We start from the raw sequence: 57,671 nt of genomic DNA, 5'->3' as shown, positions 1-57,671 counted from the left end.
GCACATAGTTTTCCAATGGTACTGGTTTCGGTAGCGATGGTGGGTGTTGGCTCGGCCATCTTCCATCCGGAGGCTTCCCGCTTAGCCCATATGGCTGCAGGTGGTAAACATGGAATGGCTCAGTCTCTATTTCAAGTTGGAGGAAACGCCGGCAGCTCAATAGGTCCACTGCTGGCGGCAGCCATTATAGTTCCCTTTGGGCAGTTTAACGTGATCTGGTTTTCATTAGCAGCGCTGTTGGCTATTATTGTTATGCTTAATATCAGCAAATGGTACCAGCAAAATACGCATCGAATTAAAGCGAAAAAGAAGGTCAGTCTGAATTCAGCCCAGCATTTATCAAAAACGAAAATAGCTTTTTCAATTGCTATTCTTATGGTGCTTATCTTTTCGAAATACTTTTACATGGCCAGCATGACCAGTTATTATACCTTTTACCTGATGGATAAATTTCATCTTTCGGTACAAAGCTCACAGGTATACCTGTTCATCTTCCTGTTTTCAGTTGCTTTAGGAACTTTTATTGGCGGACCGGTAGGTGACCGGATTGGACGTAAATACGTGATCTGGATCTCTATTTTAGGTGTTGCACCATTCTCATTGATGTTGCCTTATGCAAACCTATTCTGGACGGGGGTATTGAGCGTATTCATTGGTATTATACTTTCATCCGCTTTTTCAGCCATATTGGTGTATGCACAGGAACTAATACCGGGTAAAGTTGGTATGATTGCAGGTTTGTTTTTTGGCTTTGCTTTTGGAATGGGAGGAATTGGCTCAGCGCTTTTAGGTCGCCTTGCCGATAATACCAGCATTCAACATGTTTATCATGTTTGTGCGTTCTTACCACTTATTGGTTTATTGACTGCATTTCTGCCTAACTTAAAAAAAGCAAAGGCTTAAAAGAAAAAAGTCCATGGACGAGGGTTCATGGACTTTTTTCTTCGATACGGTTCACCTTTCTGGTTAATTTATATCAAATCTTTTCGCAGGTTTTTCTCCAGCTCCTGCAATGAAATATTGGATTTAATTTTACCCTGACGCGCATAGGCAAGGTTTCCGGTTTCTTCAGAAACTACCAGCGCCGCCACATCAGCCACTTCAGAAATACCCAAAGCCGCACGGTGTCTCAAACCCATATAAGCGGGTAAATCATGATTATCGGTCAATGGCAAAATACAAGCCGCCGCCATCAATCTTCCCTCACATATAATAACGGCTCCATCGTGTAAGGGACTGGTTTTACTAAATATTGATTCGAGAAGACGCTTGGAAACTGTGCCTTCAATTTCTTCCCCGTTTTTATAAAAATGTTCTTCCTCTGAATTTTTTGCAAAGATGATCAAGGCTCCCACTTTATTTTCCTGCATTGATTTACAGGCATCCAAAATCGGTTTTATCTGAGCAGATCCAACTTCCTTTTGTATGGTTTTATTCCGAACAAAAAAGCGGTACCAGTACTCATTTCGATAAAGTTTGAAATTTTTGCCAATCATCAATAAGAACTTTCTTATTTCAGGCTGAAAGACAATAATAAGTGCAATTACTCCCACCTGAAAAAACCCATTGAACAGCAGCGTAAGCAAACGCATGTTCAACGATTTAACTAACCAGTAGAACAGATAAATGAGCAGGTAACCGATGAGTATGTTGATGGCGATGGTACCTCTTAATAAACTGTAGAACAGGTAAATTAAAATAGCAACCAGTATAATATCAATCAGATCAAATATGCCGAAATTAGAGAACACCAAATCAAATGAATCCATAGTTTAAATTTATATTTCAAGGCTCCCAACGTGAAAGTATGGAATTATCGTATTGCTACAGTTCACAATTTATCAATAACTATTATTAAGCATCGAAAATATCTTGCGAACCTCCACCGCTTCTTTTACGTCGTGAACCCGCAAAATGTTGGCCCCATTCTGTAACGAAACCATGTTTAAAACCGAAGTACCGTTTAGTGCTTGTGATGCGTCTGTTTCTAAGAGTTTATAGATCATCGATTTACGCGATATGCCGGAAAGTAAAGGGAGATCAAATATCTTAAACTCACTTAAATGCCCCAATAATTTGTAATTCTGTTCGATGGTTTTCGCAAAACCAAAACCAGGATCGAGCACAATATCGTTAAGCCCCAATGACCGTAACCTATGTACTTTTTCAACAAAATACCGCACCATTTCACTAAGCAGATCATCATAATCGGTAAGTTTTTGCATGGTGTCGGGAGTTCCGCGCATATGCATTAAAATGTAAGGAACCTGAAGCTGGGCAGCGGTTTCAAACATTTTACTGTCGAGCTCCCCTCCTGAAATATCATTAATTATCGAGGCTCCTTCATTGACAGCCACCTTTGCCACTTCAGACCGGAACGTATCTATTGAAAGTATTGCTTGCGGAAATTGTTTAAGAATAGCTTGAAGCACAGGCACAATTCTGCCGATCTCTTCCACTTCTGCAACGTCCGCAGCACCGGGACGAGAAGAATAGGCGCCTAGATCAATAATATCCGCCCCATCTGTTAACAGTTGCTCACAACGATGAAGAGAATCGTTTACTGAAGTATACTTTCCACCATCAAAAAAAGAATCAGGAGTAATATTCAGGATCCCCATCACTTTAGGAGTTGACAGGTTGAGCAAGCGACCGTTGCAATTAAGGGTAGTCCGATTATTGAAAAAGGTATGTTTGTGCATTGAAAGATTGTTCACGGCCTAAATTAGCTATTTGAATTGATATAGGTTAACGCTATGCTGTTAATATACTTTTCAACCCAGCTAAATTCTAAACTTAATCGACTGACTAGTATCTTATTATAACCGGAAACAAAATATTTTACATCGCCAGCCACAAACTTTTATTTAACTAATTAAAAATCAAAATCTTCCAACCATAATAACTATCTTTGCGGAGCAGAGAAACTGCAGCATATAAATCAAAATCAATTACATGGGTAAATCCTCAGAAACCTTTAGCAAAAAAGAAAATCAAAAGAAAAGATTAAAAAAACAAAAGGATAAAGAACTAAAGAAAGAAGAGCGTAAAGCCAATTCTAGCAAAGGCAAAAGTCTTGAAGACATGATGGCCTATGTTGATGAGAATGGAAATATTACTTCCACCCCTCCAGATCCCTCCAAAAAAGTTAAAATCAATTCAGAAGACATTCAAATTGCTGTTGCCAGAACCGAAAACGTTGAAGACGGTCAGGAGACTCGAAAAGGCACAGTAACATTTTTTAATACCTCTAAAGGTTTCGGGTTTATTAAAGACCATGACAGCCAGGAGAGTATTTTTGTACACATCAACAGCTTAATCAATCCTATTAAAGAGAATGACCGGGTTACTTTTAAAACCGAAAAGGGACCTAAAGGACTAAGTGCAATTGAAGTACAACTTGTCACTAAGTAATAATCAGCAAAGGGTGCAACTATTTTATTGAAAGCTAACGTTGGTATTTCTTCAATAAACTGTTTCACCCTTTTAATTTTAAATATCGTTTCTAACATCTTCGCTCTATACCTACCTCTCCGCATACAACGTATTTGTTACCTGTTTTAAATTGATGCATCAACATCAATTTTTAGTTTTGAGCCGATAGTGTATTTTTGCTCGAAATCTATTAGGCTTTTACTAAAACCATCATCATTTTGCAAACTACTACAGGTACTCAGTACGATTCGGTTATAAATAATTGCAAACAGCTATTTTTAAAAAAAGCCAAAGATTATGGCACCGCGTGGCGCATTCTCCGCCCCGAATCAATCACCGACCAGATATTTATTAAAGCTCAGCGCATTCGCACGCTTGAAGAAAAGAAAGTGAGCAAGGTTAACGAAGGAATTATTCCTGAATACATCGGCATTATTAATTATTGCGTGATCGCCTTAATTCAACTTGAGTTAACAGAAAACGACCCGGTAGAATTACCTTTCGAAGAAGTGGAGCGCTTGTACAACCTTAAAATTGCCGAAACCAAAGCCTTAATGGAAGACAAAAACCATGATTACGGCGAGGCTTGGCGCGATATGCGTGTAAGTTCATTAACTGATTTAATTTTGATGAAATTACTGCGCGTTAAACAAATAGAAGACAATAAAGGTCTCACATTGGTATCTGAAGGTGTAGAAGCCAATTACCAGGACATGATAAATTATTCCGTTTTTGCGCTCATCAAATTAGAAGCTTATAATTAAAAGACCATCAAGTCCATGGACAATAGTCTATGGCTCATAATTTAACCAAAAACAATGTCTGTGGTTTATCGACCATAGACTACGACTAAAAAACAATGAAATACCTAACCAACATTTTCCGGATTTTTGTCGGATTACTATTTATCTTTTCGGGGCTGATCAAACAAAATGATCCTTTAGGCTTTTCGTATAAGCTCGAAGAGTATTTCGAGGTTTTCCATTTAACAGCCTTCAACTCATTTGTCGTTACACTGGCTATGTTGCTGTGTGCCTTTGAGATCATTCTTGGAGTAGCCTTATTATTTGGCATAAAGATCAAACAAACCACCTGGGGATTATTATTATTAACTATTTTCTTTGGATTCCTGACCTTTTACTCAGCTTATTTTAATGTAGTAAAAACCTGCGGCTGTTTTGGCGATGCTATACCACTAACTCCTTGGCAGTCGTTCGGCAAAGACATGGTGCTGATGCTGATGATCTTACTGATCTTCTTCAATACCGATAAAATAAAACCCATTTTCAGTAACAAAGGCTCATGGATTACGCTGGCAATTGCCATCCTGTTTAGCTTTGGGTTTGGTTTTTACACATACAAGTATTTACCGGTAATCGATTTTCTACCCTACAAAATTGGCAACAATTTGCCTTCGTTAATGAAAGCTCCTGAAGGCGCTCCTGCTGATGAGTATAAAATAATTTATACCCTTAAAAACAAAAAAACAGGCGTGGTTAAAGAATGGACCGACAAGGAATACATTTCTACGAAAGTTTATAACAATCCGGATTGGGAGTATGTAAAAGCATCGGAACCTGTTTTAGTGAAGGAAGGGTATAAAGTGCCAATCAGCGATTTTAAATTAAGTGATGAAGACGGCAATGATGTTACAATGGTGGTTTTGGAAGATCCTGAATATTCATTTTGGGTGGTGGAGTATGATCTTGAGAAAGCAAACAAGAGCATCCAGCTCGAATTAAATAAATTAACGCTTATGACCGAGAAATATCATTCGCGTACCGTTGGACTTACTTCGGCAACACCACTTGCAGCGGATACTTTCCGCCATGAACATAATATCTATTATGAATTCTTTTTTGGTGATGCAGTGCCGTTGAAATCAATGGTTCGAGCCAACCCTGGAATTGTTTTGATGAAAAAAGGAACGGTGATTAATAAATGGAGTTTCAGCAATATGCCAAGTGTTGAAGAATTGGAAGCCCTGTATTTTAAGAAATAATAGAAACAGCTATAAAAGAAAGACCCTTGAATTAATTTTCAAGGGTCTTTTTATTTATAATGTCATTTGTTCTACTGTTTCCGTTACACTAATTTCTCCGTGCGAGGTTTCATAGATACATTCACCGTCTTTAATCAGTAATAGTTGAGGCGATTGATGATGCACCTGAAAGATCTCTGCAATTTCGGCTGATATAGGTCGATAGCTTAACAAATCGAGATGATAGACCTCAGTATTGGCCGGCAAGTCTGCCCAACCATTTTCAAATCTTCTTTTTGCAAATAAACTAATAGAGCAGCGCGTGCTATGCTTAAAAATAATGCTATAGCCATGCTTTTCCTTAATTTGTTTTAACTGCTCTGCTGAGGTAAGCTCTATCCAATCCATTAATAATATCTAGATTTTTTCCCTTTTTTAACTGTGGAATAAGCCGGGCATTTTTCGCCACTGCGGCATGATTCTAAAACTGCTCCTGCTAAAAACGTGCAGATTAAGATAACGGCAATACGTTTCATTATGTTTGGGTTTAATTTTTTAAGTTAAATAGAAAGTCTAAGAAAGTAAAATTCCTTTAATAAAAAGATAAAAGCAATAATTAGTCCTTAAATCTGTCTTTCTTTTTACCTTTTGATTTTACAGCTTTAGCTTTATATACTGAACTGTAAGCCGGGCATTGGTGCGACGAGCACGAGTCGAGTACAATACCTGACAAGAAACAAGTAAGAACTACTAAAATGGCTGATTTCTTCATTTTTTGAATGCAAGTTTGATTAAATGGTAAAAAGCTGCTTTATTAAATTGAACAAATGTTGTTCAATTAATATAGAGATTTAATAACCATTTATACGGAAAACTTGCTTTCAGGTTATTATTTTTTCAATTTTTTAGCTAAATCGGCCATTTTGATAGCGGTAACGGCAGCTTCATCGCCTTTGTTACCATGCTTACCACCCGAGCGTTCAATGGCTTGCTGCATATTATCAGTGGTTAAAACTCCAAAAATAACCGGCTTGTTGTACTTCAAGGCCACATTGGTAATTCCGTGTGATACGGCATCACAGATAAAATCGAAATGCCTTGTTTCACCCTGAACCACGCAACCCAAACAAATGATTGCATCAAAATCAGCCGACTCCAATAATAATTGAGCGGCGGTACTCAATTCAAACGTACCGGGAACTGAATGCACAGCAATATCTGTTTCAGCCGCGCCGTATTTTTTTAAAATGCTTATTGCCCCTTCTAAAAGAGCACCTGTTACTTTTGAGTTCCACTCCGAAACCACGATCCCAAATTTAAGACCCGATGCCGAAGGTATTTCTGTTGATGAAAAATCAGATAAATTTTTAAATGCGGTTGCCATTTTCAGTTGATAATTAATTGATTTAAAAATCAGGCTTAAAGAAAAGCATATAACTAAAAACGGTGAGCAGCTTAAATACCGTTCACCGTTTTAAATATCATTATTAAAACAAAACTATTACAGTTTAGCTTCAGCACGAGCAATGTACTCATCAATGGTACGTGCTTGCTGTGAATCACTGTATTCGGTTTTAATTGTTTTATAAGCCTCAACAGCTTTATCACCCTGTTTTAACTCTTCGTAGATCATACCTAATTTCATCAGGTACATTGGTGAAAAGTTCTGAAGCTTTTTATCAGCCGCTTTTTTGTAGTAATCAGCAGCTTTATCAAATTTCTTTAATTCGCTGTATGCATCACCAATTGCTCCTAATGCAGTAGCTGAAGTGATCTCATCTTTTGAAGTATAGCTTTCTAAGCTTTCAATTGCTTTTTCAAACTCGCCTTTTTTAAGGTAGCAGATACCTGCATAGTAATAAGCAAGATTTGCTGATTTTGTACCACTGTACTCATCAATGATCTTTAAGAAACCAGGATAGTTTCCATCGCCATTTAAGGCTTTGTTCAAAGAATCAGTTTCAAAATATTGCTCGGCTCTAAACATTTGGTCTTGTGCCTCTTTATCCTGACTCTTATGATAAAGGTTCCAACCAATGAACAAACCGCCCATTACTACCACCGCGCCCAGAATAATCAAAAGGCTTTTTTTATTCTCCGTAACAAATTGTTCTGTCTTTCCGAACTGCCCTTGTAAGTCTAAACCACCCAATTCTGGTTGATTATTCTCTTGATTTTTTGCCATTTGTATTATATTGAGTGCGCAAAAATACTATTTTAATCTTTTTACGCAAGTCCGATTTTTATTTGCTTACACTCCGATTGCAAATTGCTCTTTTTCAGATCAAAACCCATTTTCAAAATTACAGAAGCTACTTCCCCCCATTCATTAAGTTCAAAACTAAAAGGAGCCTCTTTAGACTTTGCTACTAAAGTGCTATTACATGGCAATTGTCTTACTGTTTTAAAAGCATTTCCCAGCGTAGTTTATAAATCATTTAATAGACTTGATTTCTGGTCGACCCTGCTGTTTTTTACCGTTAACTTCTTATTACCTTTCAGATGTTTAACTTTGGCGCATGTACCTGCAAAAGCTCACGCTGCTCAATTTTAAAAATTATACCGAAGCTGAACTGGATTTTCATCCGGCAGTGAATTGCTTTGTGGGTAACAATGGTGCCGGCAAAACCAACTTGCTCGACGCCATTCACTACTTATCCCTTTGTAAAAGCTATTTTAACCCAGTTGACAGCCAGCAAATACGGTATGAACAGGATTACTTTATGCTGCAGGGAAGTTTTGAGAAGAATGATCTGGAGGAAGTGATCTTTTGCGGGCTTAAGAAAAATCAGAAAAAGCAGTTTAAGCGAAATAAAAAGGATTATCCACGTTTGGCTGATCATATTGGCCAGTTTCCATTGGTAATGATATCGCCTTATGATATTAGTTTGGTGATAGAGGGCAGCGAAGAACGTCGCAAATTTATTGATAATGTGATTTCGCAAACCGATAACCGATACCTCGACACGCTTATTCTCTACAATAAAAACCTAACGAACAGAAACAGCCTGCTCCGCCAGTTTGCCGAACGCGGCCATTTCGACATGGATCTACTTTCCATTTATGACGAACAGCTAAAAATTACCGGTTCAGAGATTTACCAAAAGCGCAAAGCCTTTTTGGAATCGTTCACACCTACGTTCAATGAGCAGTACCGCTATTTAAGCAATGAGGCTGAAACGGTTACTCTCCAGTATGTTTCGCAATTGAACGAAAGCGAATTTGAAGAAGGATTAAGCAGGTCTTTCCAAAAAGACAAGGTATTGCAACGTACCGGCTTTGGAATTCATAAAGACGAACTGGAGTTTACTATCCACGGTTATTCATTAAAAAAATTCGGTTCGCAAGGACAGCAAAAGTCGTTTCTGATCGCTTTAAAACTGGCTCAGTATAGCTATCTGACCAAAATGAAAGGATTTAAGCCTTTGCTTTTGCTCGATGATATTTTCGACAAGCTGGACGATCTCCGGATTAAGAAATTAATGGAAATGGTGGTGCAGGATAACTTTGGACAGTTATTTATTACCGACACCAATCGTGAACGTATTGAAAAAGTGTTCAGTGAGATAGGTATGGACATTAAAATTTTTGAGGTGGATAAAGGCGCTGTTGAAGGCGGACATATTAAAGACATGGAAGAATATCTTCAGACAAAAGGTGAATAACTTCAGTAGAATTACCTTACATTTAAACCGAAGCAAGCAAAGGAGTATGTTCAAGAAAACCAACGAGCAATCATTAAAGGAAGCGATAAACTTATTGCTTGAAACCTATAAATTAAAGGATAAATACAACGAAGTAAACATCGTTCAGTCATGGGCCGACATCATGGGGCCAATGGTTGCCAATCGCACTTCCGAATTGTTTATCCGTAACCGCAAACTATTTGTGCGTTTAGACTCTGCCGCTTTACGGCATGAATTAACCCGAGCCAAAGACAAAATTGTTGAAGTAGTGAATGACAAATCAGGCACCCGACTGATTGACGATGTTGTGTTTTTATAAGATTTTAACCACAGAGTTCCGCTGAGTAGATGATGCGATATCTTATCAATTTAACCCTTTAACAATTTATCAATCTAACAATCTAACAATTTAAACTCTATATAACACTGTGCACCCCCTTGGTTCATTATAACCGCTTAACAATTCAATCATTTATGCAAATACTACATAACCAACGCTGCAGCACCAGCCGAAACGTTCTGAAAACCTTAGAAGACAACGGAATTAACCCCGAAATTTTAAAATATGCCGATGACAAACTTAGTTTCAATGAGTTAAAAGACATTGTTGATCTAATAGGCATAAAACCTATTGAACTGGTTCGCACAAAAGAAACGGTTTGGAAAGAGCAATTCGCCGGCAAAGATTTAAATGACGATGATGTTATTCAGGCAATGATCGATATTCCTCAACTGATGGAGCGCCCGATCATTATTGATGGCCATAAAGCCATTATTGGGCGACCTATTGAAAAGGTTATTGAGTTTATTAAGTAGAATATAAATCGAACTCATTCATAACAGCTTATAAAAATAAAGAGAGCATAACTTCCGTCATGCTCTCTTTATTTTATAAGCAATTGCTAACTAGAAACGCTCGAAGTTAGAGAAGAAGAAATTACCTTCAATAGCAGCATTCTCATCTGAATCAGAACCGTGAATGGCGTTAGCGTCAATAGATTTAGCGAAATCAGCGCGGATAGTACCTGCATCAGCTTTAGCCGGGTCAGTAGCACCAATAAATTTACGGAAGTCTTCAATTGCGTTATCTTTTTCTAAGATAGCCGCATAAATAGGACCTTGTGACATAAAGCTTACTAAATCATTGTAAAAAGGACGCTCGCTGTGTACTGCATAAAACTGACCTGCAGTTTCAGCCGAAAGCTTGGTATATTTTAATGCCACTACTTTGTAGCCAGCTTTAATAATACGATCTAAAATTGCGCCTGCGTGGCCATTTGCCACCGCATCAGGCTTAATCATTGTGAAGGTTCTGTTAGTAGCCATCTTTTATTTATTATTTTATTATGTATGAAACTGATTGGCTTGCCTTTGGGGCAATGTTTTAGGTACTGCTTTTCAGGTAAATAAAAAAGCACAACCCTTTTTTAAAATTCGCCGCAAAGATAGAATTTATCTTTTATTTTAGCCCCTCTAAATCAAAAGACAAATAGTAATACATTCACGTATTTTTTATGACCATTAAAACCAAACAACTTTTAAGTTTCCTGCTGATAAGCACCGTTGCTCTTTTTGCGTTCACCAACGATTTTTTAAAAACCAAACGCGGACTTCAATATAAAATACTTAAAACTTCAAAAGCACCCAATAAGGTTAAGATCAAAGCCGGTGACTATGTTAAGTTTCATTTAATTTATAAAACCGATAAGGATTCATTGCTGCAGAGCACCTACAAAAAGGCTCCGCTTGAAGTACTTGTTAAAATGGACACTATTATTGATAAGGCGCAGCTGATGGATGCACTTACACTCTTATCAAAAGGAGACAGTGCAACTTTTAAAATTAGCAGCGATCTGCTATTTAAAAACGCTCCGGCCACTGCTCAGCGTCCGTCGTTTTTGGCTTCAAAACGGTCATTGTGTTATACCATTAAAGTTTTAGATGTAAAAACTCCACAGCAAATGGCAGCAGAAACTAAAGCCAAGGCCGCTAAATTTAAAGCGACTGAAGAGAAAAGCATTGCTGACTATGCGCTAGCAAATAAATTAACACTTCAAACAACTCCTAGTGGCTTGCGCTATCAAATTACCCAAAATGGAGAAGGACCGAATGCCGTTGCAGGTGATACCATTAGCGTTCATTACACCGGAAAACTATTGAACGGAAATAAATTCGATGCATCTTACGACAGAAATCAACCTTTTGAATTTATTGTTGGGAAAAAAATGGTGATCAGCGGCTGGGACGAAGGTCTGCAATTTTTAAATAAAGGTGCTAAAGGTGTATTGGTAATTCCATCGGGCTTAGCCTATGGTGAGCGCTCTATGGGCCCTTCCATTCCGGCAAACAGTATTTTATTGTTTGAAGTTGAAATGGTTGGTATCAAGCCAAAAAATAAATAATGCTTAAATTTCGAGTTGCAGATGTCCAATTGAATACCTTCCAATCCGTCATCCGCAACTCGAAAATTTATATAAAATCCCTATCTTCGCCCTCTTTAAATTGATTACATGCAAGCGATTACGGCCATAAAGCCACATTTACAAACCCCTAAAAATATTGTTATTACCACACATCCAAAGCCGGATGGCGATGCAATGGGTTCATCATTAGGTTTGTATCACTACTTGTTGCTTAAAGGACATAATGTACATGTAATCACCCCTACCGACTACCCTTTCTTTTTACACTGGTTACCAGGTAATGGCGAGGTGCTGGTATACACCGAACGGAAAGATGAATCGGACCACTTGATAGCTGCTGCCGACTTTATTTTCTGTTTAGATTTTAACGGCTTGCGCCGTATTAATGGCATGGGCGAGGTTGTAGGTGCTTCCAAAGCCAAAAAAGTGATGATCGATCATCACCTGGAGCCGGAAAATTTTGATGATTACCGACTGTGGAATGCAGGGGCCTGTGCTACTGCTGAGCTGGTGTACGACTTCATGGTACAAATGGGCGACAAAGAGCTATTAAACAAGCAAATTGCTTCCTGCCTGTATTGTGGAATCATGACCGATTCGGGTTCATTCAGATTTAGTTCAGTAACAGCACATCTGCATCGTGTAGTTGCTGATTTAATTGAAGTTGGTGCCGACAATGCGCGTATTCATGAATTGGTTTATGATACCTATTCAGAAAAAAGAACACGTTTCTTAGGCTATTGTCTTAAAGATAAATTACAGATTTTTCCGGAGTACAGAACCGCGCTTATTGCCTTAACCAAACAGGATTTACAGGATTATGAGGTAAGTTCGGGCGATACGGAAGGAATTGTAAATTACGCGCTTTCGATCAATAACATTAAATTCGCGGCCATAATTATTGACCGTAACGAAATCGTTAAGCTTTCACTCCGTTCAAAAGGTGAATTCCCTGCAAATGAAGTGGCTAAAAAATACTTCGAAGGTGGTGGACATCACAATGCGGCAGGCGGACAATCATCTTTATCACTGGAAGAAACCGTGCAGAAATTTATTTCGGCACTTCCGGAATATAAAGAACTATTAAACGTTTAATCACAAAGTATAAAAGTAAAAGACAAACATACAAATGAAAGTAAAATTTGCAGTAGTAGCATTAGCCCTTTCGGCTATATTGTTCGCTTGTAACAAAGATGGTTACAAGAAAAGTGACTCAGGATTGTTGTATAAAATATATAACGAAAACAGTGGTGAGAAAATTAAAGAAGGTGACTTTGTAAAAGTAAACCTGATCTATAAAACCGATAGCGATTCAGTATTGCTAAACACCTATAAAATGGGTCGTCCATACGAGTTTATCGTTCAAAAATCAATGTTCAAAGGCGATATGATGGATGCCTTTAAAATGTTGACCAAAGGTGACAGTGCTTCATTTAAAATTTTAGCCGACTCTATCTTCTCTCCTAAATTTGGGATGCAAAAAATGCCTCCTTTCATTAAATCGGGCAGTTATTTAGTTTTTGTGGTTAAAGTTGTTGATGTTAAAACAAAAGTTGCGATGGAAGCTGAAGCTACCAAAGCGGTTGACAAATTTGTTGCTGACAGCAAATTAGCCTTTAACAAAACTAACTCTGGTTTGCGTTATTTAGTAACTGTTCCTGCTCCTGCCGGCACCCCTGTTAAACTTGGTGATACTGTTAAAGTACATTATACCGGTAAATTATTAGACGGAACCAAATTTGATTCATCTGTTGATCGCAAACAACCATTTGAATTACCTGTACAAAAAGGAATGGTAATTGACGGTTGGGTTGAAGCCTTACAATTATTGAAAAAAGGTGAATCAGCTACTTTCATCATCCCTGCTAAATTAGCTTACGGTGAAATGGGCAATGGTCCTATTCCTCCAAACAGCCCGTTGGTATTCGATTTACAAGTATTGGATGTAAAACCAGCTAAAGCGACAGCTTCTGCTCCAGCTGCTGCACAAGCACCGGCAACTGCTCCTGCTTCAAAATAAGTACTTATATAAAATAACTTAACAAAAACTGCGAATGAACAATCATTCGCAGTTTTTGTTTAATTGAACATTGACCCGGTTTTAAAGGTTCTGTTTATTTATTACAATGATTTTAACTGATACGCACACTCATCAATATTACGCCCCTGAAGATGCCGCTGAACGAGCACAAGCCATACAACGTGCATTTGACAATGGCATTACCCGATTATTTTTACCTAATGTTGATTCAGGTACCATTCCCCAGGTTTTTGATCTGGCAAGGCAATATCCCGAACAATGCTTTCCAATGATGGGCCTTCATCCCTGTTCAGTAAAAGACAATTACGAGGAAGAGTTGACCATTATCAAGCAAGCCATTGATTCAAACAAAATATATGCGATCGGTGAGATTGGAATTGACCTTTATTGGGACAAAACGCATATTGAACAGCAAAAATCAGCGTTCAGAACACAGATCAACTGGGCTAAAGAACTGAGCTTGCCCATTGTTATTCATTGCCGTGAGGCATTTGACGAAATACTGGAAATTCTTGAGGCTGAAAAAGATGAACAGCTTCGGGGCATTTTTCATTGTTTTACCGGAACTATTGAACAGGCGCAACGCGTAATCGATCTAAATTTTTACTTGGGCATCGGTGGGGTGGTCACCTACAAAAACTCGGGATTAGATAAGACCGTGGCACAAGTTGATCCGAAATATTTGGTTTTGGAAACTGATGCGCCATATCTGCCTCCTGTTCCGTACCGGGGCAAACCAAATGAAAGCAGCTATCTGTTGCATATTGCAACCAAGGTGGCCGACCTTCATCAAATGGATATTGTAAAATTGGCAAAAATAACGACTGAAAATTCTAAATCTATATTTGGAATTTAATCTGGAATAGCTTTATTTGCCAATTCATCAATAAACTTGACCTAACCTATAATGACCAACATTCTGATTATTTATACTGGTGGAACCATTGGTATGATTAACGACCCTAAAACGGGTGCGCTTAAGCCATTCAATTTTTCCCATATCACCAGTAATGTACCAGAACTTAAAAGACTCAATTACAACTTTTCCGTCCATTCTTTCAACCCAACTATCGATTCGTCGAATGTTACACCAGAAATTTGGATAGAGTTAGCCGTTATCATCGAAGATAATTATCAAAAGTATGATGGATTTGTGATCCTACACGGTTCTGATACAATGGCTTACTCCGCTTCGGCATTAAGTTTTGCACTTGAAAACCTCTCAAAACCTGTGGTTTTCACCGGTGCGCAGTTGCCAATTGGTGAATTAAGGACCGATGCTAAAGAGAACTTGCTAACTGCTCTCGAAATTGCTGCGGCAAAGAATGAAAACGGACTGCCAATGGTGCCCGAAGTGTGTATTTATTTTGACTACATGCTGTATCGTGGCAATCGTTCCACCAAATTTGATTCGGAAAAATTTCAGGCTTTTACCTCCACCAACTACCATTCACTGGCTGAAGCCGGTATCCGACTGAAGTACAACGAAAAATACATTTTACCCTACCCTGAGAAGCCTTTAAAAGTGTACAAGTATTTCGACACTGCAGTGGGTTCCATTAAACTGTTTCCGGGAATGGATCCGCGATTTGTAAGCGGAATGTTAAATACACCGGGATTAAGAGCAGTAGTAATGGAAGCTTTTGGGTCGGGAAATGCCAGCACCAACCCCGAATTTCTGAATGTTTTAAGGGAGGCGATCAACAAAGGAATTATCATCCTCGATATTTCGCAGTGTTTAGGAGGAACTGTTGAACTGGGTCATTACGAAACCAGTGACGAACTTTCGTCAATGGGCGTATTAAATGGTTACGACATGACATTTGAGGCGGCCATCACTAAACTAATGTTTGTGCTGGCACAAAATAAACCAATTGATGAGCTGAAGAAAATGCTTTCCATCTCATTAAGAGGAGAATTGACCAAGTTAAACGGTCAGGCATAAAACAAAAATAGCCTCGGGGAATTTCCCGGGGCTATTTTGTTTATTTACCGGAAAACCACTCCGGTTTACACCGACTCCTAGAAACGCAGGCAGCATTCAACTAAATTATCTACACATCTTCTTAATAACTTATAAAGAATCAGATTCTTATCTGATTTTCAGCCATCTATATATATCCACCTAAATCTTTAATACCAACTTTCGCAATTCAATTATTTACATTTTTTTGATTGAAATTTGTAACTTTTAATTATAAGAATGAGGGGCTAATCAAGTATATTTGGCGGTAACAAAATAAAAGCGCATTCGATTTTTATTTTAACTGACCGATATTTTGAAGTTTAGAAATATCATTTTTCTGATCGAAAGCTTTAGTTCAATAAGTTAATAGCAGATGGCGGCGATCTCAATAGCCATCATTTTATAACGTTAAATGAGTTATTGCTGCTCATCAAAAGCAATTAACGTGAATGCCTACATTAGACGAAATTAAAAAACCCATAGCTGTCGAAATTGATCTTTTTGAAGAGAAATTCAAAAAATCAATGCATAGTTCAGTTCCTTTGCTCGATCGCATCACTCATTATATTTACAAACGCAAAGGCAAGCAAATGCGCCCCATGTTTGTGTTTTTCTCGGCAAAAGTATGCGGAGGAATAACAGAAGCAACTTACCGTGGAGCGGCACTGGTAGAACTGCTGCATACCGCCTCGCTTGTTCATGATGATGTGGTTGATGATGCACATGAACGTCGCGGCTTCTTTTCAATTAATGCGCTGTGGAAAAACAAGATCGCTGTACTTGTAGGTGATTTTCTTCTTTCAAAAGGCCTGCTCCTGTCAGTGGAGCATAAAGATTTTAACCTGCTGGAAATAGTTTCAAATGCTGTTCGCGAAATGAGCGAAGGCGAATTGCTGCAGGTAGAAAAGGTTCGTAGAATGGATATAGAAGAGGATATTTATTTTGAAGTGATCCGTCAAAAAACGGCTTCTTTAATTGCCTCTTGTTGTTCATGCGGAGCCGCCTCTTCAGGAGCCAATACCGAAGATATTGAGCGTATGCGCCTGTTTGGTGAAAAGATCGGAATAGCTTTTCAGATAAAAGATGACCTTTTTGACTTTGGCTATGATGACGTAGGCAAACCAAGGGGCATTGATATTAAAGAGAAAAAAGTAACCTTGCCGCTGATTTATGCCTTGAAGAGTTGCGACAAGACGGAAAAACGCCGCATTATCAATTTGGTTAAAAACCATAATGAGGAAGCCGAAAAAGTGCAGGAGATCATCAGCTTTGTAAAGAAAACAGGCGGACTTGAAATGGCTGAACAAACCATGTTAAGGTTCCAGGATGAAGCATTTGAGATCTTAAATTCGTTCCCGGAAACGGAACAACGGAAATCATTGGAACAATTAGTGCGTTATACAACTGAACGCAAAAAATAAGCTAACAATCCATATGCGCCGGACATTTTAATATTACCGGACATTTTTTTGGTATTCACTCGGGATTTCTTTTTCGAACCCGCTTTCCTTTAACGATCATGTCGAACGAACTTATTTATTTCGGAAGTTTCCTGCTGTTTATTGTTGTCATGCTGAGCCTTGACCTTGGAGTGTTCAACAAAAAAGATCATGAGGTAAAAATGAAAGAGGCGCTCATTATGAGCATTATCTGGATATCCTTAGCTCTTGGCTTTTATGCCCTTATTTATTTTAAAGGCGAACTGCTTCATGGAATTACAGACATGGCCCGCTTGGAAGAAATAGTTCGATTAAACAAACATCAGATCGAACTTATTCCGAATGATTTTGCAGCAAGCCTTGATATCTATCGCCATAACCTCTCCCTCGAATTTATTACAGGTTATGTGGTTGAATATGCACTTTCAGTAGACAACATCTTTGTTATTGTGCTCATTTTTACCGCCTTTGGCGTTGAAAAGAGGTTATATCACAGGGTTTTATTCTGGGGGATTTTAGGCGCTGTTATTATGCGCTTCATCTTCATTTTTCTTGGCGCGGCCTTAATAACCAAGTTTGGTTGGATCTTATACATTTTCGGAGCCTTTTTGGTGTATACCGGTGTCATGATGTTTTTGAACCGTAAACAGGATGATAAAATTGACACGCAAAATCATAAAGTGGTACGTTGGGCCCAGCATGTTTTTGCGGTTTGGCCTCACTACGAAGGCAATCATTTCATCGTAAAGAAACAAGGCAAAAACCTGGTCACCCCGCTATTTATAGTATTACTGGTTATTGAGTTCACCGATCTTATTTTCGCGGTTGATTCAATTCCGGCCATATTCGCAGTTACTAAGGATGCCTACATTGTATTCTTCTCTAACATTTTTGCCATTCTAGGATTACGGTCTATGTTCTTCCTGTTGGTTAACATTATTCACAAATTCCATTACCTCAAAATCGGCTTATCGGTATTATTAATATTTATTGGGGTGAAGATGCTGGCCCATGACTTTATGGATAAAATTGGATTTGAAACCTCTCATTCCCTGATCATTATCCTATTGATTTTAAGCATAAGTGTTATCGCTTCGCTAATTTTTCCAAAAAAAGATAAAAATTCAGCTCATTAAGTTTTAACAAAAAATGAGTTTAAATTATTTAAAGCCCGATTTTGTCGGGCTTTTTCAATTTTATGGCCTTTGTGAGTTGGAAACGCGGTTTTATTGTATACTAGTTCAATATAAATAAGGCTATATTTGAGCTCTCATCAACTCATACAATTATGTCAGAAACAATTTTAGGATCACTATCAGCCGAAATGATAGAATTGGAAAACAAATATGGGGCTCATAACTATCATCCATTACCTGTTGTACTTGACAAGGGTGAAGGAGTATATGTTTGGGATGTTGACGGTAAGCGTTATTTTGATTTCCTTTCGGCATACTCTGCGGTAAACCAGGGGCACTGCCATCCTAAAATTATCAATGTCTTAATTGAACAAGCTCAAAAGCTCACCCTAACCTCCCGCGCATTTTATAACAGCACTTTAGGCGAATACGAAAAGTTTGTAACCAGCTATTTTGGTTACGATAAAGTATTGCCCATGAATACAGGAGCAGAAGCTGTTGAAACCGCTATAAAAATTTGTCGTAAATGGGCCTATGAGAAAAAAGGTGTTGCTGAAAACGGTGCTCAGATCATTGTCTGTGAACAAAATTTCCATGGACGTACTACTACCATTGTTTCATTTTCAAGCGACCCAGGCTCAAACAAAAACTTTGGGCCTTATCCGTCAGGTTTCATAAGTATTCCATATAACGACCTGAATGCATTAGCCAAGGCTTTGGAAAACCCTAACATTGCCGGTTTTTTAGTTGAACCTATTCAGGGTGAAGCAGGTGTTTTTGTTCCGGATGAAGGATATCTTTCAAAAGCAGCCGCTTTATGTAAAGAGAAAAATGTGCTTTTTATTGCTGATGAAGTTCAAACCGGAATTGCACGTACCGGTAAATTGCTTGCCTGCGACCATGAGAATGTTCATGCTGACATTTTAATTCTTGGAAAGGCTATCTCCGGTGGAGTGTTGCCAGTTTCAGCAGTATTTTGCAATGATGACATTATGAATGTAATTACTCCGGGAACACACGGTTCTACGTTTGGCGGCAATCCATTAGCCAACAAAGTAGCGATGGCAGCTCTTGAAGTAGTTGCCGATGAAAAATTAGCTGAAAATGCTGAAAAGCTTGGTAAAGTGTTCCGCGCCGAAATGCAAAAACTGATTGACGAAACCGATCTTTTAGTATTAGTAAGAGGAAAAGGCTTATTGAATGCGGTGGTAGTAAATGACACCGAAGACAGCTCAACAGCATGGGATCTTTGTGTTCAGCTGAAAGAAAATGGCTTATTGGCTAAACCTACTCACGGCAATATCATCCGTTTCGCACCGCCATTGGTAATGAATGAAGCTCAACTAATGGAATGCGTTGATATCATTCGTAAAACGGTGTTAGCGTTTCAGAAATAAGCGTTAATTTCATATAAAAATTTGGCCGGCAATTCATTACTGAATTGCCGGTTCTGTAAACAGTCAATACATCTCCAAATACACCAATGAAAAAACTAGGATTAATAGGAGGTATCAGCTGGGTTTCAACTGCTGATTATTACCGTTTGATCAATGAAGGAGTAAACCAGCAATTAGGTGGACTGAACTTTGCCGAGTGTATGATCCATTCGTTTAATTATGCTGATATCAAAAGGAATAATGATAACAACGATTGGGATAGTACATTAAAAATGATTGTGCAAGCTTCCTTGGGACTAAAACTTAACGGCGCGGAGGCAATCATTTTATGCGCTAACACCATGCATAAGAGCGCTGATGATCTGCAGCAAATAATTGGGCTACCGGTTATCCATATAGCTACTGAAACGGCTAAAGCAATACAACAACAAAGCATTACCAAAGTCGGTTTACTTGGCACCAGGTTTACCATGGAACTCGACTTTTTTAAAAGCAAACTTTGTGCGCAGTCAATTGATGCGCTAATACCTGAAGCCGATGACCGCCAGTTTATTCAGGATACTATTTATTATGAGCTGGGAAAAGGCATTGTAAAACCGGAAACGAAACAGCGTTACATTTCGATCATAAACCACTTAATAAAGCAAGGTGCGGAGGGTATAATTTTAGGCTGTACTGAAATACCGTTGATCATTAAGCAGGAAGATGTAAATAAACCGATCTTTGATACCACGCTAATTCATTCTGCAGCAGCAGTTGAATTTATACTTTCATAACTTATAAGACAAAAACGGGAAAGTGGCTATTGGAAATTGTCTGCAGAAGCAGCGTCTATTTATACCGCCTGCTCTACCAATATTTCCAGTAACTCATCAAGGTATTTACGATCGTTAGCCAAGCGAGGCACTTTATGTTGACCGCCTAATTTACCCCTGCTTTTCATCCAATTATAGAATGTTCCCTGAGGAGCAACGTGAACAACCGGTTTGCGCAGTGCTATATCTTTATGACGCTTAGCTTCGTAGTCTGAATTTTGTTTCTTCAGATTTTCATCAAGCAATGCTATGAATTTCTCAATATCATCAGGGCGTTTATCAAATTCGATGATCCACTCATGCCCTCCTGACTCACCATCCGAAAAGTAAACCGGTCCGGCTGTATAATCCTTAATAATTGAATTAGTTGATTTAGTGGCAATAGTTAAGGCCTGTTCGGCATTATCAATGATCAATTCTTCGCCAAATGCATTAATGAAATGACGGGTACGGCCTGTAATCTGAATGCGGAACGGATTTAAGCTGGTAAACTTAATGGTGTCGCCAATTAAGTAGCGCCATAAACCACCATTTGTAGAAATGATGATAGCGTAATTTTTATTAAGCTCTACTTCACTTAAATCAAGCGTTTTCGCCCATGGATTCCCATAATCTTCCATTGGCAAAAATTCATAATAAATGCCATAATCGAGCATCAACAACATTTCAGAGCTATCGCTTTGATCCTGTATTCCAAAGAAACCCTCTGAAGCGTTATACGTTTCGAGGTAATACATATCCGAAGATGGGATCAGTTTTTTGAATTGCTCTCGGTAAGGTGTGAAATTCACCGCGCCGTGCACATATAATTCGAGGTTAGGCCATACTTCCAGCAAGTTATTTTTACCGGTCAGCTCTAAAATCCGTTTGGCTAAAATTATCGTCCAGGTTGGAACGCCACTGATGCTTGTTACATCCTCATGCATAGTAGCATGGGCCATTTTTTCAATTTTAGCCTCCCATTCATCCATTAATGCAATTGATAAATCCGGAACCCGAAGAAATTCAGCCCAGATCGGAAGGTTTTGTATTAATACTGCTGAAAGGTCACCATAGCTCGATTCATCATTTAACTGATTGATCTGATGGCTGCCGCCCATTACCAGGCTTTTACCCGTAAACATTTTAGTTTCTGGTCGGTTATTGCAATAGATGGCCAGCATGTCCTTGCCACCTTTAAAATGACATTCTTCCAGCGACTCTTCACTTACGGGAATGAATTTACTTTTATCGCTGGTAGTACCTGATGATTTAGCAAACCAGGTAATATTGCTCGACCAAAGGATATTCTTTTCACCACGCATCATCCGTTCAATGAAAGGCTTCAGCGTGTCATAATTTTGAATTGGGAAGCGTTGTTTAAAGTCCTTTGAGCTGTTTATCGATTTAAAGTCATATTGTTTCCCCCATTCAGTGCTTTTGGCAGTGTTTACCAGGTTTGATAACCATTCTTCCTGCACTTCATGCGGATACTTCATAAAAAGCTCAATCTGATGAATGCGCTTTTTCATTATCCATGAAACAATATTATTGATGATCGACATAAAGTTATGAGGGTTAAAGCGTCTTAAATTACAAAACTTTATTACGTAATACGAAATTCCTGCCAAGATAAACCCTTCTCACTTGTTCATCGGCAGCAAGCTCTTCGGCGGTTCCCGATTTTAGTATCGAGCCCTCAAAAAGCAAATAAGCCCTATCGGTAATCGACAGGGTTTCCTGAACGTTGTGATCCGTTATTAAAATACCAATATTCTTGGTCTTTAATTTGGCAACAATGGTTTGAATTTCCTCCACAGCAATCGGGTCAACACCAGCAAAAGGCTCATCTAATAAAATGAACTTAGGGTCAACGGCAAGGCAACGGGCAATTTCAGTACGGCGACGCTCACCGCCCGAAAGCAGATCTCCCCTGTTTTTTCTAACTTTCTGCAAACTAAATTCCGTAAGCAAGCTTTCCAGTTTTTCATGGCGCTCCTCCTTACCCAAGCCGGTCATTTCCAAAATGGCCATTACATTATCTTCCACACTTAGCTTACGAAATACCGAAGCTTCCTGAGCCAGGTAACCGATACCTTTTTGTGCACGTTTGTACATGGCATCGTAAGTGATCTCTTGATTATCTAAAAAAACATGACCGTCATTAGGCTTTATTAAGCCGGTAATCATGTAAAAAGAGGTGGTTTTACCGGCTCCGTTAGGACCAAGCAATCCAACAATTTCGCCTTGTTTAACATTAAACGATACGTGGTTTACCACCGTTCGTTTTTTATAGGTTTTTACCAGGTTTTCGGCTCTTAACTCAAGCATAAATAGCTTTGCTTAACCCCTTATGAGGCAATTTATTAGTTGTGCAGCAGATTGATATTGCTGCAGTTTGTTATTTAATATCCTTTACATTCAACTGAATGGTGGTTTTCCCATTCCAGGTATTTTCTTCAATGGTAAAGCAAACATCAAACGGAATTCCTTTTCTTATACGCTGATAATGCACGCCTAAATTAAAGCCGATACAATCAAACTTATATCCCTCCGACTGATAAACGTTAAATTTAAGATGGTTATTTCCTACGATCTGAACATCGGTGCTATAAACATTGCGTACAGCAAAAACAGGTTTCATGTTTCCGGGACCAAAAGGAGCAAATTGTTTAATTATCCGCAACAATTTTGGTGATATTTCCGAAAGTTTGATGTATTCATCGATCTCAATTTCCTGAGAAAGAGAACGCTCTTCAATAGTAGAAGCAACTATGTTTTCGAACTTATCAATAAATGCCTGCACCTTATCGAGGCTGATCGTTAATCCGGCAGCGTATTTATGTCCTCCGTATTGTTCCAGCAAATCGCTACAAGCGCCAATTGCCTCGTGAATATCAAAACCATTAACTGAGCGTGCTGAACCTGTGGCTTTACCGTTCGACTCGGTTAGGATAATAGTAGGCCGGTAATACTTTTCTATTAAGCGTGAAGCAACAATCCCGATCACTCCCTTATGCCAGTTTGGCGAAAACAGCACTGTAGATCTGCGATTTTGCAGTGATGGATTATTGTCTATCATTGCTAATGCTTCACCGGTTATACTGTTGTCGAATTCCTTACGTTCGGCATTTTTAAGATTTACAATTTGTCCTTTTTCGGTAGCCAGTTCTGAGTTGCCCGAGATCAGCAAATGCACAGCATGCTTGGCATCATCAATTCGCCCCGCGGCATTTATCCTCGGACCAATTTGAAAAACGATATCGGTAATAGTCAGTTCTTCCTTTTGGGCCGAAAGATCGATCAACGCCTTTAAACCTTCACATGGATTTTCGTTCAGGCGTTTCAAGCCAAAGAAAGCCAGTGTGCGATTTTCGCCGGTGATCGGAACAATGTCAGAAGCGATACTTACCGCCACCAGGTCAAGATAATCCTCCAGGTAGCTGAAGGGAAGGTTATTTTTTTCGGCAAATGCCTGAATCAATTTAAAACCAATACCACAACCCGAAAGTTCCTTATATGGATATTCGCAATCCTTCCTTTTGGGGTCGAGTACAGCCACCGCTGCAGGAATTTCATCTCCCGGCAAGTGGTGATCACAAATAATAAAATCGATCCCGCGTTCAGTGGCATATTCAACCTTGTCGATCGATTTAATCCCGCAGTCAAGCGCAATGATCAAACTAAAGCCATTTTCTTGTGCGTGATCAATGCCTTGAAAGGAAACACCATAGCCCTCTTTGTAACGATCAGGGATGTAATAATTGAGATGGTTGTAGAATTTTTTGAAGAAACTATAGACCAACGAAACAGAAGTAGTTCCATCAACATCATAATCGCCATAAACCAAAATTTTCTCCTGATTTTTAATGGCTTGTTCAATTCTGATGATGGCCTTTTCCATGTCCATCATCAAAAAAGGGTCGTGCAGGTGATTTATATCCGGCCTAAAGAAGCTTTTTGCGTCTTCAAAAGTATTGATATCGCGCTTTTGAAGTAATTTGGCAATAACCGGTGAAACATTCAGTTCCTGTTCCAGCAAGTCAACAACTTCATTATTATATTCCGAATGTGTAATCCACCTTTTGTCCATAGCTGTAATCAATCGGTAAAAATAAGAGTTTTTACCCAATCCGTTTTTCTGTTTCGGGGTACTTTTAAAAATGAATAAAGCTTCAATATGAGTTATTTTACTGAAAAACAGAATGCTGAAAGCTATTTTGTGGAAAAGTATTTTATAAAAAAACTTCCATATCGCCATATAGCTGAGCCTATTTTATGGTATCAGCCTGTCTACTTATACCATTTCTCTGAACACCAAGGCTTTTGCTGCTACGATTATTAATACTCTTTTAGTTTTTGGTTTATTTTATGACTTATTGATTGATACAGGGATGTTTAAAAATTTTATCTTTGCCACCATGCAATCGAAAATTGAGGGTTACATAGCGGAGATCAATGCGTTTACTCCGACAACGGCCGACGAACTGGAACAGTTCCGTATTAAGTTTTTGGGTAGAAAAGGAATTATCGGCGATTTGTTTGAAGAATTTAAACAAACTACCCCTGAAGAGAAACGCGCTTTAGGTAAAGTATTAAATGAATGCAAGCAGGCTGCTGAGGCAAAGATCAATGATTTTAAAGAGCAATTCGAAAATCACCAGCAACAGCAAAGTGGCATTGATTTAACCTTACCAGGTAACCCGGTAAATATCGGTTCGCGCCACCCGATCTCCCTTGTTCGAAAAGAAATTGTAGAGATCTTCTCGCGTATTGGTTTTAATGTGGCTGAAGGTCCGGAAATTGAAGATGACTGGCATAACTTTACCGCACTGAACTTCCCCGAAGAGCACCCTGCCCGCGATATGCAGGATACCTTCTTCATTAAAAAAGATACCGGTTCAGATAAAGGCGATATTGCCTTGCGTACACATACTTCATCGGTTCAGGTTCGTATGATGGAAAACGGTAAACCACCGTTCCGTGCTATTATGCCTGGCCGTGTATTCCGCAACGAAGCCATTTCGGCTCGTGCGCACTGTATATTCCACCAGGTTGAAGGTTTATACATTGATGAAAATGTATCTTTTGCCGACCTTAAACAAACTCTTTATTATTTTGTACAAGAGCTGTACGGCAAAGGAACTGAAGTTCGTTTCCGTCCTTCTTTCTTCCCTTTCACTGAGCCTTCAGCCGAAATGGATGTAACCTGTATGATTTGTGGAGGTGAAGGCTGTAACGTTTGTAAATACAGTGGCTGGGTTGAAATTTTAGGTTGTGGCATGGTTGATCCAAACGTTTTGGAAAACTGCGGTATCGACTCTAAGAAATATACCGGCTTTGCCTTTGGAATGGGTATTGAACGCATTACCATGCTTAAGTACCAAATAAAAGATTTACGACTGTTTTTTGAAAACGACGTTCGTTTCCTTAAACAATTCCAGTCAGAAATTATTTAAGGAACCTATATAGATGGATGTAGATAAAATATCAATTAGTATAAAAAACGCTGCTCAACATCTCTTTCGCCGTTATGGCTACCATAAAACGAGCGTAAATGAGATTGCCGCTAAAGCTAATTTGGCAAAAGCCACCATCTATAAATATTTCGAAAGCAAGGAACTGATTCTCAATGTCATTATTATGGACTATTTAGAGAAGCATATTCAGGAACTTGCCGCATCGGTTGATGTGAATCAGCCAAAATTAAGCACCGAAGAAATTTCAGACCTTATATTAAAGGCCAGCCGATTAACTTATACAGCTTGTAATGAGTTTATCGGCTGGGGCTTTATCCGCGAATCGGCTAACGCCCAGGCCTTTCTTAAAAACCTTTCCAACGAAATTGAAAGCTTGATCATGGACATGGTATTGAAAGTAAGAAACATTCAACCAGGCAGTGATCATGCAAAAAGCATTTATTTTTTGGTCTCGGCCAGTAAAAACATTGTCTTTTCTTTCGCTTTCACTTCAGTTACCGAGGCCGATGTGAAAAAAAACTTCATCATCTTCCGCAATGAAATCCTCCCTTACTTGATCAGGGGAGCCTTTGTATAACCTTTATTACACTACTTAGTGTAACTCCTACACAAATTTTACCTTTATACCGTTTTGGTTTTTGGTATAATTACCCTATTTTTGTTGCATGAATTAAACATTCAAGGTATGAGACGCGAGCTTAAAGACTTCTCGCTAGAACTCGAAAAAAAATTTGAGTTCTACAGCAAACCAAAAAGTGGTTTTTGGCGTTTCATTATTAAAGCTGTTCAAAATTTAAAGTTTCATAGATAAATTGGTTTAGGTTGAGCCCCATTCAGTAGAAATATTGATGGGGTTTTCTTTTATATATCATAAGGTCAATTGAGATAAATAATTTGCTCATTCGTCTGCTTAAAAACATCATTAAGGTTCAGTTTAGTCATTTTTTTATTGTCAAGCTTATAGATCAAGACAAACTCCATATCGCTTATATAAATAAAAGTCGAATATAACGTTCCACCTTCCTTACCATCACTCGCAACCATCTTAGGCTGAACCGCCTTGGCTCCAATATTTCCAACATCTTTAAAACTTATGGGCTGAGCAAGACTTTCCAGCCTTTTGATTTCCTGATCCATCGCCTCGTATCGGCGACAAGGATAATTCCCCTGAGTTGGATCCGATAAAAGGAAATTGGTTACCATCAAATGATCTCCTGAAATTCTGATTATTTTCCGTTCACCATTTACCCATTCAACAACAGCAGCATTACCGGTCTTATCACCAAACAATAAATGTCCGTTGGTTAAGCATATATTTTTTGCTTCGATAAACTTCAAGGCATCCTCCACTGTTTTACAGGTGGCAAGAATTTTATTGCCGGTATTTCCCTTTGGACTTTTGCAGCCTTTAGTATTCTTTTGATCAGGAGTTACTGCACCGTCAAAAAACAAGCCTTCCTGATTTATTCCACCTTGGGCAAAATCATCCCATCCGTACCATAAGCGGGCCAACTCATCTTTCTTTGCCGGCATTATTTTAATATATGGCTTTACATCATACCAATAATCCTCGTTGTTTACGGCATATATCTTTCCGGTACTTTTATCAATAAAATATAAGATTGAACAGGCTTTGGATCCTATGCCCGAAGATATCAATAGCAGCAAAGCAATTAAGTACTTTTTCATTACCGGTGTTTAAATAGCTATTATGAAGTTATTGAAATACCTGCAAACAAACTGCGGGTTTGCTTTAATATTTAACCTCAACCTTAAAAATTGTACTTTTGCAGCCTGATGGCAAAAAAGAAGTTTGAACCCTACATTGCTGAGGGAGTAGAGATTGTAGACATTGCTCATGATGGGCGTGCAATAGGAAAACATGAAGACCGGGTTATCTTCGTTGACAAGGCGGTTCCGGGAGATGTAGTGGATATTAATGTACTATATAGAAAAAAACAGCTTTTTGAAGGTAAAATCAATGTGCTTCATAAAGCTTCTGAATACAGATCGGAACCTTTCTGTTCTCACTTTGGCGTTTGCGGTGGCTGTAAATGGCAGCATTTAAGTTACGAAGCACAACTTAAGTTTAAGCAAAAACAAGTTGTTGATGCTCTTGAACGCATTGGCGGCATTAGCACAAAGCACCTTACTCCTATTTTCGGGTCTGAAAAAACCACCTATTACCGAAATAAAATGGAGTTCACATTTTCTAATAAGCGCTGGCTTACTGAAGAAGATATGATCAACAGGGATGATCTTGAACAATCAGATGCTTTAGGATTTCACGTTCCCTTACGCTTCGATAAGATCATTGATATACAGCATTGCTATTTACAGCAGGAACCTTCAAACGAGATCAGAAATGCTGTAAGAACCTATGCCCTTGAACATAAATTAAGCTTTTATGATTTAAAAGAGCATCAGGGCTTTCTGAGAAACCTGATCATACGCACGGCCAGCACGGGCGAGCTGATGGTTATTGTTGTTTTTGCCGAGCATCAGGAGAAGAAAATAAACGGTTTGATGAAACACCTAAACGAGCTGTTTCCTCAAATTACTTCACTGTTATACATTGTTAACCAAAAACGTAACGATACTATTTTCGACCAGGAAGTGATCACCTTTAACGGGCGCGATCATATTTTTGAAGAAATGGAAGGGATCAAGTTTAAGATCTCTCCTAAATCGTTCTATCAAACTAACTCAGAACAGGCATATCATCTATATAAGATCACCAGAGAATTTGCTGATCTGAAAGGACATGAACTTGTTTATGACCTGTACACAGGAGCCGGAACCATTGCCAATTTTGTGGCCCGTAATGTAAAGCAGGTTGTTGGTGTTGAATACGTGCCTGATGCGATTGAGGACGCTAAAATAAATTCAGCTATCAACGGTATTGAAAACACCCTGTTTTATGCCGGCGATATGAAAGATGTTTTAAACGCTGAATTTATTGCGCAACACGGCAAACCTGATGTGGTGATCACCGATCCGCCAAGGGCAGGTATGCATGCTGATGTGGTGGAACGCATCAATGAAATGGAACCTGAGAAAATTGTTTATGTGAGCTGCAATCCAGCTACACAGGCAAGAGACCTGGCTTTGTTAAAAGAAAAATATGAGGTGGTAAAAATTCAGCCGGTGGATATGTTTCCGCAAACCGTGCATGTTGAAAATGTGGTACTGCTAAAAAGAAAATGATTGAATTAAAGCTGAATTAGATCATTCTATTTTCCAGCATTCATCCATTCTTTCATTCAAAATTATTACGATGGAATTCGAAAACGAACAAAAACCGAAGGGTCCAAGCCCATTAGTTACACTTGAAAAGGACCTGAGTATATATAATGAAGCTATCCATGAGGTGGCTATAGATATTATGGAAGCAAAACTTTCGGACTTTCCGATTTTTGTTGCCCATCAGCATGAGGTTAGTTTGGGACAAACCATATTGAACCGAAATGAGCTAAAAACTTCCTGGAACATTAACGCTTCAACGCTTGAGGAATTTACCGAAAAGAATATCATTGCTAAAGAACGTCAGGAATACTTTGTAAATAACTTTAAAGACCCTAAAACATTTATGTGTTTGTTTGTAGTGGTTCCCGAAGGTGCAAACTTTGTTTTTTATCCTTATAAATAGATAAGTTGCCAATTGTGCTATTAACCTTTATTTTTATTTCTTAAATCGAACACATGAGTGCAAGAATAAAGATTCTCGACAAGAAACAGATCCAACAAAAGATTGACCGCATCGCCTATCAGATTTTGGAAGACAATTTTGAAGAAGCTGAGATTGTGCTGGCAGGTATTGTTCCGCGCGGAAACACACTGGCTGCACGTTTAAAAAAGGTGATTGAAGCAATTAGCAGTATAAAGGTTAAGCTGGTTAATGTCGATCTCGAAAAAACCAGTAGTGCGCTCAATGCTAGCACTGATGTGCCTATTGAACAGTGCGAGAACAAGGTAATTATTGTGGTGGATGATGTTTTGAATACCGGCCGAACCCTGGTTTACGGACTAGGTCTCTTCTTAAATATTCCTACCAAAAAGGTTCGCACGGTAGTACTGGTTGACCGTAGCCATAAGTTGTTCCCTATTCATAATGATTTCGTAGGAATTGAACTTTCTACTGTTGCTCAAGAGCATGTGGATGTGGTTTTAGGGGAGACGGGACAAGAGGATGCCGTGTATTTGGTATAAGCTAAGACATAAGAGTCAAAAATCAATAAAATTCAAAATAATTAAAGAATAAAGAGTGAAGAACAAGTCATTATACCAGGATCTTGCTTCTTGACTCTTTTTTCTTATATCAATTTATACCCTTATGAACAATTATAATTTCACCGTTACCGAACGTTTTATGCGTTATGTGCAGGTTGATACCCAATCTGATCCGCATTCAACGGCCTCTCCTACTACCGAAAAGCAGAAAAACTTAAGCCGAATTTTGGTGGATGAACTGAAAGCCATTGGCATTGATGACGCCCATCTGGATGATTTCGGATATGTGTATGCCACCATTCCGGCTACCACTGATAAAGATGTTCCGGTTTTATGTTTTTGCTCACACGTGGATACGTCGCCAGATTGCAGTGGAGCGGGTGTAAAACCAATTATTCATAAAAATTACCAGGGGCAGGATTTGATCTTACCGGATGACAACAGCCAAATCATAAAAAAAGCCGATCATCCTGACCTTGCCGACCAAATTGGAAACGATATAATTACTGCCAGCGGCACTACCCTATTGGGCGCCGATAATAAAGCCGGCGTAGCGGAAATTATGGATGCGGCGAATTATTTCATCAACCATCCCGAGGTGAAGCATGGCAAAATCCGCATTCTGTTCACACCTGATGAAGAAGTAGGTCGAGGGGTAAATAATGTGGATATGACTAAGCTGGGCGCCGATTTTGGCTATACCATGGACGGAGAAACGTTGGGGTCATTGGAAAATGAAACCTTCTCTGCCGATGGATTAAAGATCACCGTTTATGGAGTAAGTTCACATCCGGGTTTTGCGAAAGGCAAAATGGAAAGCGCCATTAAAATCGCCAGCGAAATTGTGTCAGCGCTTCCAAAAGATCATCTTTCTCCCGAAACCACTGAAGCAAAAGAAGGATTTGTTCACCCGGTAGAAATTGGAGGAAACGTTGAACTAGCTAGTGTCAGCTTTATCATTCGCGACCATATTACGGCTAATCTGGCTAAACATGAAGAGGTGATCAAGCAAATTGCTGATCGGGTAATTGCTAATTATCCTTTTTCGAGATATGAAATTAAAGTGAGCGAGCAATACCGAAACTTTAAAGAAGTGCTTGACCTGCATCCGCAAGTAATTGAAAATGCATTGGAAGGCATCCGCAGAAGCGGTTTAGAGCCTAAATTACAAAGCATCCGTGGAGGAACTGATGGTTCACGCCTTTCGTTCATGGGATTACCTTGCCCGAATGTTTTTGCCGGAGAACATGCTTTTCACTCTAAGCATGAATGGGCCTCGGTTCAGGATATGCAAAAAGCTGTTGAAACGATTGTAAATATTGCCCAGGTTTGGGAAGAACGAGCTTAAATCAATTTGAAGTTTGAGAATTTGAAGATTTGAGCCCGCTCTTATTTTCAAATTCTCAAACTTTTCCTTTTTCAACCTATCAAACTGCTGCCAGTTTTTTCATTTCTTCCATTTCATCCGGGATCATTTTCCAGATAACTTCTACCAATTTTTCATCCGGATACGTAATGGCCAGATCTTCGATATATCCAAAGGCTTCCTGCGAAGTTTCCTTTGCGGCCGATTTATTTATTTCAGCCGCTATCAATTTTGCCTTTGCGATAGCATCTTCCTTAATTTTCTTACCTGATATTCTCTTAAAATCAATAGCTTCCAGGGCAATCCTAATGGCCATAGGCACACCGGCATCAGGCAAAACGGCTAAACTGCGTGCTGTTGCATCAAGGGTTTCTTGTTTAAAGATCTTGTCTTTTGTTTTAAGGTACTTGCCAATAAAGGCAGCAGAAAAGTAATTTGAAATTTGAAAATCGTTGTTGAGCTCAGGGCGGTTTTTCTTCCAAAGATGATAGAGTTCATCGTAGTGCCAGTTAACATAGAGTAACTGGGCCATATTCCGAATAGCCGCCTGCATTTGGGTTTTATCAGGTAAATTCAATAACGAATCCAATAAAACATCCAGCTGAGCGAGCGTTGGTTTCTGTCCTTTGGTAATTGCCGAAACAACCTCTTCTACATTTACAGCATTAGCGGTGCCATCAGGGGCCGTTGGTGTGATACCGGTAGCTTTGATATGGGCATCAAATTTAGCTTTCAGCGCCTTCATTTCATCCGGTGCCAGTTGATACAGCAATTCAACATACTTTTTAGAATAGCGCTTATCTTTACTTATGTCGATATAATTGTACGTTTCATAAGCCATTACATTTAAGGTACCGCTTGATATGCGACGGAGCAGTTTTATCGCATTCGTTTTTTCCATTTCCTTTTCTGATTCAACATAACTTCTCTCGTAATCGATCATATAAATGATAAGTCTTACGGCCATAGGAATACCATAGTCAAAAACTATTTCGTTGGCTCTATCACAGGCAAGCAGGCATAACTCTTTATTTCTTGGCACTGTGTTTTCGATATATAAACCCATGTAGGCAATAGCAATGTTTGCACAGGTCGAATCACTAAACTTTATCCTTTCGTTATATTTCATCCAAATTTTGTCGAGGCTTTCGTACTGGCTTTGGCTGAAATGAAAAGGCACCAATCGGTCAATTATATAGGCGGCAAGTATATCATCACCCAGGTGCATCGCTTCATCAACAAGGGCCATGGTTTCTTCAATTTTAGGATATTTGGGTTTTTCATTGTCCTCGGCGTTTCTTCTTACTTCATCCAAATTAAGCCTTAAAGTGAACAGCTGATAAAGGCGGTCTAACCGTGCTGAAAGTGTTTCAAACTGTTCTTTAAACCTCTCAGAGGTGAGCATATCTATCTTCTTTTCAATGCCACGTGTAAGGTATTTATCAAATTCTTTAATACCGAAATAACCCAAAACCGTAACCACACCGCCAATAATGAGCAGCCATTTAGAAAGCTCCCCTTTAAACTGGTCACTGACTTCTTCACTTACTCTTTTCTTGAATTCCTCCTGTTCTTCAATTCTTCTTTCGAGATTTTTGATGGCTGATGTTTGGGCGCTGTCAACTGTTTTTTGTTGAGCAAATAATAAGTGGCTGCAGCTAACGATCGCAACAACTAATATCCAACGGAGCGATTTCATAGAGAGCGATAGATTGGTGTAGCTTAAATTTAAGCAAAAACGATGAATATGAAGCTATTACAACTAAGTAGCGTTAGTTATTCTTTTCGATCCATGCCAATGCCAACCTGATCTTATAATGCGGCAATGCACCTTGCAGAAATTCAAAGTAATCTTTTAAAGCCTCACTCTTGCCAATAGCCTTTTGTGCCATTTGTATTTTTTCTATTTCTTCGGATGAAACGAATTTCATCAGGTCGATCTTTTCACCGATCAGGTACAGCTGGGCAATATGTGAAAAAACCGTTTGAACATTCATTTTTCGGATAAACGCTATTCTTTCCGGTGAAAGATTCTGCTGTAATAAATACAAGGTTTCTTTAAAGGTGTTTCCTTTTGAAGAGCCCGACTTAGATCCACGGTTAATATGCAAGGTAATTAACTCCATGAACCGCTGGCCATATTTCTCCAGTTTTCGCTGTCCTACTCCTTGTATCGTTAAAAACGCTGCTTCGGATTGAGGCTTTTCGGCCACCATTCGTTCTAACGTTGCGTCGTTGAAAATGGCATAAGCAGGCACATCCTCCCTCTCAGCAAATTCGCGTCGTAAACGGCGCAGATCGTCAAACAGTTTCTCATCCGAAGTTTGTACTGGCATCCGTTCCTGCTCTTCCATGGAAACCACTTTGGTTTTCTTAGGCTCTCTAACCACCGGATATACCAGATCGGCTGTTTTCTTTCCGAATAAGATCTCTTTACCCAAACCGGTAATTTTCAGGCTAAAGCCTTCGTCATAAGCCATCTCCAGAATGCCCTGATTAAGCATTTGCATGATAAACTGTTGCCAGTGGTTAACGCTCAGGTCACTGCCGGCTCCATAAGTTTTTATCTTGTCAAACCCTTTAGCGATCAATTCCGCTTTGTGCGAACCACGCAGCACATCGATCAGCATATTGGTTGCTACAGGCTCATTGATCCGCGCCAATGCAGAAAGCGCTTTTTGAACCAATAAAGTGCCATTAAAATGTTTTCGCGGATTGTGGCATACATCACAATTACCACAGTTTTGCTCCAGACTTTCACCAAAATAATTGATCAGAATTTTCCTCCGGCATATATCTGCTTCGGCAAATTGCTGCATGCGCTTTAACTTTTCCAGATTGATCTCACGCTGCTGGCCTTGCTCAGCAAACTGGGTCAGTAAAACCAGATCACCCAAGCTATAATACAAGATGGTTTCACTCTTTAATCCATCCCTTCCCGCGCGACCGATCTCCTGGTAATAACTTTCGATATTTTTTGGCAGATTGTAATGGATCACCCAGCGGACGTTAGATTTGTCGATACCCATGCCGAAAGCAACCGTTGCACATACCACACCAACACGATCATTTATAAAATCATCCTGTACACTGTTACGTTCCTCGGCACTTAAACCGGCGTGATAAGCTGCCGAATTTATACCGTGATTCAACAGCTTCTCGGCAAGCTCTTCCGTGATTTTTCTGCTCAGGCAATAAATAATGCCCGATTGCTGTTTGCGATTTTTAATAAACGTGATGATCTCGCTATCCTTTTCACGGCTTTTTAACCCACTTTTCACATCCAAACTTAGATTGGGGCGATCGAAAGAAGCCACAAAAGTTTTAGGTTCTTTTAAACTCAGTTGCCTGATTATATCCCGCCGGGTAACATTGTCGGCGGTAGCGGTAAGGGCTATAACCGGCACCTCTGGGAAACGATTCTTAATGCCGCTTAGCTGTGTGTATTCGGGCCTAAAATCATGACCCCATGAAGAAATGCAATGTGCCTCATCAATTGCGAACAACTTTACATTAAACCTTCCGAGCATGGCTAAACTGCCTTTAAGCTTTTCGGGAGACAGGTACAACAAGCTGATCGTATTGGAAATGCACTTTTCAACGATGACTTCCTCTTCTTCAAACGTAAGGCTACTATTTAAAAAAGCAGCTTCAATTCCATTCATCCTGAGTGCATCCACCTGGTCTTTCATCAACGAAATTAAAGGAGAGACTACCACGCATAAACCACCCAATACCAAAGCCGGCACCTGAAAGCAAATGGATTTACCTCCACCTGTGGGCATCAAAACTAAGGTGTCATTTTTAGAAAGAATGGATGAAATAATTTCACTTTGAAGGGGTCGGAACTCATCATAACCAAAGTGTTTTTTAAGCACAATACGCGCAGCATCAATCATGGTACAAAAATGAGAATTTAGGTAGAACAAATCGGGGTAGAACTCCCAATTAATATAGCAAAAAGGAACGAAATCCACCGCTTCAAATCAACACCTATAACAAACAGAATTTTAGCTATTTAAATCGAAAAAAGTTTGCAAAGCATTCTTTAAATAGTATTTTCATTATTTATAATTATAAAAATCAATCTAGATGAAAAAAGTTTTTAAGGTCCTGGGGTATATACTCCTGTTTATTGTAATTGTGGTAGTAGGGTTAGGAGTATATGTTAAGACGGCATTTCCAAATGTGGGCCCGGCTCGTGAAATGAAAGTGGAGCTTACGCCTGAGCGCATTAAACGTGGCGAGTATTTGGCGAATTCGGTAACGGTTTGTATGGATTGTCACAGCAAGCGTGATTGGACCAAGTTTTCAGGCCCTATTACTCCGGGCACGCTGGGTCAGGGTGGTGATGAGTTTAACCAGAAAATGGGATTCCCGGGAGTTTATTTTGCAGCCAATATTACCCCTGCCGGCATTGGCGACTGGACCGATGGGGAGATCTTTAGAGCAATTACCGAAGGTGTTCGAAAAAACGGAAAACCTATTTTCCCTGTGATGCCACATGCCAGCTACGGTAAATTAGATGAAGAGGATATAAAATCAGTGATCGCTTACATTAGAACATTACCGTCTATCGAAAATGCAGTTACTGAATCACAATCGGATTTCCCGATGAACTTTATCATCAATACAATACCTGCAAAAGCGAACCTGCAAAAAATGCCTGTACCAACTGACACTGTTAACTATGGAAAATACATGGTAACCGCTGCTGCTTGTTTCGACTGTCATACGCAGGTTGACAAAGGCGAATTCCTTAAAGGGATGGATTTTGGCGGAGGACGTTCATTTGAAATGCCAGGCGGCGTTTTATCGTCGGCAAACATTAGTCCCGATGTTAAAACGGGTATTGGCAGCTGGAGCCAGGAGCAATTTTTAAATAAGTTTAAAACGTATCGCGATAGCAGTATTTATACTAAAACTGTTGCTCCAGCAGATTTTAATTCACTTATGCCATGGTCGATGTACGCGCAAATGAAAGACGAAGACCTTAAAGCGATTTATGCGTATTTGCGGACGGTAAAACCGGTTAGCAATGCGGTTGAGAAATTCAAACCCAAAAATTAAACCAAGCAAGGTATGTTTTCTGTTTGGGGGCAAACTATTTGCTCCTGAACAGAACTCATATTACCACTGCCGCGTTAACAATTCAACAACCGCATCGGGGTTAACGCTCAAGCCATCAACAATAAACTGCGCCTGCTTATAAAAACTTTCTCTTGCAGCTAGTCGTTCTTCAATAAAACTCACTAATTCTTCTCCTTTCAACCCTTTAATTAAAGGCCGCTCTTCTTTAGCGTTTTCTAAACGTCCGGCAATTGCTTTTGGAGCAAGCTGCAGGTAAATCGTTTTACCATTGGCATTCATCCATTGCATATTATCGTGAAAACAAGGAGCCCCGCCACCCGTTGAGAGAACAAAGTTGTCGGGAAGTTCCTGAGTTTGCAATACCTGTTTTTCCAGTTCACGGAATTTTTCTTCACCATATTTGGCAAAATAATCAGCTACAGAACCTCCCGTAAACGCTTCAATTAAATGATCTAGGTCGAAAAAAGGCACATCTATTCTTTTTGCCAGCCGTTTTCCAAAAGTTGTTTTTCCGGCTCCCATGAAGCCAATTAAGAATACTTTCAATTTTAGATTTTAGATTTCAGGTTAACAATAAATCAGTGAAAAGAGGAAATTGCACCTTCTTAATTCAACATTTCCAAATTAGCAAATATCAATTATCTATAACTTTACTTTTTAAGATCAATTAAATAGAAAAATGTAATAAGCGCTAAAACAAATGGAAGTATATGAAGTAAAATACTGCATATTTTATCCACAAACTGCGTTTTATACCGATCATGTTTCATAAGAAAGATAAAGTCTCTATTGTAAGAATTAATGAAAATTGAATTAATAAACTTAACTAATAGAATAAAGTAAAGAGGCATAAAAGTAAAGAAAAAAGCATTCTGCTTGGAACAATAAGCTAATCCATATATGAAAAACAGCGCTGCTATTGTAAAATTTACCCAGAAAAACGTAGGATTACTTATGAGTTTTTTATAATTCCGTTTTATTGGCTCATTTTTAAAGGGATCTAACAGAAACAACCAGTAAATTATTGTCTCTAAAACAAACAAGTAATAAATGTTTATATTCTTCATAACAAAATTAAGAATCTAAAATCACCGCTAACGATAGACCCTACCTCACCCTTACCCTGGGATCCAATACTCCATAAAGCACATCCACCAAAATATTAAGGACGACGAAAATAAATCCGCAGAAAAGGATAGAGCCCATAACTACCGGAAAATCGGCCAAGCCAAGAGCATCAACAGTAGCTTTCCCTAAACCATTGTATCCAAAAATATATTCGATAAAAAAGGAACCGGCAATTAAGGAGGCAAACCAGCCCGAAATTGCGGTAACAACAGGATTTAAGGCATTTCGTAGCGCATGCTTTAGCACCACCGAATAATTGCTCAGTCCTTTTGCCCTTGCGGTGCGAATATAATCCATGGCTAACACATCCAGCATGGAGCTTCGAGTTAACTGCACGATAATAGCTAAAGGACGCAAACCCAAGGTGATCATTGGCAGCCAGAGATTCTTCAACGTTAGCACTTCCCCTTTAAAAGGATCATAGTTGTGTAAACTTCCCGACATGTTTAAGCCCGTGTAATCACTTAACACAAAACCAAACAGCCAGGCAATGATGATCCCTGCAAAAAAGGAAGGCGCCGAAATACCGATAATCGAAAATCCGATGGAAGCTTTATCGATCCAGCTGTCTTTTTTAATTGCCGAAACCACTCCTAAAGCAATACCTATAACCGAAGCGAACACCATAGCGGTAACCGCCAGAATAAGTGTATTTGGAATAGTTTCCCTTAATATTTCTGATACTTCCTTTTTAGTTTGATAAGAGCGGCGCAGGTAGGGCCATTTCAAAACAATAGCCTCATCTTTCCCTACCTTAAACAATTGCTGATAATGATATTTGGCCCTGCTCACGGAGTCGGTTCCGTGCAAACCTATAGGAGAAACATCATTAAGAAAAAGGGCAAATTGCACTGGCATCGGCTTATCAAGGCCGAGCTCTTTACGCACCGCCTCCAATGATTGCACATCGGATCGCTGTCCCATGGTCATACGGGCCGGATCGGCAGGCAGAATGTTAAACAAAAAGAAAACAACCACCACAATGCCCAGCATCACTAATAAGCCATAAAATGATTTGTTAAGTATATAAGGGAACATTCGTTTTTGCTAGCAGCCGAATTTAAGGAAAATATGTTTTGATAGCATTTTACTATTTATGTCAACAGAAAATCATTTGTATGGAAAACTGGAAAAACTGATAAAAATCAGTTTTTCTTTTTCGCAGATGCCTGATTTTTGGTTAATTATATAATTAGTCTCATGAATCCTAAACTTCTACATAAATATAATGTTCCCGGTCCGCGATACACCAGTTATCCGACTGTACCGTATTGGGATGAACAAAATTTCAGCATTCTTAACTGGAAAGAATCGCTCGTGCAAACCTTTAGGAAAAGCAATGCAACCGAGGGTATAAGCCTTTATATTCACTTGCCATTTTGCGAAAGCTTATGCACGTTTTGCGGCTGCAATAAGCGAATTACCACCAATCATGCGGTTGAGTCGCCCTACATTGAAGCGCTGTTGAAAGAATGGAAACTTTATGTAGATCTGTTTAATGCACGGCCTATCATCAAGGAGATCCATTTGGGAGGTGGCACTCCTACGTTTTTCAGACCTGAACAACTCAGCAGACTCATTGATGGCATTTTTGAGCTGGCAGATCGGAGTGAAACATGGGATTTCAGCTTTGAAGGGCATCCGAATAATACCTCTTATGAGCATTTGCAAACCTTATTCGACCTGGGTTTCAGGCGGGTAAGCTTTGGCGTACAGGATTATACTCCCGAGGTGCAAAAAGCTATACATCGCATTCAGCCTTATGAAAATGTTAAGCGTGTGCATAATTGGGCCCGCGAAATCGGCTACACTTCTATTGGTCACGACCTGATCTTTGGCCTGCCCAAACAATCGCGTTTGAGTATTGCCGAAACCATTGAAAAGACCAACCGTCTTAAACCCGATAGAATTGCTTTTTACAGTTATGCGCATGTGCCTTGGATAAAAGGTAACGGCCAGCGTGGTTTCGATGATAGTGACTTACCAAAAGACGATGAAAAGCGTTCGTTGTATAACCTCGGAAAATTACTTTTTGAAGAAAACGGCTATACGGAAATAGGCATGGACCATTTCGCTATGCCAACAGATAGCCTTTACAATTCGCTACAAAGTAAGAACCTGCACCGCAATTTTATGGGCTATACTTCATCAAAAACCCAACTGATGATCGGCCTTGGTGTTTCATCTATTGGCGATTCGTGGTATGCCTTTTCACAAAACGTTAAAACACTTGAAGGTTATTATGAATTATTGGCCTTAGACAAATTGCCTGTGCTAAGGGGGCATTTGTTAAATGATGAAGACCTGGTAATTCGCAAACATATTTTAAACCTGATGTGCAACCTTGAAACCTCATGGGAAAACAAGGAAATGCAATTTACAGAGCTGCCGGAGGTAATTGCTTCGTTAAAAGAAATGGAAACCGATGAGCTAATTTACTTTACGGAAAAGGGACTAAAAGTGACTGAGGAAGGAATTCCATTTGTACGTAATATTTGTATGGCCTTTGACCTACGATTAGTAAGAAAACAACCTGAGACACGATTATTTTCTATGACAATATAATTACAAAATAATAAGCCTCATCTTATACTAGTTCGAAAGAACGTTAGTGGATAATAATATTTATTTGAAGAGGGGAGTGCATGCCATGTATTGAAAAATACAGGGAACAACATGCACTTTTTTTATTTTATGCATCTGCCAATTTCCTAAAACATAAATGAATAAGCCTTGTTAAAGATTTTTCACCTCTGTAAATAAACAATCAAAATACTATAACATGAAAACAAAAGCATTAGGCAATCAGGGTTTAACGGCTTCTGAATTGGGATTAGGATGCATGGGAATGAGTGAATTTTATGGAGCCCGAGACGACGAAAACTCATTAAAAACACTTAGGCATGCGTATGAACTGGGCGTTACCTTTTGGGATACTGCCGACATGTACGGGCCATTTCATAACGAGGAATTACTTTCTAAAGTGCTAAAAGGAATAAGGAACAATATTACACTGGCCACCAAATTTGGCATACAACGCGACCCTAATGATCCGACCAAACGAGGAATAAGCGGAAAGCCAGATTATGTTTTTTCAGCATGTGAGGCAAGCTTGAAGCGTCTGCAAGTGGATGTGATCGACCTATATTATTTACACCGACAAGATCCGGCCACTCCGATAGAAGTGACTGCTGAAGCAATGGGACAACTTGTAAAACAAGGCAAAGTCAGAGGAATAGGGCTATCCGAAGTTTCGGCAGATACCTTACGCAAAGCGCATGCGGTTCATCCTATTACAGCGGTACAGAGTGAGTACTCGCTATGGAGCCGTGACCCAGAAGATGGATTATTGGAAACTTGTAAAGAGTTGGGTGTTGCCTTTGTGGCTTACAGTCCGCTGGGAAGAGGTTTTTTAACCGGACAAATAAAGAAATTCGAGGACCTTGCCGAAGATGATTACCGAAGAGTTTCTCCACGTTTCCAGGGAGAAAATTTTGACAAGAATCTGCAACTCGTCTTCAAAATAGAAGAACTGGCAAAGGAAAAAGGCTGCAAGCCTTCGCAGCTTGCGCTGGCATGGGTTATGGCGCAAGGCGATCATATTTTCCCTATACCCGGAACCAAACAAATAAAGTATCTGGAAGAAAATGTAGCAGCACTGGATGTTCATTTATCAAAAGCTGACCTGGACACTTTGGATGAAATTGCACCTAAAGGAATTGCCGTTGGAGGTCGTTATAACGATGCAGGCATGAAAATAGTTAATCAATAATGAGCTGATACAAGAACAAAAGAGCCATCAAAATTAGAAATGATGGCTCTTTAATATTACAACACCTTTTCAAAATGTTCAACAACCGGAAAAGGATCGTAATAATGATGAAGCAGTTTTTTCCATTCCAAATATTCAGCTGATTGCCTGAAACCAATCGTGTGGTCTTCAAGCGTTTCCCAGTTGACCTGCAACAGGTATTTATTCTCCTGTTCTAAACATCGATGCAAACTATGGCCTTTGTAACCTTTTATAGCGCCAATGTATTTTCCTGCAATTCGAAAATCGCTCTCAAACTGTTGTTTGAGCCCCGGCTTTACATAGAGTAGTGCTGCTTCTAATATCATTTTAATTTTTTCGCAGGGTAATTTAATGGCTAATGTGGTTTGGTCTTCGACTACGCTCAGGCTGACTAAACTTAGTTATTCAAACAATCAACCCAAATAATTCATTTGACAATTTATCTTAAACGCCTTTTAACGAATTCCAGTTATCAAATGTCATTTCAAATTTGATCTCGCCTTTACAGTGTGTTCCTGTCTCCGTCCAACCAGATTTACGATAAAACATTTCAGCTCTGGTGTTTGGAGCTGTGCCTAGCCAAACGTTTTCACGAGTTTGCGAAAAGTACCAATCGAGCATTACAGAGTGTAGTTTTTTACCAATTCCTTGCTTTTCAAAATCGGGATGTAAGAATAAAGCCCAAATATTATGCTCCTTTAAATCGGCAATGGCAAAACCAACAATTACATGGTTAACCTCCGCGACCCAGCCTTTTCCCCGCTCAAACAAAAACTCCTCACAATCCCTATCTGTAACCAGATCAGGGTTTGAAAGCGTGTTTTCCTTTACCGAATTACGCACCACCTGAATTTGCGGAATGTCTTCTTTTTGAGCTTCGCGAATAACCATAGCGTTATTTTTTAACCCAATTTAGAAAAACAATTAGAAGGATACACTAAAAATCCGCATCCACACGAATCTTCATCACCTCCTTACTTACCGGATGTTTAAATTCAATGAATTCGGCATGCAGATGTAAACGTGCGGCTTTTTGTCCGTACAAATCATCCCCAACAATAGGCGATTTCAATCCCAACGAATGAGCGGCATGCACCCGTAACTGATGCGTACGGCCTGTTATAGGATAAAAATGAACCTTGGTGTGTTGCTTGGTTCTGGAAATTACTTTCCATATTGTTTTGGCGTGTTTGCCATATTCATAACATACCAACTGACGCGGGCGATCTTCCAGATCAACTCTTAATGGGAGTTCAATTACCCCTTCATCCTCCGGAATAATTCCATTCAAGAGAGCAACATAACGTTTCTTCACGGTCCGGTTGATGAATTGATCTTGCAGTATTTTGTGTGATTCTTTGGTTTTAGCGATCAGCATTAAACCTGAAGTCGACATATCTAAACGATGAACCACCAATGGGCCGGTAGCTTCGGGGTATTTAATCCGAACACGCTCATAAACCGAATCTTGTACATTTTTGCCTGGCACCGATAAAAACTCAGCAGGCTTATTAATCACCACCAACTCTTCATCTTCGAAAACAATATCGATATCCTTGCCTTCAGCAGGGTTAATGAGCATTGGGTTCTCATCTAATTCAATGCCTTCGAGCATGTGAGCTAAAATGGGTTCACATTTACCCTTACAGGCAGGATAAAAATGACCATGCACCCTAACTTCCGATTTAGGTGATTGCCCCCACCAAAATTCCGCCATGGCAATTGGTTTCAGCTGATGCATAAAAGCATATTGCAACAACTTAGGCGCGGCACATTCACCGGCTCCCGCAGGAGGATTAACATCGGTTGTATGCTTGAAAATCTGATGCAAACTTTTCTTGTGCCCCAGTTGATTAAGGAAATAATACGAATCGAACAGCTTTTGCTGCAAAGCCGCTGATTTGCTTTTTCGTTCTTCTTTTACTTCAGCTATTTCATTTAACTTTTCATCAAGTAGATTTTGCGTTTCAGCAATTTGGTATTTCCAGTATTTATTCAAATGCTTAAGTCGAAGACTCTCATTTAAACTTTGCTTCCGCAACTCTTCGTGCAGGGCGTTAATATGTTCTTCATCCAGAGAGTCCTTTGGGGCATTCCGGAGAAGATCACGCTCCTGTTTGGCCAGTTTTATTTGTTGTTTGTATGCTTCCAACTCACCGGCATACTGGGTAGTTTGATCGGCTAGTTGCTTCTTTAGTTTCGCTAATTCACCATGATTTTCAAGCGCTTCAATCTGGCCGTGCATACTGGTCAGCACTTGTTCTTCTTTACGGAAAAAACCATTTTCGGTTAACATATCAAAAACCGGAGGAACAAATCGGGAATGATGATTTTGTCCGGCCAGCTTACCTGAAAATGCTGATAAATACCCCAGCTGACCTTCGCTATTTTGCACTACCAGCACTCCGAACATCTTACCGATGATCAGTCCTTCCTGCCCTTCTTCAATACCGAAGTTATGTTCCCATTCACTTTGTGTAGCCAAATACTGCTGCAGCTCTTGGGCTGCCAAAAGGCTTAAGGGATGAGGTTCGTAATAAAACGGAAATGTGAATTTTTGAGGTAATGAAATAGCTTCAATTTCTTTGTTAAAAGGTATAAAGCAACTTTCCTTCATTAATACCTGATCATCTCTCATTGCTTAATCTCCTAATTGAATACTAGTTATAAACGGAGTGCAAAAATACACACTTTAATTAAAGTAGAAAGCAGGTCTTTAAATACGAGGAAACAATAGAACTTCCCCTCCCGGTAATTTACATAGGCTATTGAACAAAAAAGGCTGCCCCTTTTAACGGAACAGCCTTATGCTATTTCTAATCAGCAAAAACTATTGCCAGTTAAACTTAATATTTTGCACCAGCTCGGTTTTGAGACTTTGGGCCACCGGACAGGTTAAAGCAGCATTTTCTAAAAGCTGACGCTGACGATCGTCGATATCTAATTTCGGAAAATTAAACTCCACCTGAATCTCGGAGATCCTTCGTGGTTCAGCCGCCATAATCTTTGTTATAGAAAAATCAGTATCCTTTAAATCGATATTTTCTCTTCTGGCTACAATTCCCATAATAGTCATAGCGCAACTGCCTAATGCCGCCGCCACCAAATCAGTTGGTGAAAAAGCTTCGCCTTTACCATTATTATCGGTTGGAGCATCGGTAATAATTTTAGTACCAGATTGTAGGTGGGTCGCCTCGGTACGTAATTCGCCTTTATAAATAGTTTTAACAGTTGCCATAAATAGGATTTTAGAAATACAAAGTTAGAAGTACAAAGTACAATTTTAGATTTTAGATTGTAGAAGTACGTAGTAAAAAGGACGATTTTAGAAGTATGAAGTATAAAGGCAGAGATGAATAGTGTTGTCAGTTTTCTTCAAAAAGGAAATGATGAGTAAGCACTATATGTGTTTCTCTATTCTGATATTGCTTTTTTAACCAAAAGTATGAATCTTCGAGGAAGAGCATTTAGCAGCAATTAAAGACATACGATTGTACAGTTTAAAGAAATCAAAAGAATGAAATACATCTACATATTAACATTTTTCAGCTGTTTTGCAATTTCGGCATACGGACAAAAAAACACACAAAACTATCAATCGTACCCTTTACCAAAGGGTTGGATTAGCGATTTCGAGAATATTCTAACAGAGAAAGAAGAATCGACTCTTGACAGTTTGGTCTCTAGTTTTGAAAGGCAGACTAAAATTGAAATTGCGATTGTTACTCTCGATAGTTCAATGACTTCGAAGGAAAATTTTTTTAATTACACTTTAGGAATGGCTAATTATTGGGGCATAGGGAAAAAGGACTTAAACAACGGGATTTTGATTGGGATTTCATCTTCATTAAGAATAATTAGAATCCAAAACGGCTATGGAATCGAAAAAATCCTAACCGACTTGGAAACTAAAAAAATCATTTCCGACTATTTCATTCCAGACTTTAAAAAAGGAAATATCTTTAATGGAATTAAGATTGGAACTATTGAGTTGATGAAAAAATTAAGGTGAAATACAAACGAATCATTCATCAATCCCTAATCTAAAATCGGAAACTCACAATTCGAAACCCATAACTCGAAATCCATAATCAGTCTATCCGAAATTCTTTCTTTGTACTTTGTATTTCTTACTTCGTACTTTTTTACTTCTTTCCTTTCTAAAATCTAAAATCCGCAATCATACTTCTAACTTTGTACTTTAACCTTCTTACTTCGTACATTTGCACGGTTAAAATAATCCGGAACAATTCATATGGTTTTGGGTTAAGTATTAAGATATTAGCGTTTATATGATAGAACTTCCGGTAGTTAAAGCCGAACCCCGTATAAAGAAACCAGATTGGTTGCGCGTTAAACTGCCAACCGGAAAAGAATATGCTCATGTTCGTTCACTGGTTGACAATCATAAACTTCACACTATTTGCGAAAGTGGCAATTGCCCTAACATGGGAGAATGTTGGGGAGAAGGAACTGCTACGTTCATGATTTTGGGTAATATTTGTACCCGCTCATGTTCATTTTGCGCTGTTGCCACCGGTCGTCCATTAGCAGTTGAACTGAATGAGCCTGAACGCGTTGCCACATCAGTTGCACTGATGCAGGTAAAACATTGTGTGATCACCTCTGTTGACCGCGATGATTTAAAAGATGGCGGTTCAACGATATGGGCTGAAACTATTCGTGCTATTCGTGCAAAAAGTCCGGAAACTACGATGGAAACCCTATTACCAGACTTTAAAGGTCAGTGGGAAAACCTGGAAAGAGTATTAGCAGAAAGACCGGAGGTTGTTTCTCATAACATAGAAACCGTTCGCCGTCTTACTCGCGAGATCCGTATTCAGGCTAAATACGACAGAAGCCTTGAATGTTTAAAACACATTAGTCAGGCCGGCTTGCGTACTAAATCGGGCATTATGCTGGGTTTTGGTGAAACCGAAGACGAAGTTTTCGAGGCAATGGATGATCTGTTGGAAGCAGGTGTTCATATTTTAACCGTTGGTCAATATTTACAGCCAACAAAAAATCACCATGCCATTATCGAATTTATTCACCCTGATCAGTTTGCGCGTTATAAAGAAGTAGGATTAGCAAAAGGATTTAAAGTTGTTGAAAGTGGGCCACTGGTTCGTTCTTCTTACCACGCAGAAAAACATCTGTTTCCATTCGAATCTTAATCCTGGTTCATTTTGAAGAAACGTTTAACATTATCAGAAGAAGAACTTGTAACTGGACTAAAACAACGGCAAAAGCTCGCTATTGAGGCATTGTATAATATGTATTCGGCGGCGCTAAACGGCATTATCTTGCGTATTATTCATTCGGAAGAAGAAGCCAGCGATGTTTTACAGGAAGTTTTTCTAAAAATATGGAACAACGCTTCGAATTACGACCCCAAGAAAGGACGATTATTTACCTGGATGGCCAATATTGCCCGTAATATGGCAATTGACAGACTCCGTTCTAAATCGTATCGTAATGAAATCAAAAACCAGGAACTGAATGACAGCGTAAATACCATTGATGAACTCCGGAGCATATCACTTTCACCTGAGCATATAGGTATAAAAGATTTGTTGATCAACCTAAAACCAGAACAAAAAATCGTAGTGGACCTGATCTATTTTCAGGGATTAAAACAAAGCGAAGCGGCCGAAAAATTGAACATTCCCCTGGGTACAGTAAAAACACGATTACGAATGGCCATTATGGAATTACGGAGATTTTTTAATTGATATTTGCTGTGGACGTAAAAGAATATATAGAAACGGGCGTACTTGAAATGTATGTATACGGAAACCTTTCGGATGCAGAGGCAAAAGAGGTGGTGCGTATGGCAAACAGCTATCCCGAAATTGCTGATGAGTTGGCTAAAATTGAAGAAAACCACGAAAACACTTCGGTAATTTTAGGAATTGAACCCAATCCGGCCACAAAACATCATATACTCGAACAGATCACTCACCCTAAAACATACAAACCGGCAATTCCTTTATATCCTACCCGTTTATTTGCTTATGGAATGGCTGCTTGTTTAACCTTATTACTGATAAGCAGCGTGGCTGCCTTTATGTATTGGGACCGATGGAAAAGCGCAGAAAATGAACTGATTGCCATGCGCGAATCGAATCAACAATTTGTAAGCAACCTGACATCGATGAGAGATGATATGGATGCCTACAAAGGTATTTTACATGATCCCGATTTTAAAAAAGTGCATTTAGCCTCTACTCCTGCTTTTCCGGGCAACGAAATAATGGTTTACTGGAACGCCAAAAACACCCATGTGATGGTGGATATGCTTAACCTGCCAGAAAATGATGCAGAACATCAATATCAGCTTTGGGCCATTGTTAATGGCAAACCGGTAGACGCAGGGGTTTTTGATGTGAAAAAAGGGCAGAAAACCATGTTCCAGATGAAAAACATACAGGGAGCACAGGCTTTTGCAGTTACATTGGAACCTAAAGGTGGAAGTGCAAATCCAAGCATGGATAAAATGTATGTAATGGGAAAAATATAAGAATTTGAAGACTCCTTATAAAGAAAAAGCGCTAAATCATTAGCGCTTTTTTTTGTTATCAAAAATTTTATTTACCAGGTCTTAGAAGCTCTTCACAAATGATATTGTCAAATCAACACCCGAACCATTTAATGTTTTCAAATGTGATGGTAACAAGTAGCGATCAGCACTGTTACTAGCCGAAAAAGACATATTTCTATAGCGTATTCCCGGCAATAGTTTTATGCTTTTTATTGCCACAATAAATGCAACATCAGCATTGTAGCCAAGAGAAGAGTCATACGATAAATCTGAATACGTTGAATTGTTTTCGGTAATTTTCATTTTACCCGGAAAATTATAGTTAATACCTCCCCCAAAACGAATACCTTTTAATGCACTTTTCCATGGCATGTAATCATAATTTGCTCCTGCGAAAAATGAGGTACGATTAAAAAACACCGATGACTCAAGCGATTCTCCATTAGAACTTATGTATTGAATGGCAATATTTTGCTGATATCCTAACGTTAAATAAGGCACCAGGTTCTCGGTAGCATGGTAACCCAAACCTAGCTCGATGCCCATACCGCCACCCGGACTGTAGAAAACATCTCCGCCATCATAATCTATTGAATTGTAATTTGCTCCAATTCCAATATTGATCTTTGAAATAAAGTCAAACTTTTGTGCCCGAGCATTAAAACCAAACACAACTAATAGTAACATTATCAAAGTAAAAATTCTTTTCATATAGCATTTATTTTTTTCTCAAAAATAATAGTTAAGAAAATAGGTTCCATTGAAAAAAATAAAATGATTGCTATTTATTGATTAAGAATCCATTAACTATTTAAAATTGAAAATGGTTTTACTAACCTGCTTTGCCAGTTCGCTTGCTCTTATAACTGAATAACCCAATTCTTCCAATTCATTCCCTGCCTTGCCATGTAAATAAACACCTGCCATTGCTGCCTGAATTGCCGAATAGCCCTGAGCTAATAATGCCACAATAATTCCGGTCAATACGTCACCCATTCCACCTGAAGCCATTGCCGGCGTTCCGGTTAAATTAAAATAGACCATTCCCGTTGGTAAGGCAATTATCGTATACCTGTTTTTAAGTACGATGATTAATTCCCGCTCCCTCGCCTCCTGCTGCATGGTTTTTATACGATGATTCCAATTTTTGTGCGAACCAAACAAGCGATCAAATTCTTTAACATGAGGCGTTAGGATCGATTGCTCGGGAACCAGGTCGAACAATGATTTATCAGAGGCAAGCATATTCAAGGCATCGGCATCAAAGACGCAGGGCCCACGGAAATTCTTTAAAGCATTTTTAAGAACAGCAACTGCAGGGTCATCGGTTCCCAAACCCGGACCAATTGCCAAGGCAGAATACTTTTGCCAGCCAGGTTCTCCAAACCCGGCCATTACTTCGGGTAAACGAGTATTCAAAGCTATTAAACCCGACGGTGGAATAAATGCAGTGGTTAATCCGCTGCCTGTATTTAAACAAGCCTCAGCTGTAAGCAAGGCGGCGCCCATCGTTTCATCTTTTCCAGCAATGATCAGCGAGTGACCAAAAGTTCCTTTATGGCTAAAATTTTCACGTTTTTTGAAGATTAAACGGATATCTTTTTCTTCTATTAAAGCCAGCTCACTTTCACATGATTGTATAAAGTGTTCATCCAAACCAATATCAACGGCCTCCCAACTTTTCATTACTAAAGCCGATTCGGGCAGTAAAAAATTGAGTTTTGGCCGTTGAAATGTAATTACCAGATCGGCTTTGAATTTTGTCGAATCCGCTTGATTAGGCTCGTCAGCAAACATGCCGGTTGGTATATCAACCGCAATTACTTTTTTATGCAGGGCATTTAATTGATCTATCCATTGTTTAAGAATGCCTTCTAAGGGTTTATTCAAACCTGATCCTAAAACTGCATCAATAATTATTTCTGAGGTTTCCGCAGGCAGCTCATCATCGGATTGTATAATATGAACAGGTAAGTTTAGCTTCTGAACACTTCTGAAATTCTCATCAAATTCAGGACTGGTTTTAAATGAATGCTGAAGGATAACGACCTTAACATTTGTATAGTTCCTTGCGCTAAGTAAACGTGCAATGGCCAGTCCGTCGCCACCGTTATTTCCTGTTCCGCAATACACTGCGATCATGATGTTTTTAGCAGGAACCTCCTCCATAAACTTTACCACAAAAGACTTGGTTGCACGTTCCATCAGACCTACCGATGAAATGGGTTCATTGGCAATGGTAAACTGATCGGCCTGACGAGTTTGAGTAGCTGTTATGATTTTTTGCATGACTGAATTTAGCAGTTTACCGGCACAAAAAGGCTTAAATCCTTCGTATTTCAACCTGGCATACAACCTATTTTAATTGCTGATTTTCAGTATATTAGGCCATATTTCTCCTTAAATTCAAAATGCCATGAAAATTTCACGCGCTCTTCTGCTTCTAATCGCTTTATTGGCTTCGGTTTATTTTCCGGCAAAAGCCCAGATAATGAAAAAACTATCTGATAAGGTTAACAAAGAAGTTAAAAAAGCTTCCGGTACAACGGAGCAAACGAATCAAAATAGCAGTAATTCAGGCTCAAAAAGTTCCGGTTCAGGATCCGAATCAGCTGCCGACGGCCTTACCAGCGATCAACTAAAAGATGCAGAAAGTCATGTACTTTATACATTAGAAGAAGGAGAACGAATTGATTACCGGGAATCGAGGATTATGGTAAGTAGCGACTATAAAGTTTCGGGCATGGTGATCGTAGATAAATCAGGAGCCAGATACATCATTGAAAACAACATCAAAAAAGGGCCCTATACGGTAAAGAATATTCCGCTGGACTTTTTAAAGAAAGAAAACAATGGTACTGAAGATGAGGTTTCTTCCGACGCTCAATTTGACGCGGCTGATATGGTGAGCATTTATCAGAAATACGTTAAGGAAGAAGGGGGAAAAAGTTTTATAGTTTTCAACGGAAAAAAAACCGGCCCTTTTACCCAATTAGAAGCATTTAGGCTTAACGATAAGAAAACAAAGTTTGCCGCTCAATTTGTAAATGAAATTAGTGAAACAGAGAAAGAACGATACATTGCTAATCAGGATGGAAAGAAAGTATTGGTATCAAAAGATCCAAACATGTATGGCAAACTCATTTTCGATCCGGCATTTGCCGATGCAGCATTTTTGGGCCAATCGTTTTCGGGCCAGCCTGGAAATCCAGGGTCTCTCTTGGTGAGCTTAAGCGGGATTAACCAAACTTTTAATCCAGCTTTGCAAAATGCATGGTTCGACGACAACAGCCATTTACTTTCAGTTGGTAATAGAGAGTTTTACTACAATGGAAAAGTTTTAAAAGAAACCAATTACAGTATTAATTCTAACTGGCAAAACCTATGGGTAAATAACAATGGCACAGCCTGGGCAGCCTTGCTTGACAATAAAATATTCTTTAGCGATGGAACAGTAGTAAACGACGGGTTCAGCATTAGCAAGGCTTCAGCCAATGGAAAAACAATTGTAAACTGGGTAGCAGTATCAAAAGAAACACGTGCAGTTACTAAATATTCTAAAGCGCTTTAAGTTTATAACCGTTGTTTTGCTGTGCTTAGGGGTTATTGAAAGTAACGCCCAAACAATAAATTACGAACAGGAATTTAAAGCCGACTATCAAAAGGCCTTCACTTATTTAACCGAAAATAAGTGGATTGCTGACTCCTTAGCGAAATACCACGTACCGGTAAATTTTGCCCTATCCATTGTTTTCCCTGAATTAGTTCGCTATTCGGCGATCAGGGATCAGATGGAAATTGGCGGATTAAAGATCTTGTATGTCAGTTTTGGAAATGATTATGCCGACTTTTCCATAGGCCGTTTTCAAATGAAACCTTCATTTGCTGAACAGATCAGCAATGATCTGCGTTCGCTTCAATTACCATATAAGTTTTCAATATTGATCAGGAACCATTCAATCAGTGAAGAGAATCAACGGAAAGCAATTGTTGCCAATCTCGAATCGATTCAAAAACAAGTGCTTTACCTCACTGCGTTTTATCAGCTCTGCGAACAACGCTTTAAATCTGTGAGTTGGAAATCAGAAGAAGAGAAACTTAGGTTTTATGCCACCGCTTATAACTGCGGATACAAAAAACCGTTGGCATATATTCAACAAATGCAAAATCAATCATATTACGACATTTCCATTTCGGGCTTAGGGAAGAAATACAAATATGCCGACATTTCGACCTATTACTTTAAGAGCCAAAGCAAATCAATCAGGCAACCCTGATATTTTCGTCTAATCAAGCTTCCTGCCCTAAAACTTCGCTTTTACCCAATCAAAAGAATTTCAGCATTCCCCCTCCATTTTTAGTATCCCTGCCGCAATTACGTACTTCTACTAAGAAACACAAATCAGTAGTTATGCAGAAAAATAGCCCCATAGCTCCCAGTACCTTTGGATCAACGCTTTATAATTTTCCTTAAAGCAAAAACGAACGAACAAAACAAACAGCAATTATGAAAACGATCTATCAAATTACGCTCTGCACACTGTTATTACATTGGGCAGTACCTTCGGAGGCTCAATTGCTTAGCAAGCTAAAGAACAAAGCTAACCAGCAAATTAATAAAGCCGTTTTGGGAGATAACACTACGGTTACCGGCAACGCAGGCTCGGGTTCGGGTCCAACGGGATCTTCTGGAAATGAATCAAGCAGCGACCGCTTAAGTGATGTAGAAAAAGAAGAGATCTATAAACTGGAAGAAGACGAACACATCGACTACCGCGAGTCCTTCATGATGATAAACTCAGCCAATAAGCTCTCAGGCCTTGTAATTGTTAACCGGAACGGCAAACGCTTTGTGGTTCAAAATGGTATAAAAACGGGCCCTTATTCTTCTAAAGACGTACCCCTGGGCTTTTGGAAGGAAGCTGAACGAAACACCAAGGAAGCCTATTCAACTGACCCTAATGAGATGCTAAACGTTTATAAGAACTACATAAAATCAGATGCGGACAAGGATTACATTCTGTTTAATGGTAAAAAATCGATTTCATTTTCTACCCTTGAAGCCATGAAAGTAAATCCGGAGAAAACAAAATACATTGCCCTTGTTGCCATTGAAATTGATGATAACAATAAACAAAAGTTTTTGATCAACCAGGACGGCAAAAAAGTGGAAGTGGCCGCTAAAGGCCAGGTAATTGGACAAATGATCGTAAATGCAACTTTCACCGATGCTGCCTTTTGGGGCCAGGACCTTTCTGCTATAGATTACTCCAATGGCAGCGGAATGAAAACCGTGCTGGCTACACTTAGCGGAATTAAACAGGTGACCGAACCACCGTTGACCAGTGTTTGGTTTGCCGATAATGGTCATCTGCTGGCATCAAATGGGAAGGCTATTTATTTAAACGGCAAAGTGTTGAAAGTAGAAAATGATCTGTCTGTTGGCACTGACTGGAGAGACATATGGCTAAATAAAGATGGCACGGCCTGGGCAGCACTTTTAGACAACAAGCTTGTTTTTAGCGACGGAAACAAGGTAACCGACGGCTTTAGCATAAGCTCCAGCACTCAAAACGGAAAAACAGTTTTAAGATGGATCGCGGTTTCAAAAGGCAGCTTATCGATTACCCGTTATGCAAAAACACTTTAAAATTTTCATAATGATGGTGATTTGCGTCGGCCTTGCTCTGAATGGCAGGGCCCAGCAAATCAGTAATTACAGCGACGAATTCGGGGCGGATTACGAGCAGGCTAAAGATTTTTTGAATAAGAATGCGTGGATCGCAGATTCACTACGCAATTATCATGTACCAGCAACTTTTGCCCAAGCTATTATTTTCCCTGAGTTGGTTCGTTTCTCTGTTTTAAGGGATCAAATGGAGACTGGAGGATTAAAAATCCTCTACGTTTCCTTTGGTAAAGATTACGCCGACTTTTCGATAGGTCGTTTTCAGATGAAGCCATCATTTGCAGAACAACTTTTAACCGATATTGAAACGCATAAACTGAGTAAAACTTTTCGATCATTATTGATAAATAAAACATTGGACGAAGAGACTCAACGAAGAACTGTTATAAAAAGCCTTGAATCACTCCAAAAACAAGTTTTGTATTTGGCGGCATTTTACCAGGTTTGCGAACAAAAATTTAAATCGACAAAATGGGCTTCGGAGGATGAAAAGCTGCGATTTTATGCCACCGCCTATAATTGCGGATACCGTCAAACCGAAAAGTACATCAGGCAAAAACAGCAGCAATCTTACTTTTCAACCTCCATTACCGGTTTTGGAAAGAAATACAATTACGCCAGTATTTCAGCTTATTATTATCAGCAATCATCTAACAAGGAAACAGCACAGAATGTATCCTTGAAACCTTATTCATCAAACTAAAACCAATCAGTTAAACATCTTTTTCCCCTTCAAATACATATTAAAGCTTTTCCTTTTTAAGGAAATAGTTCGTTGATATTGCTCGTTTTTAGAGCGATGATTATTATAGTAGGATAATATAGAAGTGGAGGTTATGAAACTTACCACCTCACGTTGGTGATTTAGCACAGGAAGAATTTGTGAACCTTGCTTGTCCAGACATGCAATCGCCTTTGAAAGACTAGATGCCTCAAGTACAAAATGAGAATGATTTCGTACCAATTCATGGATCTGATCATTGTCTTTTAAAGAATGTTTATGAATTGTTGGCAATGTTAAAATTCCGGCAAACCTATCATCCTGATCAACTACAATTATTTCAGAATACTTATAATTTACTCCTAGAACCCAGGCATTTAATTCGGCTATTGTTGCACTCAGCTTAATTGTATTCACCTTTGCCGCCATCACATTTTTAACCAGCAACCCTTGTAAAATATCAGGCTCATAAGCATTAGGCGTATGCACACCTCTTCGCTGTATTTTCTCGGTCATGATACTGGTCTTCATCATAAAAAACGAAACAAAATAAGCGGCTGTACAGGCACCCAGCAAAGGAAGCAAGCCATGAGGCTGCATGGTGGTTTCAAAAGCAAATACGATGGAGGTTAGCAAAGCTCTCGCCGCTCCTGCAAACATAGACGCCATGCCAATTAAAGCACAGGTTGGCAGGTTGATCTCGCTTTGCGGAAATAGCTTTTGAACAATTAGGCCCAATAAAATACCGGTTGCTCCGCCAATGGTTAACAGAGGCGCCAATGTTCCACCAGAGGTTCCGCTCCCCAATGATATGGACCAGGAAATAAATTTCAAAAAGCATAATCCCAGCACCAATTTCAGAGGAAGATTGCCACTCAGCAAGTGCGATATATTGCTATAACCCACCCCTAAAGTGTATGGTGCAAAATACCCTGTAACACCAACCGCAATTGCCCCTATTGCCGGCCACCACAACCAGTGAATAGGCAGTTTTTCAAACAGGTCTTCAATTAAGTAAATGCTTTTAGAAATCCCAGCTGACACAACACCAATTATCGCTCCTAATAATACATACCAAACCAAAGCCATTGATCCGGGTTCTGGAATATTGGGCATAGCAAATACAGCCTCCTTACCAAACAGCAATAGATGCATGGCAGCCCCTGTTGCGCAGGCCAAAGCCACCGGAATGATTGAACGGGGAGAAAACTCAAAAAGCAGCAATTCTATAGCGAGTAATACCGCAGCTATTGGTGTTCCGAAAATAGCGGCCATACCGGCAGTGGCCCCGGCTGTTAATACGATCTTTCGTTCGTTAGGCGTAATGTGCATAATTTGTCCAACGAAGGAACCAAAAGCACCACCTGTTGAGATGATCGGCCCTTCGGCACCAAAGGGACCTCCTGTTCCAATTGAAATTGCAGCGGATAAGGGCTTTAGCAAGGTGATGATCGGTTTGATCTTACTTTCATTGGTAAGCACCTGTTCCATAGCCTCAGGAATTCCATGACCACGGATCGCCGGAGAGCCCCAACGAGCCATTAATCCTACCACCAAGCCTCCAATACAGGGAATAATAATGACAAACAAACCCAAACTATTTGCAGCCGGACTGCTTTCATGAAAAGAAAATGTTCCATAAAAAGATAGATTAGTAAAGAGATTAATAAGCGCAACTAATATTTTTGCCACAACGCCAATAATAATTGCATTGGCAATAACCTGCATGCTTAAGTAAAAAAGCCGTTTGTTTACAATTGGATTAGTTGTTGAAACCGCGATATTGTCATCTAAACTAAGCGAGGGGGCGATGGGAATAATTCTTTCCATGAAAATTAAAAGGATTTACTACTTTACAAAAGTATTGTTTTGGCAATATTATTTATAAATTATTTACAACACCATTCTATTTAAACATTGCCATTGCAATAAAATAGATATACAACACTTAGAAATTAATGAATCAACACGTTAATTGTTTTCTTTGCAAGCATAGTTTACCAGAATGGAAAACCGCCATTGAGACAAACTCACAACTCTTAAATTTTAAGAAAGGGGAATCGATATTTAAAGAAGGTGATGCGGTAACAGGCTTCTATTTTATACACTCCGGAAAAGTTAAAGTGCATAAACAATGGGGAAGTGATAAGGAGCTTATTATAAAATTTGCTTCTGAGGGTGATGTTTTGGGCCATCGGGCAATTGGAAGTAATGAGCAATACCCGGTTTCGGCTACTGCTATTGAACCGGTAAATGTATGCTTCATTAATACCATATTCTTTCAAACCTCTTTAAAAGTAAACAACGAACTTACTTATCAAATGATGCTGTTCTATGCCCATGAACTTCAGGAAGCTGAATTGAGCATGCGAAATATGGTGCACATGGATGTAAAGAGCCGGATCGCAGAAGCGCTGCTGAAAATTAAAAGCTTGTTTGGTGTTAATAATGAAGGGTTTATTAACGGTGCATTATCAAGGCAGGATATAGCCTCCTACGCCGGCACCACTTATGAAACTTTATTTAAAACGCTTAATGAACTAGTAAAAGAAGAGGTGCTACTGCTTGATGGTAAAAACATTTTAATTAAAGATGAACTGAAACTAAAGGAAGGCATCAGGACCAGGGAATAAACATCGGAAAGACAGTACTGATCTATTTGGATCCAGATTTTCGTATTCCCCACCTGTTATCGAGTTGAATAGCCTCATTTAATAATTTTACAATGGCTTCCTGATCGATTTCTTCGGGAGATTTATAAATCTTGTAAAATATCTGCTTATTGGTTCCATGGGTTAGGTAATTGTCGGTATCCGCTAATTTGTTTCCGTACCAAAAACCCAATAATACTCCTTCTTTAATTCCTCCACGAGGTATACGAGCAGGCCAAACAATGCAAATCCCCTTTTTCCCATAATAATAAGGCACATTGAATGCTATCTTCTCCTTACAATTATTGGGTAATGTTTCGTGTATAATTTGCCTAAGTATATCAACAATTAGTCGTTCATTTTCAGGCAAAACATCAAACAAGTGAGCAATTGATTGTATTTTCAGCGGATAACTATTGTTCATGAAAGAACATCATTTGCGTGCATTTAGATAGGTATAGATTCCAATCCTATTTTTTGAACTCTCCAAAGTGCCAAAGAATCCCCGAAGGATCATGTAAAAAATATTCACTTCCCCAATCATTATGGCGAACTGCAGACAGCCTCACATTTTCATATTTTGAGGGTAAATTTAAAGCCTGCGATTCCGTCCAATGCCGATTTACATCATCAACCTCTACAAACACCATTGTATTATCAACCCAATCTTTTACGTAGTA

At 39.2% G+C, this 57,671-nt stretch carries 58 protein-coding genes (2 of these 58 running past the window's edge); 34 read left to right on the top strand and 24 right to left on the bottom strand.

Annotated elements, in window-relative coordinates; translation table 11 throughout:
* Nucleotides 1-903, top strand: the 3' portion of a protein-coding gene (locus C3K47_RS02375) for an MFS transporter (RefSeq protein ID WP_103787466.1). Its footprint begins 339 nt before the window's first position; 903 of the gene's 1,242 nt are visible here — the last part of the coding sequence; its start codon lies off the left edge, out of view; its stop codon occupies nt 901-903.
* Between the two features lie 68 nt (nt 904-971).
* Here the strand turns inward: C3K47_RS02375 and cdaA are convergent, their stop codons facing one another.
* Together cdaA and folP are read right to left on the bottom strand one after the other, a co-directional pair.
* Complete coding sequence (gene cdaA / locus C3K47_RS02370) at nt 972-1,769, bottom strand: diadenylate cyclase CdaA (RefSeq protein ID WP_103787465.1); 798 nt, start codon at nt 1,767-1,769, stop codon at nt 972-974.
* Between the two features lie 72 nt (nt 1,770-1,841).
* The gene (gene folP, locus C3K47_RS02365; RefSeq protein WP_103787464.1) at nt 1,842-2,702 is read right to left on the bottom strand and encodes a dihydropteroate synthase; all 861 of its coding nucleotides are present in this window, start codon (nt 2,700-2,702) and stop codon (nt 1,842-1,844) included.
* A 253-nt stretch (nt 2,703-2,955) separates the two neighbouring features.
* Between folP and C3K47_RS02360 the strand changes: the two genes are divergently transcribed.
* The 3 genes from C3K47_RS02360 (at nt 2,956) to C3K47_RS02350 (ending at nt 5,437) form a co-directional block, all read left to right on the top strand.
* Nucleotides 2,956-3,414, top strand: coding sequence for a cold-shock protein (locus C3K47_RS02360; RefSeq protein WP_103787463.1), 459 nt, complete (start codon nt 2,956-2,958; stop codon nt 3,412-3,414).
* A 233-nt stretch (nt 3,415-3,647) separates the two neighbouring features.
* Complete coding sequence (locus tag C3K47_RS02355) at nt 3,648-4,199, top strand: DUF1599 domain-containing protein (protein WP_103787462.1); 552 nt, start codon at nt 3,648-3,650, stop codon at nt 4,197-4,199.
* A gap of 95 nt (nt 4,200-4,294) precedes the next feature.
* Nucleotides 4,295-5,437 (top strand): BT_3928 family protein, encoded by a 1,143-nt coding sequence (locus C3K47_RS02350; RefSeq protein WP_103787461.1) that lies wholly within the window; start codon nt 4,295-4,297, stop codon nt 5,435-5,437.
* A gap of 54 nt (nt 5,438-5,491) precedes the next feature.
* Here C3K47_RS02350 and ytxJ read toward each other — a convergent pair whose 3' ends face one another.
* The 4 genes from ytxJ to C3K47_RS02335 all read right to left on the bottom strand — a co-directional run bounded on the left by ytxJ (nt 5,492) and on the right by C3K47_RS02335 (nt 7,601).
* Nucleotides 5,492-5,824, bottom strand: coding sequence for a bacillithiol system redox-active protein YtxJ (gene ytxJ, locus C3K47_RS02345; RefSeq protein WP_103787460.1), 333 nt, complete (start codon nt 5,822-5,824; stop codon nt 5,492-5,494).
* 208 nt (nt 5,825-6,032) lie between these two features.
* Entirely contained in the window at nt 6,033-6,188 is a 156-nt protein-coding gene (locus tag C3K47_RS19435) for a hypothetical protein (RefSeq protein ID WP_165784610.1), read from the bottom strand.
* Nucleotides 6,189-6,305: 117 nt separating this feature from the next.
* Nucleotides 6,306-6,800, bottom strand: a complete 495-nt coding sequence (gene ribH, locus C3K47_RS02340) for a 6,7-dimethyl-8-ribityllumazine synthase (RefSeq protein WP_103787459.1) — start codon at nt 6,798-6,800, stop codon at nt 6,306-6,308.
* 117 nt (nt 6,801-6,917) lie between these two features.
* Entirely contained in the window at nt 6,918-7,601 is a 684-nt protein-coding gene (locus tag C3K47_RS02335; protein WP_103787458.1) for a tetratricopeptide repeat protein, read from the bottom strand.
* A 334-nt stretch (nt 7,602-7,935) separates the two neighbouring features.
* Between C3K47_RS02335 and recF the strand changes: the two genes are divergently transcribed.
* The 3 genes from recF (at nt 7,936) to arsC (ending at nt 9,918) form a co-directional block, all read left to right on the top strand.
* Complete coding sequence (gene recF, locus C3K47_RS02330; protein WP_103787457.1) at nt 7,936-9,081, top strand: DNA replication/repair protein RecF; 1,146 nt, start codon at nt 7,936-7,938, stop codon at nt 9,079-9,081.
* Between the two features lie 46 nt (nt 9,082-9,127).
* Nucleotides 9,128-9,421 carry a DUF721 domain-containing protein gene (locus C3K47_RS02325; protein ID WP_103787456.1) on the top strand — a complete coding sequence of 98 codons (294 nt, stop codon included), beginning with the start codon at nt 9,128-9,130 and terminating at the stop codon, nt 9,419-9,421.
* Nucleotides 9,422-9,576: 155 nt separating this feature from the next.
* Nucleotides 9,577-9,918, top strand: a complete 342-nt coding sequence (gene arsC, locus C3K47_RS02320; RefSeq protein ID WP_103787518.1) for an arsenate reductase (glutaredoxin) — start codon at nt 9,577-9,579, stop codon at nt 9,916-9,918.
* A gap of 90 nt (nt 9,919-10,008) precedes the next feature.
* On the opposite strand, the gene C3K47_RS02315 is transcribed toward arsC, so the two are convergent.
* Nucleotides 10,009-10,428 (bottom strand): nucleoside-diphosphate kinase, encoded by a 420-nt coding sequence (locus tag C3K47_RS02315; RefSeq protein WP_103787455.1) that lies wholly within the window; start codon nt 10,426-10,428, stop codon nt 10,009-10,011.
* Nucleotides 10,429-10,616: 188 nt separating this feature from the next.
* Here C3K47_RS02315 and C3K47_RS02310 point away from each other — a divergent pair, with 188 nt between their 5' ends.
* From C3K47_RS02310 to C3K47_RS02270, 9 genes are all read left to right on the top strand, one after another.
* A complete protein-coding gene (locus tag C3K47_RS02310) occupies nt 10,617-11,504 on the top strand; it encodes an FKBP-type peptidyl-prolyl cis-trans isomerase (RefSeq protein ID WP_103787454.1) in 888 nt (295 codons plus the stop codon).
* Between the two features lie 108 nt (nt 11,505-11,612).
* Nucleotides 11,613-12,620 carry a DHH family phosphoesterase gene (locus C3K47_RS02305; RefSeq protein WP_103787453.1) on the top strand — a complete coding sequence of 336 codons (1,008 nt, stop codon included), beginning with the start codon at nt 11,613-11,615 and terminating at the stop codon, nt 12,618-12,620.
* A gap of 34 nt (nt 12,621-12,654) precedes the next feature.
* A complete protein-coding gene (locus C3K47_RS02300) occupies nt 12,655-13,545 on the top strand; it encodes an FKBP-type peptidyl-prolyl cis-trans isomerase (RefSeq protein WP_103787452.1) in 891 nt (296 codons plus the stop codon).
* A 106-nt stretch (nt 13,546-13,651) separates the two neighbouring features.
* On the top strand, nt 13,652-14,422 hold the full coding sequence (locus tag C3K47_RS02295; RefSeq protein ID WP_103787451.1) for a TatD family hydrolase: 771 nt from the start codon (nt 13,652-13,654) through the stop codon (nt 14,420-14,422).
* 51 nt (nt 14,423-14,473) lie between these two features.
* A complete protein-coding gene (locus C3K47_RS02290) occupies nt 14,474-15,511 on the top strand; it encodes an asparaginase (protein ID WP_103787450.1) in 1,038 nt (345 codons plus the stop codon).
* A gap of 470 nt (nt 15,512-15,981) precedes the next feature.
* On the top strand, nt 15,982-16,953 hold the full coding sequence (locus C3K47_RS02285) for a polyprenyl synthetase family protein (protein WP_103787449.1): 972 nt from the start codon (nt 15,982-15,984) through the stop codon (nt 16,951-16,953).
* Nucleotides 16,954-17,051: 98 nt separating this feature from the next.
* Nucleotides 17,052-18,107, top strand: coding sequence for a TerC/Alx family metal homeostasis membrane protein (locus C3K47_RS02280; protein ID WP_103787448.1), 1,056 nt, complete (start codon nt 17,052-17,054; stop codon nt 18,105-18,107).
* Between the two features lie 152 nt (nt 18,108-18,259).
* Nucleotides 18,260-19,504, top strand: coding sequence for an ornithine--oxo-acid transaminase (gene rocD / locus C3K47_RS02275; RefSeq protein ID WP_103787447.1), 1,245 nt, complete (start codon nt 18,260-18,262; stop codon nt 19,502-19,504).
* Between the two features lie 86 nt (nt 19,505-19,590).
* A complete protein-coding gene (locus C3K47_RS02270) occupies nt 19,591-20,280 on the top strand; it encodes an aspartate/glutamate racemase family protein (RefSeq protein WP_103787446.1) in 690 nt (229 codons plus the stop codon).
* A gap of 59 nt (nt 20,281-20,339) precedes the next feature.
* Here C3K47_RS02270 and C3K47_RS02265 read toward each other — a convergent pair whose 3' ends face one another.
* The 3 genes from C3K47_RS02265 to recJ all read right to left on the bottom strand — a co-directional run bounded on the left by C3K47_RS02265 (nt 20,340) and on the right by recJ (nt 24,391).
* Nucleotides 20,340-21,863 (bottom strand): GH3 auxin-responsive promoter family protein, encoded by a 1,524-nt coding sequence (locus C3K47_RS02265; protein ID WP_103787445.1) that lies wholly within the window; start codon nt 21,861-21,863, stop codon nt 20,340-20,342.
* 28 nt (nt 21,864-21,891) lie between these two features.
* Nucleotides 21,892-22,629, bottom strand: a complete 738-nt coding sequence (gene lptB, locus C3K47_RS02260) for an LPS export ABC transporter ATP-binding protein (RefSeq protein WP_103787444.1) — start codon at nt 22,627-22,629, stop codon at nt 21,892-21,894.
* A 70-nt stretch (nt 22,630-22,699) separates the two neighbouring features.
* The gene (recJ, locus tag C3K47_RS02255; RefSeq protein ID WP_103787517.1) at nt 22,700-24,391 is read right to left on the bottom strand and encodes a single-stranded-DNA-specific exonuclease RecJ; all 1,692 of its coding nucleotides are present in this window, start codon (nt 24,389-24,391) and stop codon (nt 22,700-22,702) included.
* Between the two features lie 328 nt (nt 24,392-24,719).
* On the opposite strand from recJ, the gene pheS reads away from it, so the two are divergent.
* Entirely contained in the window at nt 24,720-25,757 is a 1,038-nt protein-coding gene (gene pheS, locus C3K47_RS02250; RefSeq protein WP_103787516.1) for a phenylalanine--tRNA ligase subunit alpha, read from the top strand.
* A gap of 13 nt (nt 25,758-25,770) precedes the next feature.
* Nucleotides 25,771-26,355: a TetR/AcrR family transcriptional regulator gene (locus tag C3K47_RS02245; RefSeq protein WP_103787443.1), complete on the top strand. Its 585-nt coding sequence runs from the start codon at nt 25,771-25,773 to the stop codon at nt 26,353-26,355.
* A gap of 299 nt (nt 26,356-26,654) precedes the next feature.
* On the opposite strand, the gene C3K47_RS02235 is transcribed toward C3K47_RS02245, so the two are convergent.
* Nucleotides 26,655-27,467, bottom strand: a complete 813-nt coding sequence (locus C3K47_RS02235; RefSeq protein ID WP_103787441.1) for a carcinine hydrolase/isopenicillin-N N-acyltransferase family protein — start codon at nt 27,465-27,467, stop codon at nt 26,655-26,657.
* Between the two features lie 108 nt (nt 27,468-27,575).
* On the opposite strand from C3K47_RS02235, the gene rlmD reads away from it, so the two are divergent.
* The 4 genes from rlmD to pepT all read left to right on the top strand — a co-directional run bounded on the left by rlmD (nt 27,576) and on the right by pepT (nt 31,356).
* Nucleotides 27,576-28,985: a 23S rRNA (uracil(1939)-C(5))-methyltransferase RlmD gene (rlmD, locus tag C3K47_RS02230; RefSeq protein ID WP_103787440.1), complete on the top strand. Its 1,410-nt coding sequence runs from the start codon at nt 27,576-27,578 to the stop codon at nt 28,983-28,985.
* 70 nt (nt 28,986-29,055) lie between these two features.
* Nucleotides 29,056-29,427, top strand: a complete 372-nt coding sequence (locus C3K47_RS02225) for a hypothetical protein (RefSeq protein ID WP_103787439.1) — start codon at nt 29,056-29,058, stop codon at nt 29,425-29,427.
* A 53-nt stretch (nt 29,428-29,480) separates the two neighbouring features.
* On the top strand, nt 29,481-29,987 hold the full coding sequence (locus C3K47_RS02220; RefSeq protein WP_103787438.1) for a phosphoribosyltransferase family protein: 507 nt from the start codon (nt 29,481-29,483) through the stop codon (nt 29,985-29,987).
* 124 nt (nt 29,988-30,111) lie between these two features.
* Nucleotides 30,112-31,356 (top strand): peptidase T, encoded by a 1,245-nt coding sequence (gene pepT, locus C3K47_RS02215; protein ID WP_207765220.1) that lies wholly within the window; start codon nt 30,112-30,114, stop codon nt 31,354-31,356.
* A 79-nt stretch (nt 31,357-31,435) separates the two neighbouring features.
* Here pepT and C3K47_RS02210 read toward each other — a convergent pair whose 3' ends face one another.
* On the bottom strand, nt 31,436-33,073 hold the full coding sequence (locus C3K47_RS02210) for a hypothetical protein (protein ID WP_103787436.1): 1,638 nt from the start codon (nt 33,071-33,073) through the stop codon (nt 31,436-31,438).
* Between the two features lie 73 nt (nt 33,074-33,146).
* On the bottom strand, nt 33,147-35,273 hold the full coding sequence (recQ, locus tag C3K47_RS02205; protein ID WP_103787435.1) for a DNA helicase RecQ: 2,127 nt from the start codon (nt 35,271-35,273) through the stop codon (nt 33,147-33,149).
* Between the two features lie 193 nt (nt 35,274-35,466).
* Between recQ and C3K47_RS02200 the strand changes: the two genes are divergently transcribed.
* A complete protein-coding gene (locus tag C3K47_RS02200; RefSeq protein WP_103787434.1) occupies nt 35,467-36,444 on the top strand; it encodes a c-type cytochrome in 978 nt (325 codons plus the stop codon).
* A 60-nt stretch (nt 36,445-36,504) separates the two neighbouring features.
* Here the strand turns inward: C3K47_RS02200 and C3K47_RS02195 are convergent, their stop codons facing one another.
* Together C3K47_RS02195 and C3K47_RS02185 are read right to left on the bottom strand one after the other, a co-directional pair.
* Nucleotides 36,505-37,011 (bottom strand): shikimate kinase, encoded by a 507-nt coding sequence (locus tag C3K47_RS02195; RefSeq protein ID WP_103787433.1) that lies wholly within the window; start codon nt 37,009-37,011, stop codon nt 36,505-36,507.
* Between the two features lie 561 nt (nt 37,012-37,572).
* Complete coding sequence (locus C3K47_RS02185; RefSeq protein WP_103787431.1) at nt 37,573-38,631, bottom strand: ABC transporter permease; 1,059 nt, start codon at nt 38,629-38,631, stop codon at nt 37,573-37,575.
* A 162-nt stretch (nt 38,632-38,793) separates the two neighbouring features.
* On the opposite strand from C3K47_RS02185, the gene hemN reads away from it, so the two are divergent.
* Nucleotides 38,794-40,158, top strand: coding sequence for an oxygen-independent coproporphyrinogen III oxidase (gene hemN, locus C3K47_RS02180; RefSeq protein ID WP_103787430.1), 1,365 nt, complete (start codon nt 38,794-38,796; stop codon nt 40,156-40,158).
* A 217-nt stretch (nt 40,159-40,375) separates the two neighbouring features.
* Nucleotides 40,376-41,365, top strand: coding sequence for an aldo/keto reductase (locus tag C3K47_RS02175; protein ID WP_103787429.1), 990 nt, complete (start codon nt 40,376-40,378; stop codon nt 41,363-41,365).
* A 56-nt stretch (nt 41,366-41,421) separates the two neighbouring features.
* On the opposite strand, the gene C3K47_RS02170 is transcribed toward C3K47_RS02175, so the two are convergent.
* The 4 genes from C3K47_RS02170 to C3K47_RS02155 form a co-directional block, all read right to left on the bottom strand.
* Nucleotides 41,422-41,712: an antibiotic biosynthesis monooxygenase family protein gene (locus tag C3K47_RS02170; protein WP_103787428.1), complete on the bottom strand. Its 291-nt coding sequence runs from the start codon at nt 41,710-41,712 to the stop codon at nt 41,422-41,424.
* 118 nt (nt 41,713-41,830) lie between these two features.
* Complete coding sequence (locus C3K47_RS02165) at nt 41,831-42,277, bottom strand: GNAT family N-acetyltransferase (protein ID WP_103787427.1); 447 nt, start codon at nt 42,275-42,277, stop codon at nt 41,831-41,833.
* A 46-nt stretch (nt 42,278-42,323) separates the two neighbouring features.
* Nucleotides 42,324-44,024, bottom strand: a complete 1,701-nt coding sequence (locus tag C3K47_RS02160) for an RluA family pseudouridine synthase (protein ID WP_103787426.1) — start codon at nt 44,022-44,024, stop codon at nt 42,324-42,326.
* A gap of 192 nt (nt 44,025-44,216) precedes the next feature.
* Nucleotides 44,217-44,624 (bottom strand): OsmC family protein, encoded by a 408-nt coding sequence (locus C3K47_RS02155; RefSeq protein WP_103787425.1) that lies wholly within the window; start codon nt 44,622-44,624, stop codon nt 44,217-44,219.
* Nucleotides 44,625-44,903: 279 nt separating this feature from the next.
* On the opposite strand from C3K47_RS02155, the gene C3K47_RS02150 reads away from it, so the two are divergent.
* From C3K47_RS02150 to C3K47_RS02135, 4 genes are all read left to right on the top strand, one after another.
* Complete coding sequence (locus tag C3K47_RS02150) at nt 44,904-45,398, top strand: TPM domain-containing protein (protein WP_103787424.1); 495 nt, start codon at nt 44,904-44,906, stop codon at nt 45,396-45,398.
* 280 nt (nt 45,399-45,678) lie between these two features.
* Nucleotides 45,679-46,563 (top strand): lipoyl synthase, encoded by an 885-nt coding sequence (gene lipA / locus C3K47_RS02145; RefSeq protein ID WP_103787423.1) that lies wholly within the window; start codon nt 45,679-45,681, stop codon nt 46,561-46,563.
* Nucleotides 46,564-46,575: 12 nt separating this feature from the next.
* Entirely contained in the window at nt 46,576-47,121 is a 546-nt protein-coding gene (locus C3K47_RS02140) for a sigma-70 family RNA polymerase sigma factor (protein ID WP_103787422.1), read from the top strand.
* An 8-nt stretch (nt 47,122-47,129) separates the two neighbouring features.
* Nucleotides 47,130-47,909 (top strand): anti-sigma factor, encoded by a 780-nt coding sequence (locus C3K47_RS02135; protein ID WP_133159313.1) that lies wholly within the window; start codon nt 47,130-47,132, stop codon nt 47,907-47,909.
* Nucleotides 47,910-47,990: 81 nt separating this feature from the next.
* Here the strand turns inward: C3K47_RS02135 and C3K47_RS02130 are convergent, their stop codons facing one another.
* The gene (locus C3K47_RS02130) at nt 47,991-48,617 is read right to left on the bottom strand and encodes a hypothetical protein (RefSeq protein ID WP_165784609.1); all 627 of its coding nucleotides are present in this window, start codon (nt 48,615-48,617) and stop codon (nt 47,991-47,993) included.
* 120 nt (nt 48,618-48,737) lie between these two features.
* Nucleotides 48,738-50,219, bottom strand: coding sequence for an NAD(P)H-hydrate dehydratase (locus C3K47_RS02125; protein ID WP_103787419.1), 1,482 nt, complete (start codon nt 50,217-50,219; stop codon nt 48,738-48,740).
* A 127-nt stretch (nt 50,220-50,346) separates the two neighbouring features.
* Between C3K47_RS02125 and C3K47_RS02120 the strand changes: the two genes are divergently transcribed.
* From C3K47_RS02120 to C3K47_RS02105, 4 genes are all read left to right on the top strand, one after another.
* Nucleotides 50,347-51,501: a hypothetical protein gene (locus C3K47_RS02120; protein ID WP_103787418.1), complete on the top strand. Its 1,155-nt coding sequence runs from the start codon at nt 50,347-50,349 to the stop codon at nt 51,499-51,501.
* Complete coding sequence (locus C3K47_RS02115; RefSeq protein ID WP_103787417.1) at nt 51,470-52,207, top strand: hypothetical protein; 738 nt, start codon at nt 51,470-51,472, stop codon at nt 52,205-52,207. The genes C3K47_RS02120 and C3K47_RS02115 overlap by 32 nt, the downstream gene beginning before the upstream one ends.
* A gap of 230 nt (nt 52,208-52,437) precedes the next feature.
* Nucleotides 52,438-53,580 (top strand): hypothetical protein, encoded by a 1,143-nt coding sequence (locus C3K47_RS02110; protein WP_103787416.1) that lies wholly within the window; start codon nt 52,438-52,440, stop codon nt 53,578-53,580.
* Nucleotides 53,564-54,322, top strand: a complete 759-nt coding sequence (locus C3K47_RS02105; protein ID WP_103787415.1) for a hypothetical protein — start codon at nt 53,564-53,566, stop codon at nt 54,320-54,322. The genes C3K47_RS02110 and C3K47_RS02105 overlap by 17 nt, the downstream gene beginning before the upstream one ends.
* A gap of 6 nt (nt 54,323-54,328) precedes the next feature.
* On the opposite strand, the gene C3K47_RS02100 is transcribed toward C3K47_RS02105, so the two are convergent.
* Entirely contained in the window at nt 54,329-56,170 is a 1,842-nt protein-coding gene (locus C3K47_RS02100) for a chloride channel protein (protein WP_103787414.1), read from the bottom strand.
* A gap of 128 nt (nt 56,171-56,298) precedes the next feature.
* Between C3K47_RS02100 and C3K47_RS02095 the strand changes: the two genes are divergently transcribed.
* A complete protein-coding gene (locus C3K47_RS02095; RefSeq protein WP_103787413.1) occupies nt 56,299-56,973 on the top strand; it encodes a Crp/Fnr family transcriptional regulator in 675 nt (224 codons plus the stop codon).
* A gap of 22 nt (nt 56,974-56,995) precedes the next feature.
* On the opposite strand, the gene C3K47_RS02090 is transcribed toward C3K47_RS02095, so the two are convergent.
* Together C3K47_RS02090 and C3K47_RS02085 are read right to left on the bottom strand one after the other, a co-directional pair.
* Complete coding sequence (locus C3K47_RS02090) at nt 56,996-57,415, bottom strand: DUF1801 domain-containing protein (protein WP_103787412.1); 420 nt, start codon at nt 57,413-57,415, stop codon at nt 56,996-56,998.
* A gap of 46 nt (nt 57,416-57,461) precedes the next feature.
* A protein-coding gene (locus C3K47_RS02085; RefSeq protein ID WP_103787411.1) for a VOC family protein crosses the window boundary here: on the bottom strand, nt 57,462-57,671 show its 3' portion. Its footprint extends 156 nt past the window's final position; only the last 210 of its 366 coding nucleotides appear in the window; its start codon lies beyond the right edge, outside the window — the gene reads right to left on this strand; its stop codon occupies nt 57,462-57,464.

The organism is Solitalea longa, from assembly GCF_002920915.1.
Classification (GTDB): domain Bacteria; phylum Bacteroidota; class Bacteroidia; order Sphingobacteriales; family Sphingobacteriaceae; genus Solitalea; species Solitalea longa.
This window is presented reverse-complemented; position numbering and strand designations above follow the sequence as displayed.

Excerpts from the sequence above, each read along its gene's own strand:
- hemN (WP_103787430.1), top strand. The coding sequence starts at position 38,794 with ATGAATCCTAAACTTCTACATAAATATAATGTTCCCGGTCCGCGATAC.
- C3K47_RS02290 (WP_103787450.1), top strand. The coding sequence starts at position 14,474 with ATGACCAACATTCTGATTATTTATACTGGTGGAACCATTGGTATGATT.
- C3K47_RS02360 (WP_103787463.1), top strand. The coding sequence starts at position 2,956 with ATGGGTAAATCCTCAGAAACCTTTAGCAAAAAAGAAAATCAAAAGAAA.
- pepT (WP_207765220.1), top strand. The coding sequence starts at position 30,112 with ATGAACAATTATAATTTCACCGTTACCGAACGTTTTATGCGTTATGTG.
- C3K47_RS02155 (WP_103787425.1), bottom strand. The coding sequence starts at position 44,624 with ATGGCAACTGTTAAAACTATTTATAAAGGCGAATTACGTACCGAGGCG.
- C3K47_RS02095 (WP_103787413.1), top strand. The coding sequence starts at position 56,299 with ATGAATCAACACGTTAATTGTTTTCTTTGCAAGCATAGTTTACCAGAA.
- C3K47_RS02200 (WP_103787434.1), top strand. The coding sequence starts at position 35,467 with ATGAAAAAAGTTTTTAAGGTCCTGGGGTATATACTCCTGTTTATTGTA.
- C3K47_RS02285 (WP_103787449.1), top strand. The coding sequence starts at position 15,982 with ATGCCTACATTAGACGAAATTAAAAAACCCATAGCTGTCGAAATTGAT.
- C3K47_RS02305 (WP_103787453.1), top strand. The coding sequence starts at position 11,613 with ATGCAAGCGATTACGGCCATAAAGCCACATTTACAAACCCCTAAAAAT.
- folP (WP_103787464.1), bottom strand. The coding sequence starts at position 2,702 with ATGCACAAACATACCTTTTTCAATAATCGGACTACCCTTAATTGCAAC.
- C3K47_RS02150 (WP_103787424.1), top strand. The coding sequence starts at position 44,904 with ATGAAATACATCTACATATTAACATTTTTCAGCTGTTTTGCAATTTCG.
- C3K47_RS02325 (WP_103787456.1), top strand. The coding sequence starts at position 9,128 with ATGTTCAAGAAAACCAACGAGCAATCATTAAAGGAAGCGATAAACTTA.
- cdaA (WP_103787465.1), bottom strand. The coding sequence starts at position 1,769 with ATGGATTCATTTGATTTGGTGTTCTCTAATTTCGGCATATTTGATCTG.
- rocD (WP_103787447.1), top strand. The coding sequence starts at position 18,260 with ATGTCAGAAACAATTTTAGGATCACTATCAGCCGAAATGATAGAATTG.
- C3K47_RS02315 (WP_103787455.1), bottom strand. The coding sequence starts at position 10,428 with ATGGCTACTAACAGAACCTTCACAATGATTAAGCCTGATGCGGTGGCA.
- C3K47_RS02310 (WP_103787454.1), top strand. The coding sequence starts at position 10,617 with ATGACCATTAAAACCAAACAACTTTTAAGTTTCCTGCTGATAAGCACC.
- C3K47_RS02090 (WP_103787412.1), bottom strand. The coding sequence starts at position 57,415 with ATGAACAATAGTTATCCGCTGAAAATACAATCAATTGCTCACTTGTTT.
- C3K47_RS02175 (WP_103787429.1), top strand. The coding sequence starts at position 40,376 with ATGAAAACAAAAGCATTAGGCAATCAGGGTTTAACGGCTTCTGAATTG.
- C3K47_RS02100 (WP_103787414.1), bottom strand. The coding sequence starts at position 56,170 with ATGGAAAGAATTATTCCCATCGCCCCCTCGCTTAGTTTAGATGACAAT.
- arsC (WP_103787518.1), top strand. The coding sequence starts at position 9,577 with ATGCAAATACTACATAACCAACGCTGCAGCACCAGCCGAAACGTTCTG.
- C3K47_RS02160 (WP_103787426.1), bottom strand. The coding sequence starts at position 44,024 with ATGAGAGATGATCAGGTATTAATGAAGGAAAGTTGCTTTATACCTTTT.
- C3K47_RS02245 (WP_103787443.1), top strand. The coding sequence starts at position 25,771 with ATGGATGTAGATAAAATATCAATTAGTATAAAAAACGCTGCTCAACAT.
- C3K47_RS02235 (WP_103787441.1), bottom strand. The coding sequence starts at position 27,467 with ATGAAAAAGTACTTAATTGCTTTGCTGCTATTGATATCTTCGGGCATA.
- C3K47_RS02300 (WP_103787452.1), top strand. The coding sequence starts at position 12,655 with ATGAAAGTAAAATTTGCAGTAGTAGCATTAGCCCTTTCGGCTATATTG.
- rlmD (WP_103787440.1), top strand. The coding sequence starts at position 27,576 with ATGGCAAAAAAGAAGTTTGAACCCTACATTGCTGAGGGAGTAGAGATT.
- C3K47_RS02335 (WP_103787458.1), bottom strand. The coding sequence starts at position 7,601 with ATGGCAAAAAATCAAGAGAATAATCAACCAGAATTGGGTGGTTTAGAC.
- C3K47_RS02265 (WP_103787445.1), bottom strand. The coding sequence starts at position 21,863 with ATGTCGATCATCAATAATATTGTTTCATGGATAATGAAAAAGCGCATT.
- C3K47_RS02295 (WP_103787451.1), top strand. The coding sequence starts at position 13,652 with ATGATTTTAACTGATACGCACACTCATCAATATTACGCCCCTGAAGAT.
- C3K47_RS02210 (WP_103787436.1), bottom strand. The coding sequence starts at position 33,073 with ATGAAATCGCTCCGTTGGATATTAGTTGTTGCGATCGTTAGCTGCAGC.
- lipA (WP_103787423.1), top strand. The coding sequence starts at position 45,679 with ATGATAGAACTTCCGGTAGTTAAAGCCGAACCCCGTATAAAGAAACCA.
- C3K47_RS19435 (WP_165784610.1), bottom strand. The coding sequence starts at position 6,188 with ATGAAGAAATCAGCCATTTTAGTAGTTCTTACTTGTTTCTTGTCAGGT.
- C3K47_RS02130 (WP_165784609.1), bottom strand. The coding sequence starts at position 48,617 with ATGTTACTATTAGTTGTGTTTGGTTTTAATGCTCGGGCACAAAAGTTT.
- C3K47_RS02185 (WP_103787431.1), bottom strand. The coding sequence starts at position 38,631 with ATGTTCCCTTATATACTTAACAAATCATTTTATGGCTTATTAGTGATG.
- C3K47_RS02110 (WP_103787416.1), top strand. The coding sequence starts at position 52,438 with ATGAAAACGATCTATCAAATTACGCTCTGCACACTGTTATTACATTGG.
- ytxJ (WP_103787460.1), bottom strand. The coding sequence starts at position 5,824 with ATGGATTGGATAGAGCTTACCTCAGCAGAGCAGTTAAAACAAATTAAG.
- C3K47_RS02170 (WP_103787428.1), bottom strand. The coding sequence starts at position 41,712 with ATGATATTAGAAGCAGCACTACTCTATGTAAAGCCGGGGCTCAAACAA.
- C3K47_RS02105 (WP_103787415.1), top strand. The coding sequence starts at position 53,564 with ATGCAAAAACACTTTAAAATTTTCATAATGATGGTGATTTGCGTCGGC.
- C3K47_RS02125 (WP_103787419.1), bottom strand. The coding sequence starts at position 50,219 with ATGCAAAAAATCATAACAGCTACTCAAACTCGTCAGGCCGATCAGTTT.
- C3K47_RS02120 (WP_103787418.1), top strand. The coding sequence starts at position 50,347 with ATGAAAATTTCACGCGCTCTTCTGCTTCTAATCGCTTTATTGGCTTCG.
- recQ (WP_103787435.1), bottom strand. The coding sequence starts at position 35,273 with ATGATTGATGCTGCGCGTATTGTGCTTAAAAAACACTTTGGTTATGAT.
- ribH (WP_103787459.1), bottom strand. The coding sequence starts at position 6,800 with ATGGCAACCGCATTTAAAAATTTATCTGATTTTTCATCAACAGAAATA.
- recF (WP_103787457.1), top strand. The coding sequence starts at position 7,936 with ATGTACCTGCAAAAGCTCACGCTGCTCAATTTTAAAAATTATACCGAA.
- C3K47_RS02165 (WP_103787427.1), bottom strand. The coding sequence starts at position 42,277 with ATGGTTATTCGCGAAGCTCAAAAAGAAGACATTCCGCAAATTCAGGTG.
- pheS (WP_103787516.1), top strand. The coding sequence starts at position 24,720 with ATGCAATCGAAAATTGAGGGTTACATAGCGGAGATCAATGCGTTTACT.
- C3K47_RS02280 (WP_103787448.1), top strand. The coding sequence starts at position 17,052 with ATGTCGAACGAACTTATTTATTTCGGAAGTTTCCTGCTGTTTATTGTT.
- recJ (WP_103787517.1), bottom strand. The coding sequence starts at position 24,391 with ATGGACAAAAGGTGGATTACACATTCGGAATATAATAATGAAGTTGTT.
- C3K47_RS02270 (WP_103787446.1), top strand. The coding sequence starts at position 19,591 with ATGAAAAAACTAGGATTAATAGGAGGTATCAGCTGGGTTTCAACTGCT.
- C3K47_RS02225 (WP_103787439.1), top strand. The coding sequence starts at position 29,056 with ATGGAATTCGAAAACGAACAAAAACCGAAGGGTCCAAGCCCATTAGTT.
- lptB (WP_103787444.1), bottom strand. The coding sequence starts at position 22,629 with ATGCTTGAGTTAAGAGCCGAAAACCTGGTAAAAACCTATAAAAAACGA.
- C3K47_RS02220 (WP_103787438.1), top strand. The coding sequence starts at position 29,481 with ATGAGTGCAAGAATAAAGATTCTCGACAAGAAACAGATCCAACAAAAG.
- C3K47_RS02350 (WP_103787461.1), top strand. The coding sequence starts at position 4,295 with ATGAAATACCTAACCAACATTTTCCGGATTTTTGTCGGATTACTATTT.